A 56,497-nucleotide genomic window follows, 5' to 3' on the forward strand; every position below is an offset into this window, starting at 1 on the left:
GCGCCCTCGAAAATTTCCAGGTTAGCGGTGTGCCCACCAAATTTTACCCCGATTATGTAAAAGCCTACGCCATGGTAAAACTGGCTGCTGCCCGCGCCAATGCCGAAGATGGCCGGTTAAAAAAGGAAAAGCTGGATGCCATTGAAAAAGCCTGCCTGGCAGTAATAGATGGAAAATACCACGAACATTTCCTGGTAGACCTGTACCAGGGCGGCGCCGGAACTTCAGCCAACATGAATGCGAACGAAGTGCTTGCCAACATAGCCCTGGAACTCAGCGGTCATAAAAAAGGCGAATACCACATTATTGAACCGCATGACGACCTGAACATGGGCCAGTCTACCAACGATGTGTACCCGACTACCATTCACGTTGCATTACTCTTGCACAACGACAAAGTGGTAAACGAAGCCAAAGCGTTATCGGCGGCATTTCATAAAAAAGGCGAAGAATTCAAAAACCTGGTAAAACTGGGCCGCACAGAAGGACAGGATGCTGTTCCGATGACCTTGGGCCAGGAGTTTCACGCTTTCGGCAATCAGTTAGATGCGGCTATAGTTGCCCTCAGAGATGCCGAAAAATATTTGTACGAAGAAAATATGGGCGCTACCGCTATTGGTACCGGCATTACCGCTTCGCCGGGCTACGCCGAAAAATGCGCGAAGCACCTGGCCCAGATAACCGGCAAACCAATGCACTTAAGCAAAGACCTGGTAGCGGCTACATCCAGCATGCAGGGTTTTGTTTTATTCTCCGGAGCCATGAAAAACCTGGCCATTACGCTCTCCAAAATTTCCAGCGATCTGATCTTTCTGGCAACCGGTCCACGCACGGGAGTTTTTGAGATCAATCTGCCTGCCTTGCAACCGGGTTCTTCCATTATGCCTGGCAAAGTAAATCCCGTAATGCCCGAACTCATGAACGAGATCTGCTTTAAAGCCATCGGCAACGACATGACGGTTACAATGGCCTCGCAGGATGGTTTACTGCAGTTAAATGCTTACGAACCGGTGGTAGCGGTTTCTATTATGGAATCGCAGGGTTTGTTCTTTAAAGGCATGCCTTTGTTCCGGAAGCAGTGCATTGAAGGCATAACGGCCAACGAAAAAGTGCTGAAGCATTACATGGAACGCAGCGTGGGAATTGTAACGGCGCTTAACCCGGTATTGGGCTACGATAAAACCACCGAACTGGCCAAAGAAGCTTTACAAACCGACAAAGGAATTCTGGAACTGATAAAGGAGAAAAAATTGCTTACCGATGCCCAGATCAAAGAGCTGATGGATCCGGCAAAATTAACTGCCCCAACGCCAATTGCTGGTTCCAGCGGCGCGGCTGCCCCGGCTGATCAGAAAGCTTCCGGCAGCAAAAAGAACAAAAAATCGAAAAAGAAATGATCAACCTAAAAGCGATCTGCCATTATGAAAAATTTTAACAAATATACTGTTGCAATCCTGGCTTGCGCGTTGCTTTCGGTAAACAGCTTTGCCCAGTCAAAAACCGATCAGAATTTACTTGCTTCTGCAAACAAGCCAGTCTCAGAAAATGGGGTTTCAGCCAATAAACCGGCGCTGCCAAATGTAGTAATTCTGGCTACCGGCGGCACAATTGCGGGTTCCGCAGCCAGCGGTACACAAGCGGGCTACACTTCCGGCCAGGTTACTATCGATGCGATGGTGGATGCTGTGCCGGACGCAAAAAAATTAGCCAACATTAAAGGCGAACAAATTTCCAACGTAGGTTCCCAGGACATGAGTTTCGAAATTATGTTGAAGCTGGCCAACCGCATTAACGAACTGATGAAATCCGGCACCGATGGCGTGGTTATTACCCATGGCACCGATACCATGGAAGAAACCGCTTATTTCCTGAACCTGGTAGTTAAAACCGATAAACCGGTAGTGCTGGTAGGTTCTATGCGGCCAAGTACGGCCATGAGCGCCGACGGTCCACTGAACTTATATAATGCCATTTCGGTCGCGGCCGATCCGGAAGCTAAAAACCATGGCGTAATGCTGGTGATGAACGACTGGATCCATTCGGCGCAAAGCTTTGTGAAAGTGAGTACCACCGCCGTACAAACATTCATGTCGCCTATGCGGGGCATTATGGGAACTTCCAATTACGGGAAAAATGAGTTTTATCGCGTACCGCATAAAAAATTCGGCAATAAAAGTGAGTTCTCCGTGGAAGGCGTAAAAACCTTACCAAAAGTAGATATTGTTTACGGTTGCGTAGATATGGATGGCGAAATGATTGATGCCGCCGTAAAAAACAAAGCCAGAGGAATTGTAATTGCGGGCGTAGGAAACGGTAACATGACCAAAGCCGCCTTGGAATCTGTTAAAAAAGCTACCAAAAAAGGCGTGGTAGTGGTAAGAAGTACCCGCGTGGGCACCGGCGATGTGGGCCGCGATGTGGAAATTAAAGACGCTGAATACGGCACTATTGCTTCGCATGAACTGAACCCGCAAAAATCGCGGATATTACTTTCCGTGGCACTGCTGAAAGACCGCAAACCGGATGAACTGCAACGCATGTTCGAGGAATATTAATCTGGCCCCGTCACCTTATTACTTACAGAATTCAGCACAAAACAATAGTAGCTTTTGCGCTGAATTCTGTACCGTTTTTGTGGGTTTAAAAGTTTAACTTTATGGAAAAGGCCGAAAAAGACAACAAACAAAAAAAGGCCAGCCGGAAATCAGTAATCTATTTTATCGGATGCTTTGTTGTGGCTTTCGGTCTTACCTGGCTTTTGCGCGAACCCGGCTTTTCCGATTCGCAGGTATATGCCCTTTTCCTGCTTTTCTTTGCCGTAAGCCTTTGGATTACTGAAGCTATTCCGCCTTTTGCTGTAGGTATTTTCATCCTGGCTTATCTTACTTATACGTTTGGCAACCCGCTCCTTAATTCTGACCCGGAACCGGTAGATAAATACGTAAACACCTTTTCCAGCCGCGTAATCTGGCTATTGCTGGGCGGCTTTTTCCTGGGCTCGGCCTTGGCCAAAACCCGGCTCGATGAGAAACTTTTACGTTTTACGCTGCACCATTCCGGCACCAATCCCCGCAACATTGTAATTGCGTTAATGTTCACTACCATGGTAGCTTCTATGCTCATGTCGGGCACGGCAACTACGGCCATGATCGTGGCGGCCATAATGCCGCTGCTGAATAAACTTGGTAAATCTGGCTTAAGCAAGGCTTTGCTGCTGGGTATTGCGCTTGCAAGCTGCACGGGCGGTATGGGAACCATAATCGGGGCTTCTTCCAATGCCATGGCCGCTGGTATCCTGGAAAATGCCGATATCAAAGTTAGCTTCTTGAGCTGGATGATCTACGGCATTCCGGTGGCGCTTACGCTTACGACGGTAAGCTGCTGGGTTCTGCTGAAAGTTTTCGTAAAAAATACCGAACCCATTTCGCTTGATTTTCTGCATGAAATAGATGAAAAAGAAGAAAAGCTGGAATCGCCGTTTCAGCAGAAAATTGTGCTGGGCGTACTCATTCTTACCATTTTACTTTGGTTAACAAGTGCCTGGCATGGCATTACGGTGGCAGCGGTAGCCGCAATTCCGCTGGTAATTTTAACCTTAACTGGTATTCTGAACAGTTCCGATATTAAAGCCCTTCCCTGGGATACGCTTTTTTTAGTAGCCGGCGGTTTGTCTTTAGGTGCGGCTTTGCAATCTACCCATATCCTGGATCCTTATGTACAGCAGCTCAGAACCATGGAGCTCAACAGTTTTGTTTTACTTCTCATTCTGTCTTTTGCTGCTAATATTCTGGCTAATCTGATGAGTAACGCGGCCACCGTTATGATCCTGATACCATTGGGAATGACGCTGCTTACCGGACTCGAAAAAGAGGTTGCCATTGCAGTTGCGCTGGCTTCATCCACGGCTGTTTTCCTGCCCATTTCTACCACTGCGAATGCCATTGTTTACAGCACCGAATTGCTGGAGCAGAAAGATTTCCGGATTGGTGGATTCCTGATCGGGTTACTTGGTCCGGTGCTGGCTGTTTTGTGGGTTTTGCTGATCGGATGATAAATTGCCATTGTATTTTTAATACCCAGAAAACGCTATGGTTTTAAGTCCGAAAACCCGGGCTGGTTCCAGATCTTTAATTACAGTTTCGCAGCAACTTCAAATTTTTCTCCTTTTGGCAGAATATGCAGAATTATGTGGTGCAGGTTCAGCTGGTCGCCGTGAATTACTTCTGCAAAGTTGTTTTTGGTTAACTTTCTGCCGTCTAAAATTACCACAAGCCCGGAGCCGATCGTTTCAATAGTTTTATTTGCGCTTATCAGAATGGCTGAATCTTCGTCCAGGCCAACGCCAATATAATCCGGGAAAGCTGCTACAGCTTCTGCCAGCCGGAAAAAACGCCTGCGAACCATAAAATGCGTATCGATAATTACCTGGTTAAGCAAACCCAGACCGGTGCCGGTAAAAACGGTACCTTTGAGCAAAGGCGAAGTTTCATCGCGGTTGCCTGTAATCATAACCTGGCTCATGCACATGGCGCCGGCGCTGGTACCGGCAATCAGAAAATCTTCCTCATCGCGGTAGCGTTCCTGCATGATGCGCAGGGCTTTAGAACCGGAAAAAATACTGACCAGCCTGCTTTGGTCACCTCCGCTGAGCAATATGCCATGCGCACTCCTGAACCGTTGCAACATTTCCGGATCGTTGGCGCCGGCCTGGTCTTTAATGTGCATGATTCCTACACGTTCAACTCCCAGCTTTTTAAAGGCATCCTGGTACATTTCGCCAACTTCCTCCGGAATAAGTGAAGCGGTAGTTATTACTTCAATTTGAGGCTGTTCCTGGTTCAGGGTGGTAAGAAAACGCTTCAGCACACCTTCGGCGGCAAAGGCATTTTTGCGCAAAAGGTCTTCTTCTGATAAGGTTTCATAATCGCCCTTATCTTCATGACCACCAATAATTAACATTTTTCCTTTTACGTCTTTCATATTGAATATTTTCCTGTAAAATTGTTTTTGCTGAATAATTTACCAGTGTAAAAAAGGAAATGCAGCCCGACTTTTTATCCCCGAAACCCTACTGTTATTTTTAGTTTAAGTATGCTGACTTTTAGCTTTAGAATTCATCTGAATTTCAGCTGAAATTTATAATTGCAGCTGGATACGGGTCTGAAAGAATTGCGTACCTCCAACTAATCCCAACCGATCTAGCTCACCATAACCATAGGTAAATTCAAGCCTTAAATAATCGTTCAGGTGCCAGTTTAGCATAGGTGTGATCCGCCAGAATTTTCCGCCCGAGATCTCAGCATCAGTCAGGTCGGTATAGGACAATCGTAAAACAGCTTCAAATGCTCCCGGACCACCCTCAAACAAAGGCCGGTTCGGCGAAATTCCTTTGAAAAAACCACCGGCAGTATTATATGCGCGGGTTTCGCCGGTTATCAGCCAGGTAGCTACAATATCGCCACCATGAAACCGGGGATTGCCTTTTTCCGGCGAATCTACCTTCTGGAACCAGTATTCAGAACCAAACAGCCAAGACCCATGGCGGTAATAAATTTCACCGCCGTACATAAAAGTTTGCGTGGCTCTGAAAGGCTTTGTATCTAAAAAATAAGGGGCTGTCCAGGCTTCCGGGCGCGATCTGAGTTGCAGAGTATCTTTATCTGCGTTACCCTTGCGTAAATTCAAACCTAAATGAAAAACTTTACGTTCTTTCTCCGAAAGTATTGGCAGCCACATAAGTCTTAGAACTGCCTGGTTGTCGTAAGATGAAAAGGCCTGATCTTCGTTGTATTTATCTATAAAATAACCGGCATTCCAGCCAATTCTGGGGCCGGGCAGAAAGCCCAGCCATTTAATACCATCACCCAGAATAGGCACAGTCGCATCGCTCATGGTAGAACGCTCCTGTGTCCAGCCGGCGTAACCTACCATAACTTTATTCAGCGAAAAACCTTCCTTGGTTCGCCCAATAAAAAAACTTCCCCACAATTCCGGCACTCCAATCATAATTCCGGTTTCCCGGAATAACCACGATTCTGTAGGCTGATTGTACATAATTCCTACCGAATAGGTAACCGGATGTTTCATTTTTTCCGGCCCCAGCCTGCCTTTAAATACAAACCTGCCGTCGCGGAATTTTATATCCTTTTTAATATCGCCAACCTGTTCTTTGCTTTCTTCATCCTGGCTGAATGTTGCGCCATCGTACAAAAGGCCCCCACCTACCCTCACAGAAAAATAAGGCCCTTTGTATTCATTAAATTTTACCAGTTGTCGCCGCGGAGTTTCCGATTCTGATTCGTCGCCAGCAACCATTTTCCGAATAATAGTAGAAGAATCTGGCAAAACAGCGGTGGTGTCCTGCGCTTGAACCAAAGCTATTCCGGGCAAGAAATGGAAAAGTAGTAAAGCAAAGAAAATTCTGAAAATAGAAGCGTTGGAGATACCGGAGATAAAACTTGCGGTGTTGTAGAAATTGCTCATTGAATTTCAGAATTAATTGAACAGGAAAGGCCACGACACAGGCAAGTAATAGAAAAAAACAACCGGTCTGGCAACGTGCTGAAACCTAGGTTTTACTAATTCTGAATTACTGTCTCAATACAAATTGCTTCTCTACTTTTTCCTGAAATCGGGCTATTGAATTAACCACTGAATATTGAAATTGTTTAACCCGACAGGAGAAACACAAATGTATTATTAACAGCAAAAATAGCTTTTACCAGTTTAACACGTCATAAAAATCTCCTAAAAACAGTCTGAGCAAGGAATGTAAGACGAATATGTTCCTGTCCAGCTTAATTCTTTCTATAAGAATCTGTTGTTAAATTCATTATGGGAATAACCTTAAACAAATTTTAATCTTCGAGGTTATTCTTCTATCGCTAATCTTTATAGAATAAACTTAAATAAATACTACTATGAAAAGAGTTTTCAACCAACATTATCTGATATTGACTTTCTCGACGCTATTGGCGTTCCTGATAGGTTTCAGTACCGAAGCGCAGGCGCAGAAAAAAAAGAAAACCAAAACGAAAGACGGCGTTACCTCCACCATGGATAAAGGCAGCATAGAAGCCGCCATTACCGAAGCTTACAACAAATACAAAGACCTGAAAGAAGGGAAAAATGCCGATTATATTCCCGAATTAGCAAAAGTACCATCCGAACAATTCGCAATTGTAGTAGTTACGGCAGATGGCCAGGTTTACAGCAAAGGCGACATCGATGCACTATATTCCATCCAATCCATTTCCAAGGTAATTACGCTGGCTAAAAACATCGAAGATTCCGGTGCGAAAGCCATTCAGGATAAGATAGGTGTAGACCCTACCGGCCAGAAATTTAACTCGGCGGTGCTGGTTGAAGAGAGAAAAGGTATGGAGATCAACCCCCTTGTAAATGCCGGCGCCATTGCCTCTACCAGTATGATAAAAGGCAATAATTACGAAGAAAAGTGGAAGACCATTATGCAGATCCATAACGATTTTGCCGGCCGGCAGCTCGCGGTAAACGATCCTGTTTATAAAAGTGAAGCTGCAACCAACCAACACAACCAGGCACTGGCTTCCCTCATGAATTCCTTCGAACGCATGTATTTCGATCCGGCACAATCGGTAGATATTTATACCAAGCAGTGTGCTATTAATGTGAACACCAAAGACCTGGCCATGATGGCTGCAACGTTAGCCAACGGCGGCACGAACCCGGTAACCAAAAAGAAAGTGGTTTCCCCGCAAACAGTGGCACATACTCTGCCCGTAATGGCAACCTGCGGCCTGTATGATGACTCCGGTATCTGGTTCTACAACGTTGGCTTACCGGCTAAAAGTGGCGTGGGTGGCGGAATAATGGCAGTTGTACCGGGACAGTATGGCATTGCGGCATTCTCTCCAAGGTTAGATGAAGCCGGCAATAGCGTAAGAGCTCAGAAAGCCATTACCGACATTGTGAACAAACTGAACCTGAACCCTTATCTGGTGCAACCAAAACCTTAAAAAAATAAGCTCATGGTCTCAGGTAAAACGGTATTCTTTTCAGGTGAAAAAGTACGGGTAAAAAAGAGGATAACCAATATTAAATTGTTCCGGTGGAAAACAGTCCGAACTTTATTGGCGCTGGTAATAATGCTATGGTTTTTGCCCGAAAAAGTGCAGGCGCAGGACGATCTGAAGGTTGAAGCTTACGACACCCTGAGCATCGAAAAAGAGCCGATCCCGAATACTACGGCCGGAGAATTTAACCCCGGCCGCGGCTTCGATCTGTATAAAAGCAAATGGGGCAGCCTGAACCTGAGTATTTATGGTTTATTACGCTACACCAACCAACTACCGGCCAACCAAACCTTTACAGATCACCTGGGTCGCACCCGCGATATAGATACCCGCCACGACATTCAATGGCATCGTACTTTCGTTTGGGCTTCCGGTTTTTTTTATACTCCAAAACTTCGCTACACGGTAAGCATCTGGGGTTTAGCTTCAACCGGTCAGACCCTGATATTCGGCAATATGCATTACCAGATTCATAAAGCTTTAAGAATAGGCGCCGGTATTGGTCCAAACTTAGGTACCAGATCTTTGCAGGGCCCGTGGCCATATTTTAACGCCACCGACCGGCAAATGGCCGAAGAAGCCTTGCGACCGGGTTTCACAGGTGGGTTCTGGCTTACCGGCGAACCCTTACCAAGATTCAATTACTGGCTGTTTCTGGGAAATAACCTGAGCCAGTTAGGCATTAATAACACCCAAATGACGCGCGACCTGACCAAAAGCGCCAGCGTGTGGTGGATGCCAACTACCGGAGAGTTTGGCCCGCGTGGCGGTTTCGGTGATTTTGAACAGCACGAAAAACTGGCTACCCGTTTTGGTACTTCCTATACCTATGCCCGCGAAAACCGCTCCAACGATATTTCCAACCCAACCCCGGCCTCTACGCAGATTCGGCTTTCCGATGGCGTGTATATATTCGAAACGGGTGCCCTGGCAGATGGCGTAACCATTCGTAATGCAAACTACCAGATCGGCGCGATAGACCTGGGTTTTAAATACAGAGGTTTCCATTTACAGACTGAATTCTACCGCCGGAAACTTTCCCGTTTTAATGCGAACGGCCCCATTCCGGAAACCGAATCTGAAATTATAGACAAGGGTTATTATGTGCAGGCTTCCTATTCCATTATCAAGAAAAAGCTGGATATGTACGGCGTGTATTCTACGCTCCGGGACCAGTTCGATCGCAATCCCTGGGAAGTGGCGGGTGGCCTGAGTTTTTTCCCATCCGGTACGCGTAGCTGGCGGGTAAACCTGCACATCATCCGGATAGAAAAATCACCGGCCGGCTCTACTTTTGGCTATTACACCGCCGGACAAAGCGGAACCACCGTTTCTATTGCCACCGATCTTATGCTTTAAACAGAGAAGAATAACGGCTAAAAATAATCAGATGACCCGATGCCTTTTTTCCTTAGAGCTATAATTTGAAAAGATCTTCGAAAAGTCGCGGAAATTGTTCGGAAGCTAAATAAAGCGAAACTGAAAAATCTGTTCAAAAACGCTATTGTTTTCCGCTTAAAAAGTAATGTGCTTTCAATTAAACGTATTTGCAAATGAAATGCTACAAATACCACCGTTTAGGCAGTTTTCTGATCGTTTTAGCTACTGTTTTACTGACTTTTTCCGCGCAAGCGCAGAAGAAAAAAAAGAAAACCGCGCCACCGCCCAATTACGATTTTCACGACTCGCACTTCCACCTCACCAATTACATTCAGCGGGGAATAACGGTGCAGCAATACCTTGAAATTATGGGCAACCGGGTCGGGCGTTCTACCTTGTTCGGCATTCCGCTACAGCAAACTTGGGCGTATCAGAATTCCGGCAACTACAGCCCTACTTACTACCTGCAATCCGATGCGCCGCTTTATTATTACTCCTTCACTGATGCCTACATTGCCAGCGTTTACAATAAGCTTTCGCCGGAACAAAAACAGCGCTTCGACCCTATGATAACCGGTTTTAACCCGGCCGATATGTATGCCAAAGATCACATAAAGCGCGTACTGGAAACATTCCCCGGGGTATTTTCCGGCATTGGCGAATTTACGGTGCACAAAGAATTTGTTTCTTCTAAAGTCGCCGGCGAAGTAGCCAGTCTAACCAATCCTGCGCTGGACAGCGTGCTCGATTTTGCCGGAAAAGTGGGTCTTGCGGTAATTCTGCACAGCGATTTAGACATGCCTTTTGCCAAAACCGACGCCGAACCGGTTTACCTGAGCCAGATGAAAGCCTTACTAAAAAGACACCCGAAAACCACCATTATCTGGGCTCATATTGGTTTAGGTCGGGTGGTGCATCCGGTACAGCAATCGGGTTCCGCTTCATCCAACGAACGCAGCCCCATTTTCATGCAGATTGTGGAAGGAATGCTCAGCGACCCTGAATTGAAGCACGTGTATTTCGATATTTCCTGGGATGAAGTGGCTAAATACGTGATCAGTACGCCGGAGGCCTTGCAGAATTCCATTTCCGTGCTCAACCGCTTTCCGGACCGTTGTCTTTTTGGTACCGACGTAGTAGCGCCGAGCAGCCCGGAAATGTATTACGCCGTTTACAACATGTACGAACCGCTCTGGAAAGGTCTTAATCCGGAAGCCAGCGAGAAACTACGCAAAGGCAATTATGAAAAAATATTCAACGAAGCCCGCATAAAAGTACGTGCCTGGGAAAAAGCGAATGTGAAATAGCAATGAAAAACTGAAAAACGCTATCCTTTTCATCTTAAAAAGTGCCCAATGAAAAGCCTGCTTCAATTTACTTTTCTTTCAGTTTTTATTCTGTTCGTGCTATTGCCCGCAAGGCCGGTTTTGGCCCAGATACCTTCGAACCCTGCTGAATCCGACAGCACCGGCAATCCGGAAGAACACGTGCCGGGCATTGGTTTCCGGGTGGTAACGAAGAAAGATGGAACGCTCAATTTCGCCACTTACCTTTCCAGCCGCTATCTGAATCAACAGGGTATGGAAAGTTCTTTTACCGATTCCTTCGGCCGGAATTTCAGGCTTCAAAAACGCAACGATCTGCAGTTTCAGAAAGTCATGCTCTATTTTAAAGGCTGGCTTTTCAACCCAGATTTCCGCTACCTGCTATACACCTGGACCTCGAACGCGAATATGGGGCAGGTAGCGCAGGTAGTTGTTGCCGGAAATATACAGTATAAAGTTAAAAATTATCTCGACCTGGGAATTGGTGTCGGCGGCTTACCAACGAACCGCACTATGTTCGGCCAGTGGCCCCATTGGTACCGGCACGATGCCCGACCGATGGCCGATGAATTCTTCCGCGGATCATTTACCACCGGAATATGGGCGCAAGGCAGAATTCATAAAAATATTTTCTACAAAACCATGCTGGGCAACAACCTGAGTCAGCTGGGAATAGATGGCGGCCAGCTCGACGATGGTTTCGATACCTGGAGCTCTGCTTTGCTCTGGAAAGGCGTAAATTATGGTCCGGTAGCATCTTACGGCGATCTTGAGCACCATGAAAACCTGTCAGGGATGCTGAGCGTTGCTTACACCCGGAGCGACGAAACGCGCCAATCGCAGCCCGGAACCGAAGCCCCGGAAAATACCCAGATCAGACTTTCAGACGGTACCGGGATCTTCAGTTTTAATGCCTTCAACGATAGTTCGCAGGTGCTGGAAGCCCGCTACCAGATGGCATCCGTAAGCGCCGGCCTGAAATACAAAGGTTTTTCCCTGGATGGCGATTTTTTCTACCGCAGGATCTCCGATTTTAAAGCGTTGGGAGCGCTTTCGGTTTCTGAACTTACAGACCAGGGTTATTCCGTGCAGGCTGGCGCCATGCTCATACCTAAAACGCTCCAGCTCTATGGCATTGGTTCTTACATAAACGGCGAATACGGTAACCCTTGGGAAATAAACGGCGGCCTGAACTGGTACTTGCTAAAAAACCGGGTGCTGCGGGTCAATTCGGAAGTAATTATCTCGAAAAATTCCCCGGTTGGTTACCTGAGTTTCCCGACGGTAGTTGGCGCTAATGGCACTGTTTTCATGGTTAATCTGGAGCTGTTTTATTAAATATTCTGAAAACAGCAGGCTTTTATACATCCAATACGTATTTCAGAAGAAAGCAGAAACGGTAGGGAAAATTGCTAAAAAGTGCTTTGCTGGTCACGAAACAATTTAAGGAATTAATCACAGGAACATGGATGTAGCGAAACTGATAACCTCATTACCGTCCTGGGTTTTATTCGGGCTAATTGTAGCGTTTTGCATATTATGCGCCGAAGCCGGGGCCTGGCTGGGGCAATATAGAGTAAATAAGGGAATTAAAGAGCCAGAAGCGCCGGTAGGAACAGCGGTGGGTGCAATGTTGGGTTTACTGGCCTTCATGTTAGCCTTCACGTTTTCTTTTACCGCCGACCGTTTTGGTAGTCGCAAAGAACTAGCCATCCGGCACGCAAACGCCATCAGTACGTGCTACGTGCGCGCCAGCATGATACCCGAAAAACAGAAAATGGTTATCCGGGAAAACCTGAAAAAATATATAGCAATTTCATTCTCCATCACCAATGCTCCACCCGAAAAAGTTGCCGGTTTAGTAGCCCAATTAGAAAAATTACAACTGGTTATCTGGCGGCAAACGGCAAGCCTTAAAAATGAAGATATGGATTCGGAGCTCCGGACTTACTTTTGCGCTTCTGTAAATGACCTGATGGAAGTAGCCCGGGAACGCAAAACAGTATCGCTGGTCTTTAATATCCCGAGCATGCTATGGACTTCGCTTTTATTCCTTACCGCCGTAAGCATGTTCGCCATTGGCTATCAGACCGGTAATTATGGCAAGCGCCGCATCCTGGATTTGCCTTTGTTGGCCACTGGTTTTGCCCTGGTAGTTGTACTGATTGCCGACATGGATTCTTCCAGAACAAACGGGCTTAGAGTCAGTTTACAGCCGCTGAAAGATGTACAGAAAATGATGCAGGAAGATATTCCCTGAAACATATTATGTCACCTGCATTTCATTATTGGTAACTCAAAAAAACGCTATCATTTTCAGCCTGAAAAGTAAAAGCCTGAAAAATTTACAGGCTATTCCATTCGGCTGTTTTTAAACGAAATAATTCTCGAAAACTGCATTTATTTTTTCAGAAAAAGTAGATTTTAAGAGCGAAAGTTGATGTAACTTTTTACATTAAAAATGATAGCGTTTTAAGTGGTTTGAGGCTTACCGTGTTTAATGCACCAAAACCCTAAATGGCAGGAAGCAGAATCAATCATTTGCAGTACCACCCGGAATACAAACCATTCGTTCAGAAATTACTGCTGTAAAAGTTTTAGTGGCAGATGCTTTACTTTCAATTGCAGGATTCATTTTCATAATAACAGCCGAAAAATAAGTGCTTGAAACATCGCTTATCAACTACCAGCCAAGCCATAATTTTTTGTACAATCCATACACATACAACCCTTTAAGGCAACCTTATATCGGTAATTTTAACGATTTAAACCCAATCAACATATTGTATTTCAATTACTAGCAAATTATATAGCTAACCGTATGTAACTAGCGGTAAACAGTAATGATTACTTAGTCCGGCAAGCGTTCATAACCTTAGAAAAGCCGTTTTATAGATTTAAGCTAATGGCATAATTGGTTGATCATTTCACGCTTTTTAATTTTTAATTATGAACAATTCTAAACCAACCAAACCCGCTGCGATCCAGTGGCTGATATTTTCACTTGTGTTCATAGGAATTGTAGGTACGAGTTGGAAAATGCTTTCGGCCCCAAAACCCAAAGTCGAAACCACCAAGCTTTTTCCGCAGAAACCGAAAGTAGATAAGCAGGACGATAAAATTCTGAAACAAATGAGTGACTTTTAAGATGCTTGTCAGCTATTATTAAAAGCTTAGTAAAACCGTATCTTTTTAGCCCGAAAAGTATGAAAGAACTGCCATCAAAATGCTTTCAGGTTTTGAAATTTTACCAGGAAAATCACACTTCAGCTAACTCAATTCTATATAAAACAAAAACTTCCAAAATACCACGCGCTAACTAAAAACGCTATGCAAATCACCTGAAAAAGTAGGGCCGCAAACCTAACCCAGGCAAAATATGAACGCTGTAGAAATCATTACGCTCATCCTGAAAATAAGCATATTCCTGACTGCTTTGGGTTATGGCTTAAAAACAACCGCGGAAGATGCTTTTTACCTTTTCCGGAATCCGGGTCTTTTGCTGCGTTCCATCCTGGCCATGAACATTATTATGCCTGTGGTGGCAATTCTCATGGCTTTGCTGTTCAATTTACCTCCGCTGGTTAAAGTTGCTTTGCTTGCCATTTCCGTTTCACCGCTGGCTCCGCTATTTCCCAAGAAAACCTCAAAAGCCGGTGGAAGACAAGGTTATGCTTTAGGCTTGATGCTTGTTGCCTCCATGTTCTGTATTTTACTCATTCCAGTTACGCTGGAAATTTTGGCTCGCATCTTCAAAGTACCAGTCGAAGTTAACTCAAAAGCATTGATCATAACGGCACTGGTTTCGGTAATTATCCCGCTTATTTCTGGAATAGCTGCTCAACACTTCGCTCCTGCTTTCGCCGATAAAATTTCTAATCCTGTTTCCAGAATTGCGCTCATCCTGCTGATTGTTTCGGCCTTGCCCGTCCTGGTCAAAATGTTTCCTGCAATTGTGCATTTGGCTGGCAACGGAACAGCGTTGGCGATTGCCGGTTTTGTGATCCTTGGAGTTTGTGTCGGTCATTTTCTTGGCAACACTGCCGAAAAAGACGATCGTTCAGTTCTGGCCTTGGCTACTGCTTCGCGACATCCGGCAATTGCCATTTCGGTAGCCAGCGCCAATATGCCAGACCACCATTTAGTACCTGCCGCCATTTTATTGTACCTGCTTATCAACGCCATTGTTACCCTGCCTTACCTGAAGTGGCTGCAAAAAAACAAACCTGAATAGTTAAATATCAAATTCCTACAAAGTTTCAACTAAAAACTATGAACATGAAGAAATACCTCGCTGAATTTATAGGCACTTTTTGGTTAGTATTGGGTGGCTGCGGCAGTGCCGTATTGGCAGCAGGCTTTCCCGATGTTGGTATTGGATTGGTTGGGGTTTCCTTTGCTTTCGGTTTAACGGTAGTTACCATGGCTTACGCAATTGGTCACCTTACCGGCGCGCACCTGAACCCGGCAGTTACGCTCGGACTTTGGGCCGGCAACCGTATTAAAAGCAATATAATTTTCCCTTATATCATTTCTCAAATACTCGGTGCTATTGCAGCGGCTGGGGTACTCTATGTAATTGTAACCGGCAACGGCTCCGCCATCGGCGATTTTGCAGCAAACGGCTACGGCGAACATTCACCTGGAAAATACAGCTTGGTAGCCGCAATTGTTACCGAATTTGTAATGACGTTTATGTTCCTCCTCATTATTCTGGGCGCTACCGACAACAGGTCTCCGATTGGTTTTGCCGGACTTGCCATCGGCCTGGCCCTTACCTTAATACATCTCATCAGTATCCCGGTAACCAATACTTCAGTAAACCCTGCCAGAAGCATCAGTCAGGCAATTTTTGTAGGCGGCTGGGCTTTAGAACAACTCTGGGTATTTATAGTTGTTCCGATTATGGCCGCAGTAATAGCCGGAGCAGTTTACAAATTCCTGGCTACCGATGATACAGTTAAAGTCAGCTGATTTTGTAAAACGCTATTGATTTTGTTTCCAAAAGTTACATTCCACGAGCTGAACGCATTGCCGTTTTCTACAATAATGCTACGCTTTGGAAAGAAGCGTTGATACTTTTACACATCCAATTTTCTTTCTACCCCATTAAATGCTTGGCCTCCAACTATCCTGAATGGAAAACGCAGTATCCTTATAAAGCCGTTCTGGAAAATAACCTCTAAATGGCCGAAGAAAAGTATCTGCAAATGGGGGAACTAAAGGCAGGTTTAATTGAAGTCAAAACAAGAACTGGATCATCGTCAGCATGAAAAACGACTGGAATAAGATCTTCCCGGATTGATAAAAAACGGTAAAGTTTCAGGCTAAAAAACTCAAATTTAATATTTTAACTCAAGATCGGAGCAACGTCTTAAAGTGAGTACCAATGATCGACTGTTTCAGTAATACCAATTTATTTGTAGCCTTTCACAATCAGATTAAATCGTTCGCAAGCCTAAAGATTACGTATAAATTCTGAAGAAATGATAATTAAGCGTGCACTGGTTGATTAACTTAGTTACTCAAACGAAGTCGGTGCAACAGCTTTAATTTCAGGTTCAACGTTCAACTGTTCTCTTCATGTTTTTAAAATCAGAACACACGGAACACCCGAAAACGCTAGGTTTTTCGAGCTAAAAAGTCAAAGTTATGGATATAGCCAGCTTTTTTACATCCATGCCATCGTGGGCTTTATTTAGTCTCTTCGTTATTATTGGGGTGTTTATGACCGAAGTTGGTTCTTTTTTTGGCCGCCGAAAATTTAATACCGACAAACAAGTACCGGCAGTTTCTATTGGAACGGCCGTAACAGCCGTACTCGGACTTTTGGCTTTCATGCTCGGCTTTACTTTTTCCATTACCGCTTCCCGCTTTTCCGACCGGAAAGGGTTGGCAATATCGCAGGCTAATGCTATCGGAACCAGTTATCTGCGCGCCGGCCTCATTCCTGAAAAACAAAAAACGGAGGTCCGAAAACTTTTAAAAGAATATACCGACCTGTTACTCCAGGTGCAGAGCTCCAATCAGGTAGAAACCAAACTGAACCGGCTCGAAGAAATTCATTGGTTGCTCTGGGAACAAACCGTCTCGCTGGAAAATGAGAAGATGGTGCCTGCCATCCAATCGCTCTTTATTTCCTCTGTAAACGAAATAATTAACGTGTCCGACGAGCGCAAAACTGTATCGCTGGTATTCCGGATCCCGAACGTTCTTTGGTCTTCCCTGCTTTTGCTTACGGGCATGAGCATGTTTGCATTTGGTTACCAATCTGGCATTAATGGCTCCCGCAGAATTTCCGGCTTCCCGCTGCTGCCAGTGGCCTATGCATTGGTTATCGTGCTTATTGCCGATATGGACGCCACCAGTTTAAGCCGTTTCCAGGTGAGCCAGGAACCCCTGAAAAATTTACAGAAAATGATGCACAAAAATATTCCTTAGCACAAATTTGTAACGAAACTAAGAAGTTTGTTTCGATAAAGAAAAATGGTCAGTTTCTTTCAAATGTAAGCCAATGCATCGCTTCATCTTTACTTACAAAATCGTGTAACTGAAACGGCAAAAAAAGATTCTCCCGCATCGTATAAACAACTTCTTCTCTTAACGGGTCAGAAGTAATTATTCTGGCTACTTTCTGTAAATTCGTTTGTCCAATTACGGAAACAAAATGATTTATAACTTCTCTGTAATCGGCATCGGGCATCGTTGTACTTATCTTGCTTGCATCGAGCAATAAATACTTGTTTTTGTAATTCGATAATGTTTCAACCACTATCTGAATAGCTTCTTTTATTTCTAAAGCAGCATAAGGCTCAAAGCTCGCCAGATCTACCGATAAGATATCCGTATCGGCCATGTACGCTATCGTAATAAGACTATTCTGATAAACGATCATTTTAAAACTGGTTGAAACTTCAACAGGCAAGCCATACATTTTAGAACTAAATACTTCGCCCTTTTTTTATTACGAAGTACAGCTTAAAAGTATAATCAAAGCCGCTACAAAGCGCCAGGAAAATCTTATAAATTCTGGAAAAGCAAAAAACGGTATGCTTTTAAACGAAAAAACTGCTTCCGGGAAACCAAAAGCAGTTTTATATCAATTTACAAGTTCAGTTTATGGAGGCTAATTGCCTTCCACAAATCCTACTTTTCTGCCGGGCCAAGATCACTTAAAGCTGGTCCGCTCATCAACTTGCCTAACGCATCGAACCGTGACCCATGGCACGGACAATCCCAGGATTTTTCTACATTGTTCCAGTGTACAATACAACCAAGGTGCGAACAAACCGCAGATCTTTCGTGCTGCACGCCATCTTTATCGCAGTAAACCGCCACTTTGCTCATTCCCTTCCGGATCACACATCCGGTTTCCGGCAATAAACTTTCGGCTGTGGGAGCATCGCCGGGCGTAACCCAATCAGTATATTGCTGCGCTACGTTCAGGTTTTCCTTCATAAATTCGCCAGCAGTAGTAACGTTCAGCGAAATGCGCGCCGGATCATACAAGGTTTCCCACGGATTTTCACGTTTCATGATCAGGTCGGTTATCAGTATGCCGGCAATGGTAGCGTGCGTCATGCCATGGCCCGAATCGCCGGTTGCAATAAACACATTCTCCGAATCGCCGGGATTCCGGCCAATAAAAGCCAGATAATCTACCGGTTCCATTACCTGCCCGGACCACCGATACGCTTCAGACTTGATCATATTGAAATGCTGACGCGCCCACTCATCCAGGCAATTAAAACGTTCCTCCGGATTTTCGTCCTGCCCGGTCTTATGATCTTCGCCCCCTACTATTAAAAGATCCTGCTCAATTTTACCTTCTGTAGCTTTGCCCCGCATGGTCCGGATGTAATGGTACGGATCAGAATTATCCCAGAACAAACCTTCCGGAACCGAATCATGCGGAATATGGTAGGCCAGCACGTAGGTGCGGTAAGGAGCTTGTTTGGTGTGCATCGTTACCCAATCGTTTACCGGCGTGTTGGTACAAACCACTAAATTATTGGCCGTAACCGTATGTTTGTTAAGTGTTTGTACGCGCGTAATTAAGCCGCTTTCAAAAGAATGCACTTGCGAATCGGTGTTAATATGGCCGCCGTTATCCAGAATTATCTGCGCCAGCCCCGCCAAGTATTTCATCGGGTGGAATTGACCCTGATCAGGGAAACAAAGTACCGGCCCTTCAGATAGCGTTTGAATAGGATTGTGCTGCAGTTTTATAACTTCAGTATAGCCTATTTTATGCGTCGCTTCCAGCTCTTTATCCAGCTCATCTTCCCTATCTGAAGGCAGCAAAAATAAATAACCGTTCGTGCGCTGAAAATCACAGTCTATGTTTTCCTTCTTTACAATTTCTTCGATCTTATCGATTGCTGCAGCGTGACTTTCGGCGGCAAGCTTTGCTCCTTTTTCCCCGTGCACCTGTATAATTTTATCGTAGCGATCATCTAAAGCGTCGGAAAGATGCGCCGTGGTACGGCCGGTTTCACCACCTCCAATTGGCCCTTTGTCTAAAACTACCACGCTCTTTCCTTCTTTCTGAAGCAAATAAGCCGTAGTTAAGCCAGCCAGGCCGGCGCCTACAATGCACACATCACAGGCAATATCGTTTTCCAGAGATTTGGTAGCGGGCATTTTCACTTCGGGCATCCAGCACGAAACGGTATTGCCGGTATCGGATTTTAGCATAGTTTTACGTTTGTTTGAGATTGGCTTCCGGAAAATACTCCGGCAGAATTTTCAGACTTTTAACGACCACTGGCATCTTTGGTTACCTGCCGCAAAAACGCTAGGGTATCAGGCCTGAAAAGTCAATATTGCAAGCTAAAGAATTAGATCAATTACTATTCAATTAAGCAACCTGAAGAAAAGTCCCCCTTTGGAGGGGGTTGGGGGAGGATTTTTACGTTAGTTGATTTTGAAAGAAGAAAACCGAAAAGCGTAGTCCTCCCCCTACCCCTCCAAAGGGGGACAAAAGAGATTACTACATTTATTACTTTCGTTACTTAAACCTGAAGAACTATGAAAACAATATCCTGGGAAGAATTTGAGAACATTGATTTGAGAGTAGGCACCATTACTGAAGCCCGTTTATTTCCGGAAGCCCGCAAACCGGCTTACCAGCTTTGGATAGATCTCGGCGAGTTAGGAATCAAAAAATCGAGCGCGCAGATCACGCAGCTTTATTCCCTGAAAGAATTACCGGGTAAACAGGTTATCTGCGTCGTGAATTTCGCGCCGCGCCAGATCGGGAAGTTTATGTCGGAAGTGCTGGTAACCGGTTTTCCGGATGAAAATGGCGCCATTGTACTTGCCCAGCCTGCAAGTAAAGTACCGAACGGCAGCCGTTTATTTTAAAGTATCTATACTTCTAATGCTATCTCTTCGGGCCTTCGACTTTTGCATGAGTCTGCTTTTTAATGTATCCGGCATTTTTTTGGTCTTCGCCGAATCCGCACCTGCATCTCCGCTTTTAGAGCTCATTTGCACTTCGCGCATGGCAAGCGTATCGATCAGCCCTTCGTAAATTTTATCCAGGTCTTTCAGATTATTCAGGTAATAGGTATAGGTTTTGGTGAATTGTTTCTCCGATACACCATACTTTTTCAGCACATCTGCCTGCAACCGGTTAAACATAACTTTAGCAGTATCGGGGCTCAGGCGCATTTCTTCTACTTGGGCCTCAGCAATATGAATATCGGCTAAAATGCTGGTTAACTTAGCCGGCGGCAGCAACCCGGCCGGAAGTTTCTTCTTTTCTTCCGCGCAACTGAACAGGCCAACCAGGCTAAATATCAAAAAAAGCTTTCTCACGAATGTAAAATAGCAGAATTAATTCTAATTTTAAAAACGCTAAGCCGTACCCGAATTTTAGATGAAAGAAATCCTCCAGAAGCTGCAAAAGTTTGAACTCCGCATCCGCAAGGTGATCGATACCCAGATGCAGGGCGACTTTCATTCGGTTTTTAAAGGTACCGGCCTGGAGTTCGACGAAGTACGAGCTTACCAGTACGGCGACGACGTGCGCACCATAGACTGGAACGTTTCGGCTAAAGGGCATGGAACTTTTGTTAAAACTTATAAAGAAGAAAAAGAGCAATCTGTTTTTTTAATTCTGGACGTAAGCGGTTCGCAGAATATTGGCCCGGAAAAGCAGCAGAAAATAAACATTGGCAAGGAAATTTGTGGTATTCTGGCTTTAACGGCGGCGCGTCAAACGGCTTCTATTGGTTTGGTTTGTATTTCCGATCAGCGCGAAAAATTTGTGCGGCCCGGCAAAGGTATTGAACATGCGTATTCGCTTATCAAAACGCTTTTCGAACTTAAGCCGGCTTCCACCAAAACCAACCTGGCTTCGGGTATAAAAACGGCGCTCAGCGTTATAAAACGGCGTAGCATGATCCTGCTTATTTCTGATTTTATAGACCGCAACTACGAAAAAGAAGTAACGATGCTGGCCCGTAAACACGACCTTATTGTGGTGCAGCTCATGGATCAGAAAGAACAGGATTTTCCGAAACTCGGCATTATTCCTTTGCGCGATGCCGAATCGGGGCTGGTTTCCTGGGTAAATACCTCGTCAGAGGGCTTCCGGGAAAAATACCTGAACGACCTGACCCGGAACCGCGAAAATCTGCAGTTGCTTTGCCGCCGCCACAAAGCCGATTATTTAGCCATCGATACTTCCGGCGATTACGTGCTGCAGTTAGTTAATTTGTTCAAGATCAGGAAAAAGAGCCGGAAAAGTGCGTAGAGTTTTTGCCTTGATTTCCATAGCGTTTTTATCAGTAGCGGCGCAGGTTCCCGAAAAGCCAGCAGGCTATTTTCTGCAGGAAAAAATAAAGATCGGTGAGCCGGTAAAGTTTGCCCTCGTGTTTAAACACAAACCCGAAACCGAAGTAGTTTTTCCGGATTCTGCCTACCGTTTTGCGCCTTTCGAATTTATTTCCAAGGAAGTTTATCCAACCCAAACGGTTAATAATATAAGCACCGACAGCGCTGTTTATTTGCTGCGCACATTTAGTATTGAGTCGCTCCAAAAACTGAACGTACCGGTTTTTATTCTGCAGCAGAACGATACGCTCAAAGTTTTTGGTAATACTGCTTCCATAAAATTGCAGGAAGTAGTAAAGCAAATTCCGGAACCGCTCGCTTTCCAGGAAAATACCGAATTGCAAACTATTGAGCCGCGTTTTAATTACCCTAACCTGATCATGTTGCTGGTACTTTTAGCCTTGCTTTTAGGCGGTATCTGGTTCGTTTTCCGGAAGAAAATTCTGATGCGTTACCGCTTATACGTTCTGCAGAAAAACCATCGTAGCTTTATTTACCGCTACAATTCCTACATCGATCGTTTCCATAAATCAGCTTCGCTTACCGATATGGAAAAGGCCATTACACTCTGGAAAAATTACCTGACAGGCCTGGAAGACACCGCCATTAACAGCTTCACGACCAAAGAAATTGTGAGTTATTACGACAACGACGAAGATGTAACCACGGCGCTGAAATTGTTCGACCGCGCCATTTACGGGAACATTCTCTCCGATAAAATTTCGGATACACTTACGGCTTTTTATCTGCTGCACCATTTCGCCGACCGCCGCTACGACATTATAAAAGAAAGGACCCGCGATGCTGCAACTGCCCGATAATTTTTCTGACTGGTTTGCCTGGCACTGGTTCCAGCCGGCAACCTTGCTGGCTTACGACTGGGCGCGGCCGTTCTTTCTGTACGCCATCATTCCGGTAGCCATTTTTCTGCTGGTCTGGAGTTTGGTAAAACTGAAAGTGCGCCGCAAAACCGACGTAGCATTTTTCGAAAGTAAACCGATCCGGCAATGGACCAGTTATCTCCGTTTTCTGCCCGATATTCTTTTTGGCATCAGTCTGGTGTTGATCTTCCTGGCTCTGGCGCGTCCGCAAAAAACTACCGAACAAGTAGAACAATACGCCGAAGGCATCGACATTATGCTGATCCTGGATACTTCGGGCTCCATGGAGCTGAAAGATTTTAAACCCAACCGCTTGGAAGCCGCCAAAAAAGTAGCCGAAAATTTTATTAACGGACGTTTTCAGGACAGAATTGGCTTGGTGGTTTTTGCTGGCGACGCCTATTCACTGGTACCTTTAACCACCGATTACGACCTGTTGAGCGCCAATTTAAAAAGCGTAAAACTCGGCATGATCCCCAACGACGGCACCGCCATTGGCAGCGCTTTAGCCGTAGCTATAAACCGCATGCGCGACTCAAATGCCAAATCGAAAATTGCCATTTTAATTTCTGACGGCGAAAATACGGCCGGAAATTTAGACCCGAGCATTGCCGCTAAAATGGCTTCCGCGTTCGGCATGAAACTCTATACCATTGGTGTGGGCGCAGAAGGCACAGTACCCTACGGTACCGATGTGTTTGGCAATACCACGTACGTAGAAACCAGATTGGACGAAACGAACCTGCGCGAAATTGCCGAAATTGGCAACGGCTATTTTTACCGAGCCGAAAACCAGAACGCTCTACAGGAAATTTTCCGCACGATCAACAAACTCGAGAAAGTAGCTATTAAAGAAACCCGCTACCGCGATACCAGAGAATTTTACCAGGTTTACTTGCGGTTTGCGATCGTGTTTTTCTTAATGTGGCTGTTTACGAAGAACTCTTTTTTAACGAATGCGCTGGAAGATTAAGGTTGGTTTAAATTGGCTTATACATAAGAAATCTAAAAATGAAACATCTGTTTAGCCTGTTGCTTTTTTTCGCTTTATGCGCTTGTACCAAACCCTACACAAGCAGCTGGCAACCAGCCCATAAAGTAAAATTTCAGGATGGCGAACGCTTCATAAGCCTCAACAATATCAGGTATTGGGTACGGGTGGCGGGCAGCCAGCACCAGACCACGCCCATTGTAATTATACATGGGGGGCCAGGCGGCAATAATTATAGTTTTGAGAGAACCATCGGGCCACAGCTGGAAAAATTTGCTACCGTGGTGTATTACGAGCAACGCGGTTGTGGCCGCAGCGAAGCGCCTCAAAATCCGGAAGATTACCAACTAAAAACCCTGATCAGCGATCTGAATATTTTACGGGATTCATTGGGCGTGCAGAAAATGAATTTGCTAGGGTATTCTTTTGGCGGCGAACTGGGTTTGCGATATGCGGTGGCACATCAGGACCAAGTTGAAAAACTGATAGTTTCGGCGCCGGCCGAATTATCGGAAGCCAATATGCTGGTGCAGCTCCAGGGTTTTTATGCCAGCGGTGATAGTTCCCTGAAAGCCGGCATCCGGAAAATTCTGAAAGATACTACCACGCTGGAACAAAAATACAACCGTGTCTGGAGCATCAGCTCATCTGCAAATGTAGACAGATTCCTGTTTGCCCAACCCGAAAAAGCCGCCCTGAACCGAAAATTATGGCAGGAAAGCAAACTTAAAAATACCGGCCTAATGGCAAAGGTTTATCTGAAACATAATAAAAACGACCTGATTCCTACCGTTTCCGGATTAGCAACGCCAACTCTTATAATAAGCGGCGCTCATGATAAAAACGGCGGATTTCATACCGGGCTTGCCCTTAAAAAAGCTTTACCGAATAATACCTTCCGCATTTACGAAAACAGTGCTCATTTTCCTGATATGGAAGAGCCGGAGCGCTTTGCCGCTGATGTAAAAACGTTTCTGGGAAGTAAATAAGAATTCATAAATTAGACTTATTTTCAATCCAAGCATTCAAAATTCAGAACATGTCCATAGCAAAAGCGGTAGCTTTTTTCAACCAAAAACTCGAAGGAACGAATTGCCGTTTGGTAGCCGTTTCCAAAACCCATCCGGAAAGTTTAATTCAGGAAGCCTATGATGCCGGGCAGCGCATTTTCGGGGAAAACAAAGCTCAGGAAATGACTTCGAAGCATGAAAACCTGCCGCAGGATATCGAATGGCACATGATCGGGCATTTGCAGACGAACAAGGTAAAATACATCGCGCCATTTGTGCACACCATTCAGAGCGTAGATAGCTTAAAGCTGCTACAGGAAATAGAAAAACAGGCTGCCAAAAACAACCGCGTAATAAACTGCCTGCTGCAAATTTACATTGCCGAAGAAGAAAGCAAATTTGGTTTAAACGAAGCTGAAGCTATTGAAATTCTGGAAAGCGAAAGTTACAAGAATATGCAGCATGTAAAGATCACCGGCGTTATGGGCATTGCCACCAACACCGAAAACCAGAAGCAGTTGCGCAAAGAATTCACCGCGTTAAAAAACACTTTCGAAAAACTGAAACAGACTTTTTTCACCGGAAATGATACCGTTTTTAAAGAGGTTTCCATGGGTATGAGCTCCGATTATGAATTAGCCATTGATTGCGGCAGCACTTATATTCGGGTAGGCAGTGCAATTTTCGGCAACCGGAATTACGGAAATATTCAGTAATAAATGGAGATTCTAAAAATTAGCATAAAAGAGAATATTGTAATTCGTGACATTATTCTGTCCGTTTTTACAGGTTCTTATTTTTTATTGGTATGGCTCTTTCATGTACCGGTAATAAATTATTTCTTTAATAAAGTTGGCATCTGGTTTAATAACCCTTACATGGGTTTTACCTTTTTTATTCTTTATCTGGTCACGCCCATCTCCGCGGGTTTACTGACATTTAAATTAAAGAAATTCAAACAGTTTTCTTTCGACAAAACCCTGATAAACAATCTGGTATCTTCGCTCACATTTGCTTTACCAATGTTTGTTTTAATTTTTTTAAGCGAAAAGGACTTTAGTATCTTTGCCTTGATCGGGGTTTTGTTTTTTTCTACCCTTTTCAGCTTTATTAATGCAGCGCTTAGTGCTACATTCTTATCCAGGATCTTAACCAAACAACCACAATGAATCAGAAACTTGCCTTATTAGCCGGTAGTTTATTCGGCGCACTTTCCGTAATGATCGGGGCTTTTGGCGCGCACGCACTCCGCAATTTACTCACCCAAACCAACCGCCTCGAAACCTTCGAAACGGCCGTAAAATACCAGTTCTACCATGCTTTGGCCTTGATCTTAGTGGGTTTACTGGCTTTCCATTTGCAACACGCCGGTTTACGCTGGGCAGCTATTTGCTTTACGCTGGGCATTCTTATCTTTTCCGGTTCACTTTATATTTTGTGTCTCACCGGCGTTACTTGGCTGGGCGCCATTACGCCAATTGGCGGCACGTTCATGATCATTGGGTGGTTCAGCTTACTTTATGCTGTGGCCAAATCGCTTTAAAAGAGAAATTACTTAAAAAACGGTAGGGAAAATGCCTGAAAAAGTAAAAGCGTCCCGCAAATTTGTTTGCGGGACGCTTTTAGTATTATATCAAACCGAAATTATTTCTTCGTTTTGGATTTCGTTTTGCCGTTAGCAGTTTTCACTTTGGTTTCAGAAGCAACCGTTGTAGCCGTTACCGCCGGACCTTCAGCTGGTTTAACTAATGCAGCACCGCCGGTTGGTTTTTCCAAAACGTTGGTAACGATCGTAACCTGAGCTGGTCCTTCTACAGAGTTAGACTGCACTGTAATTACTTTATTCTGCTGGCCCATTTTACCGGTGCTGTTAAATACCGCTTTTATCTGGCCCGATTTACCTGGTGCAATCGGCTCTTTTGGCCACTCTGGCGTGGTGCAGCCGCAGGTTACATCTACGCGGGAAATTACCAATGGTGAAGTACCTGTATTTTTAAATTTGAAAACGTGTTCAACTACGTCGCCTTGATGAATGTTACCAAAATCATGGCTTTTCTCGGTAAAAGTAATTACCGGGCCGGCCGTGATAGATTTTGCAGCTTTGGCATCAGAAACAGTTTGAGCTGTTGCTGCACCAAATGAAAGCGACATTGCAACAGCCAGGATAAATAATTTTTTCATACCGATTTGATCAATTTAAAGTTAGTAAAAGCAAATATATACTTATTAAGGATATTTCAATAATCCTGCCACATAAATTATAAACGTAAAATGCGGTAAATCAGGACAAAAGTTCCGAATAAAAATTCACCAGGTACAATTCTTCCGATGAACGTGTTACGGCTGTATAAAGCCAGCGCGTAAATTCCGGCGTTATCATTTCTTCTTTCAAATATCCGTGATCCACAAAAACGGCCTGCCACTGCCCGCCCTGCGCTTTATGGCAGGTTAAAGCGTAGGCAAATTTCACCTGAAGCGCATTTAAGTACGGGTTCTTTTTCATTTGCTGGCTCCGCTCCCGCTTCGTACCCAAATCCGAATAATCTTTCAGTACTTCGGCGTAAAGTTCTTTATTCTTATCGGCAGGCAAAGCAGGCGCTTCCGAGTAAAGTGTATCCATCATGATTTTCACTTCCACTTCCTCCTCGTTCGGGTTATCAACAAAGCGCAATCGCACATCGGCAAACCGGAAACCGTACATTTCTTCATAACGGATGATCTTGGTAATTTCCACGAAATCGCCGTTGGCCATAAAACCGATCTCAGAATCCTTTGGTAGCCAGTGGTAATTATTCTTCACGATCATCAGGTAATCGCCCGCCGAAATCTCGTCTTCGTGAAAAAAGATCTGCCGCCGGATATGCTGGTTATACAAATTCGCATTCTTATTCGAGCGGCAAATAACCGTCGTATTTTCGATCCCGAATTTATCGTAGGCGTAGCGCAAACCATCTTCCAGGCGTTCGCCGGTCATGCGGTAAATGTCTTTGTAGCCGCCGGTTTTTATTTTCAGGTTCGATTTTTCTGCCGAAAGTTGCTCGCGCAGCTTGGTTGCATTCATTAGAATTCCCGAAGCTTCGGCCTGGCGCATTACCTGTTTCATTTCCACTTCAAAAACCTGGCACCGGAAATTAGTCGTTAAATAAGCACCATTCAGCGAAGGACTTAAGGCTTGACCAACCGGCGGAAGCTGAGCCGTATCGCCAACCAGCATCAGTTTGTTGTTCTTTTTCTCGAACACGTAATGCATCAGGTCCTGTAGCAAACCATTTTCGCCAAAACCACTTTCATCCGAAAGCATGGAAGCCTCATCGACAATGAAAATGGTATCGGTAATTTTATTGGGCTGCCGCGTAAAAGACAAACCCTCGGAATACGGATTGGCCGTTTGCCGGTAAATTTTCTTGTGAATAGTAGAAGCCGGCTTACCCGAATAATTCGACATTACTTTGGCCGCACGGCCGGTTGGCGCCAGCAACACATATTTATACCCGAAACGGTTCAGGATCTTAACGAGCGCACCTAAAACCGTGGTTTTACCCGTTCCTGCAAAACCTTTCAGCAAAAAAACATCCTTGCTATCGGTTTTGCTCATTAGAAAATCGTCGAGCTTTTTAAACAGCCGCACCTGGTCAGAAGTCGGTTCAAATGGAAAATTCTGGCGTATTAGATCTTCTGGGCGCATTATATGGTAAAAGGTAACAGGTAGTGAGTATCAGGAAAAACAAAAAAACGGTAGGCAAAACAGCTGAAAAAGTCGAAATTTCAGTAGTGTCAGTAGTTTTCGTAGCGTAGGGTTTAAACCCTACGCTACGAAAACTACTTTTAAACAATTAGCAATCAACAATTAAACAATTCATCTTTTAATATCTTCGGGCGTTAGCGTTGCCATGGTAGCCGAGGCTTTGGCAATTAAAACCGGTTCTTCGTTGCCGGAAATACAGTACACTTCGGCTTCGCAGAAATTCAGTTTGCGCCCCTGTTTCAACACCCAGCCTCTGGCAAAAAGTTTCTCGCCGAGACCCGGATTTAAGTAAGAAGTTTTTAATTCTACGGTTACTACATGATGATCTTTCGGCACTAAACTTACCGCCGCAAAACCAGCAACAATATCGGCCACTGTGGCAATTACCCCGCCGTGCACAAAGCCTTTGTGTTGTTTATGCGCGGCTTTCAATTCCAGTTCGCCCTCTATTTTTCCTTCGGAAATATCTGTAACTTTAAAACCGAGCAGCTGCATAAAAAACTGACGCTCCAGTTTTTCGTTAATGGTATTTTTAAAATCCGGGTTATACGTTTTTACGTTCATAGCCCGAAATTAACGACCTGAAACCCGGCAACCAAACGATGGAAGAAACTAATAAATTTTACGAAGGCAAACTGCGGGTTCGCGTATGTGGTATTTGCATAGAGAACAAGAAGTTGCTGCTGGCCTGCCACAAAGGTCTGCTTCCCGACCGTGATTTCTGGGCGCCACCGGGCGGCGGATTAAATTACGGCGAAAGCGTTCAAACCTGCTTAAAACGAGAATTTCTGGAAGAAACCGGCTTGGAAATAAAGCCTGGTCGTTTCCTTTTTATTAACGAATTTCTGCAACCGCCTTTACATGCCATCGAATTATTTTTTGAAGTGGAAGTAACCGGCGGTGAACTGAAACAAGGCACAGATCCGGAACTTGCGGCGCATGAACAAATGATCTCAGAAGTTAGCTACAAAAACTTAAACGAACTTAGCAAGATCCCGCTCGCCGAAAAACACACCGTTTTTCACCAACTCGTAGATCTCGACGACCTTTTTATTCCGGATAACAAATTTATCTGATCTGAAAACTTGACGCTAAGAAGATTTAACGATATTATGAAGATTTGAAAATCATAAGAGTACGCACATTCTCGCACTTTTTCAGGTAAAAAGCCTACCGTTTTTTGGGAATATTGCGATCAAAATGCTGGCATTTTTAAGCTAAAACCATTTTCAGATTCTCAAATCTGCCAATCGCCGAATTTCTAAAAATTCCGAATCTTCAAATTCTTTTAGTGTTTTTCAGTATTTTTACGGTTTTTTGAAGGAAGATTAATCCAGAACGTTGAGCACTGCAACCATCCAATACCGGCAGGTACTGAAAATTACCGACGAAGCCTTGTTAACCGGCCAAACCGGAGCATTAAATTTATATTGCAGTTTGAGCACGCGCCATATTCGCCTGGCCATTGCCGATGCGCAGCGCAACAAGATCCTGGCGCTGGAAGATTACGAACTTTCTGCCATTTTCAGTCAGCTGCAACTTACCGAGCAACTCAACCTGCTGGCCGAAGAAAACGAATTCCTGACGAAGACATCCTGGAACGAAATACGAGTAGCCATAAAAAACCAGAATTTCACCTATATCCCGGAAACGCTTTTCGACCCTGCTGCGGCCCAGCATTATTTAAACCTTCATGCCGATGCCGACGAATTTCACGAAGAGATCTTAACCTACCGACACCCGAAAATTGAAGCAGTAAGCATTTTTACCATAGATAGTTATCTGGTTAAATGGTTTGAAGAAACGTTTACGCGCAAAAAGATCCGGTTCATGCACCAGACCAGCCCGCTGATAGAAGGCGTTTTGAACGAACACCAGCGGAGCCTGCAAAAGAAAACGTATCTGTATATCGAGCAAAATAATCTGAGCATTTTACTCGCGCAGGATGGCCGGCTGGAGTTCTGTAACCAATTCCATTATTCCTCGCCCGAAGATTTTATCTATTATACTTTGCTGGTAATGCAGGAACAAAAACTCAATCCAGACCACGATCCAATCACCGTTTGGGGCGACCTCACTCACGATTCTGCTTTATTTACGATCCTCCGCAAATACGTGCGTAACGTAACGCTGGGCAAAAAACCACAAAGCATCGCCTTCAGCTACAAATTCGATGATGTTTTTGACCACCGCTTTTTCGATCTGTATAACCTGCATTTATGCGAATAAGGCAAGTTGTTGACTGCTGATTGAAAACGGTATGGTTTCAGGCTTAAAAAGTCAGAATCAGGATTTTCAGGATTAAAAGATTTACAAGACAATTGTTTGAATTAGGATTTTTAGACTCATAATTCCCCATGGAGATTCTTAATTTATGATTTCACAATTCTGCCAGCGCAGCGTTTCCTCAAAATTACGCTAGCTAGAAAGCTAAACTAAAAAGAAGCTGACTACGGAGGGAAATGACACCAGTTTCTGTGAGAGCGGCCTCCGCACTTTCCGACTTTTGCTTTAGCAAAATTGCGCAAGCAAAGGAAAGGGTGCAGCCGCGAACGCAGAAACGAAGCCCGCCCGGCTTGAGGGAATAAGTTACCAATGACAGTTAAAAGTCAGATGTCTAGAAGAAAAGGTATTTCAAAAACGCTAGCACTTTTAGTTAAAAAACTGCTTTGAGCCGACAAGGTCCTTCGCTAACACTCAGGATGACAGAATAAAATAAAACAAAATAAATGAAAAGAATAGCAATTTTCCCCGGCTCCTTCGATCCCTTCACCAACGGCCATTTAGACGTGGTGCAGCGCGGAACCGAACTTTTCGACGAAATAATTATTGCCATTGGCAACAACAGCAATAAAAAACGCGCCTGGGAAGTGGAGCAAATGGTGGAAATTATTGCGGATATTTTTAAAGATCAGCCCCATATTACGGTACAATCTTACAAAGGCCTTACGGCTGATTTTGCACGTCAAGTTGGAGCCAAATTTCTGCTGCGCGGTTTACGGAACACCACCGATTTTGAATACGAGAATACCATTGCGCAGGCAAACCGCCACGTAAACAAAGATCTGGAAACGGTATTTTTAATTACGTCGCCGCACCTTGCCGCCATAAGCTCTTCCATTATCCGGGAAATTCATGCTTACGGCGGCAACGTAGACGATTTTATTCCTTTCCGGCTTTCAGCGTTTTCAGGTAATAATTCATCACAAACTCAATAGAACCGTAAGCTTCCTTCAGAATATCTTTTACTTCTTCGGGCGTCATCCAGCGTACTTCTTCAATAAATTCTTCGGCTTGCGGCTTCATCAGGCTGTCGTCGGTACAAGCCATTAAGAACCAGCTGGTTTTCTTCAGAATTTTATTGCCTTTATAAGCGTAAGAATGCCAGGTGTTCGGTAATTCATCGATCACCTGCACTTTTATACCGCACTCCTCCTCTACTTCCCGGATCGCGCCTTCACGCACATCTTCCACCTTTTTCATCTTGCCTTTCGGAAGATCCCATTTACCTAAACGGTAGATCATCAGTATTTTACCATCTTTAATAACCAGGCCGCCGGCCGCTTTCACGATCTTGAACTGGTCTTTCAGGTGCTGAATAATGCGGCGTTTTTTGTCGGTAACCAGCGTGAGCGAATCGAGTTTTTTCAGCTTTTTCACTTCCAGCAACCGGATGATCCGGTCTATCAGATTTTCATTCACATCCCGGATCAGCACATCGCCCACCAGGGTTTTGGAATTGAAATATTCGTCCGCATCTAAAACCAGGTCGTAGTGGTGCTTGTAAACCTTTTCACCAGCTTTTTTGAGAATTAACGGAATGTCGTTTATAAAGACGTTCATTGGGTAATGATTTTGCGGAGTTTTTAATTTTTACAAATCAATAAAAAAAAATGGAAACAAAAACGCTCCAGGGTAAAAATACGGAAATAATATTTTCTAATTTTGGCCATGGAAAAAGACGAAACTGCCCGAAAAATTGCGGCTTACCTGCTGGAAACCGGCGCCGTGAAATTGCGCCCGGAACAACCTTTTAAATGGAGCTCCGGCTGGAACTCACCGATCTATTGCGACAATCGCGTTACGCTTTCGCACCCCGCTATACGTACATTTATAAAAAAGGCTTTAGCTGCGGCCATAAAAAATAATTTCCCGGAAGTGGAAGTGATCGCCGGCGTAGCTACTGCTGGTATTGCTCAAGGCGCTTTAGTGGCCGAAGAACTGGGTTTACCGTTCGTTTACGTGCGTCCGGAACCGAAAAGCCACGGCATGGGAAACCAGATAGAAGGCCATTTAGAAGCTGGAAAAAAAGTAGTGATGCTGGAAGACCTGATCTCGACCGGCGGCAGTTCTTTAAAATCTGCCAAAGCCGTGCAAGCTGCCAACGCCGAAGTAATTGGCATGGCCGCGATCTTTACCTACGGTTTTTCCAAAGCCGATCAGAATTTCGAAGCAGCCGGTATACCTTTAATTACCTTGAGCAATTACAATATTTTAGCCGAAGTTGCCCAGGAAAAAGGAATCATAAAACCAGAATCGTTCGAAAGCCTGAAAAGCTGGCGCGAAGCTCCGGAAGTTTGGGGCGCATAGTTTTTATACCGAAAACGCTAGCGTTTTTAAAGCAAAAAGTGCAGCCCGTATCTTCAGGCTGCACTTTTTTGGTATAAAACCCTACCATTTATTACAGGAACATGCCGCCGGAAGCTTCAATTCTTTGACCAGTGATCCAGCGGGCATCTTCGGAACATAAAAACGCCACAATGCCACCAATATCTTCCGCCTCGCCAACTCTTCCCAAAGCCGTTTGCGATGCCAGAAAGCCTTTCATCTGCGGGTTATTCCGGATTGCTGCATTATTGAAATCGGTTTCAATTGCACCGGGAGCCAGAACATTTACGGTAATTTTTCTTCCGCCTAATTCTTTCGCCAGGTATTTCGTCAGCGTTTCGATGGCGCCTTTCATGGAAGCATAAACCGAATAACCAGGCACACCAAAACGAACCGTTCCGGATGACAAATTCACGATCCGGCCACCGTCGTTCATAATTGGCAAGGCTTTCTGGGTCAGGAAGAAAACGCCTTTAAAATGAATGTTATTGAATTCGTCGAAATCTTTTTCGGTAACCTGCTCAAAAGGAATGGTTGCGCCAATACCGGCATTATTCACCAGGAAATCGAATTTTTGAGCATTCCATTTTTCCTGCAAAACCTGCGTAACCTGCTGCATAAAATTCTCAAAAGAAGCTATTTCAGCCACGTTCAGTTGCAGGGCAACCGCTTTCCGGCCCATGGCTTCAATTTCGGCAACTACGGCTTCCGCTTCTTCCTTTTTCGTATTATAGGTCAGGATCACATCCGTATCTTTTTCGGCCAGGCGAAGCGCCATATTTTTACCAAGTCCGCGGCTGCCGCCGGTTACCAAAGCTATTTTCTGTTCATTGTTCATGTTCGTTTGCTTAAAATTTACAATACAAAGTTTGCTCTTATTTTAAGGAAAAATATGGTGAGAACTTCAGTTTTTCAGGCTTAAACCCTACCGTTTTCCGCCCAAAAACTTTCACGAAATTGCTTAGGCGTTTGCCCTTGAAAATGCTTGAAAAACTTCGAAAAGTTAGACGGATCATACGTGAGTTGTCGGGCAATTTCGGCTACTGGCTTGTTTGTTTTCAGCAGCAGTTTACGAGCTATATCCATCAGCTTATTTTCATAAATATCGCAGGGCGAAAGTCCGGTTACGGTTTTTAACGTGTTGCTTAAATGCGTAGGATGCACGTGCAGAATTTCGGCCAGATCGTTTATTTTGAACGTGCTTTCGGCTTTCCCAGCTTCTAATTCAGTCAGGTGTTTATCAAGTTCGGCATAAAAAGCGGCCGTAATTTCTTCCGGACGGGTTTCTTGTTTCATTGCTGAATAATTATTTGTAACGCAAATTGTCAAGCTAACTTACAGTTTTGGAAGCTTTTTACCTACCGTTTTTATTTTCGCATTTTACGAAGTTGCAAAAAAGCTAAAACCCACGAAAAATATTCCGCAGGTTTTAGCAAAATGCATTGACTTTACTTTTACTGAACGATCTTGAACGCAAAATAACCGTTACCGGTCGCCATCCAGGTGCGCAGCCAGATCGGAAGCAGCATTTCGGTGCCGCGCGCAGTAGTAATGTCGCCAAGGTCAATAATATCGTTCCAATTGAATTGATTTAGAATTGCTTTCACTTCAGCTTTCGCTTCGGCGCTGTTGCCGCTCATAAACATGGTCGGGTCGCCGCCGCTTTTTTTGGCATCTACCATCACTTCGCAGTTTACAATATTCAGCGTTTTTACCACGTTGGCTTTCGGCAGTAATTTCTGAATTTCTTCGCCCAGCGAGTTGGTGTTGCTGTACTGCGGAATTAAAGAAGGCGGCATTCCCTGCGAAAAATCGAGCGGGTTGGCAATATCGATGATCGTCTTTCCGTCGAAATTTTCAGGGCCGGCCATTTTAAAAACATCCAGCGCAACTTCGCCTTTGGTGCAGTTAAAAATGATCTCGCCGAATTTTGCCGCGTCTTCAAACGTACCGGCCGAAGCCTTTTCGCCGTTGGCTTCTTTCCAGGCAATAGCCTTTTCGTTCGTGGCCGTGCGGCTGCCCATTATTACTTCGTAACCCAGTTGCACCAGTTTTGTACCGATGGTATTGCCTACCATGCCGGTTCCTAAAACGCCTATCTTTTTCATATCTGATTGATTTTAAGTTATACTATACAATTTACAGTTGCAAACCTAAGTATAGCTTATTAACTTTGCAATAACTGTCAAACCTGACAGTATGCAAATTGTTTCATTTTTTTTTCAGCATGATCATCAACCATAAGGAATACGTTTTTAAACTACACAACCAGACTTACCATTGCGCCATGGACGTAACGATGAGTTACATTGGCGGAAAATGGAAAACGGTACTGCTTTGGTATCTGCGCAACCAGACGCGGCGTTTCGGCGAACTCAAAAAACAGATTCCGGATATAACCGAAAAAATGCTGAGCCTGCAACTGAAAGCGTTGGAAGAAGACGGTTTGGTGAAGCGTGAAGTGTATGCCGAAGTACCTCTACGGGTAGAATATTCGCTTACCGATTTCGGCAAAACGCTTGTACCCGTTATTGAAGCCATTGCAGCCTGGGGCCGGAATTTAGGCGAAACGGAAGGAAAACTGGTGGAAAAATAAAGCTTAAGAAAACGGTATGGTTTCAGGCCTGAAAAGTCAGTTCAAACTGAAATGCTGCTGCGGCTTTTTCGGTTTGGTAGATTTGGCCGCAAAGATCAAACCCTGGATCAAAAGCCCGATGCCGATGAGAATTACCAATTCAAATTGCGTTAAAATAGAAGAACCGGCTACCATTTTTTTCGATCTTTCGCTCAGCATTTTGCCTTCCGCCAACTGAATGCGGGAAAGTTGGTGCAGGTTTCCGGAGGCAGAACCATACGATTTGTCCATAGCCGTTTTCGTTTCTGAAGAAGCACTTCCGATCCCGGCCAGAAATTTACTTTCAAGGTTTTCGATATGCGCAATATTCGTTTTCAGATCCTGGAAGCAGGCAGTTTCTTTTTCGGTGAGCCTGGTCTTTTCGTAATTTAGGATCAGGGAATGGATCGCGGCATTATGTTCGCCGATCTTAGCCTGCAGATTGTTCAGATTTTCCTGGTTGCTGCAATTATCGAGCATGATCTTTTTCTGGTACAAATGGTCGGATAACTGGTAAATATAACCTTCCACCACCAGCCGGTCTTCGTAAACCGAAGCAAATGAATTACCGAGCTCCGAAACGTTGCGTTCGTCGTACCAGTTCTTTGCAAAAACCAGCAGGAAAACGAAGCCCAGAATGAAGGCTGCCTTGTTTTTTTGCCGGATCGTAAATGCCCATTTCATGATCGTATAAATTAATGGAATTCAACTAAATATAAGCAATTTATACCAGGAATACAACATTCCCGGGCCGAAGCCGCAATTTAAAAAGTAAACATTCCTCCTTTTCTGGGTAAGGACTGGCTTCCATTAAATTTATTTCAGCCTTTTAAGCCGGCGCAAGGCAATTATTTCGTGCAGTTTTTTTGTTTTTTCGCGACCATAAAGCAAATGCTTAGGGCTCCCGATCACCTGCGAACCGTAAATGCCTGAATGTCCGGAAAACAGGTAGGCAACCACGCAGGCAATGGCAATAAAAACCCCGCTTTCCGCCCCGAATAATTCTATGCCCATTAAAGTACAGGCAATGGGCGTATTAGATGCTCCGGCAAATACCGCTACAAATCCCATTCCGGCAAGCAGCGCAACCGGCAACGGTATAAAACCCGCCAGCGCATTGCCTAGGGTGGCCCCGATGTAAAACAAAGGCGTAACTTCTCCGCCTTTAAAACCGGCGCCGAGCGTAAAAGCTGTAAATAACGTTTTCGCCAGAAAATCATAAAATGGCAAGTCCTGGCTGAATGCACTTACAATTACCGGCACGCCCAAACCAATGTATTTAGTAGTTCCGATCAGCCAGACGGCCCCAGCAATAAAAACTCCGCCTACTACCGGCCGCAGTGGCGGATAGGCAATTACGTTTTTAAACACGGAAGTAAAATAATGCGTGGCGTTGGAAAAAAGCATGGCCGCCAACCCGAAAATAATACCCGCCAGAATTGCCCAGAGAAAACCGTCGGGCGAAATTTCCGGTACCACCGGAATACTGTAAACTGTGTGGCCAACATTCCAGGCATGGCAGGTATAATCGGCAATTACGGCGGTCAGAAAACTAGGTAAAATTGCATCGTAACGCATACGGCCCACAATTAAAACTTCCAGCGCAAAAACTGCTCCCGCTAGCGGCGTACCAAAAACCGAAGCAAAACCCGCGCTTATCCCGATCATGATCAGAATTTTCCGGTCGCGGGCTTTAAACTTAAACACATGCGTTAACTGATCGGCAATGGCGCCGCCCATTTGCACCGCCGTACCTTCCCGCCCGGCCGAGCCGCCAAAAAGATGCGTAGCAATAGTCCCGAAAAGCACCAATGGCGCCATTTTGAACGGAATAACCTTTTTCGGGCTATGAAATTCTTCCAGCAACTGGTTATTCCCTTTCACCACATCGCTGCCGAAATAATGGTAAAGTAACCCAATTGCTAAGCCGCCTAAAGGTAAAAAAGCAATGATCCAGGTATTATTCTCCCGAAAATTGGTGACCCATTCTAAAGAAACCAGGAAAAAAGCAGAAGCCGAACCAGCCATAATTCCGACTATTGCAGCCAGAAAAAGCCATTTAAGCAGATAAAAAAGCTGGGGAATTTGTTCGATGGCGGCGAGGCGCCTTTTAAAAAATGTCGGGTTCATATTACCTTGAAATGCATAGTTTCTACGTTGGCTTCAGATTAAGCCATTTCAGTAGACGCCATCAGCCCCAAAATTTCGCAGGCGGTTCAAGGCAGACATCATTGCCGGATTTTGTGAGGTAAATTTAGGAAAATAATTTTCTAATCCTGCAAAAAGCGAAATCCAAATTGCTAAGTTTGAATACCTGAATTAAAATTTCTGAACCATGAAGATCGGTCTTCTCTCCGACACCCACTCCTACCTCGACGAACGCATTTTGCACCACCTCAGCACCTGCGACGAGATCTGGCACGCCGGCGATTTCGGGAATCTGGAAGTTTCGGATGTGCTGGCTGCTCTAAAACCGCTGCGCGGCGTTTACGGCAATATCGACGATCAAAGCATTCGCTTGATTCATCCGAAAGTAAACCGTTTCAATGTAAATGGTTTGGAAGTTCTTATGACCCATATTGGCGGTTATCCCGGAAAATATCATCCGGATATTCGGGCTGAAATTCAGCAGAATCCGCCGAGTTTGTTTATTACCGGCCACTCGCACATTCTGAAAGTAATGCCCGATAAAAAGCTGGGCTTGCTACATTTAAACCCCGGAGCCGCGGGCAAACACGGCTTTCACCAGATCCGGACCATGATGAAATTTGAAATAAATGCCGGCAAAATTGAGAACCTGCAGGTTATTGAATTAGGGAAAAGAGCTGGGTAAAACGGTAGGGTTTCGGGAGGCAAAAGTAGCGTAGGTTTAAACCCTACCCTACTTTTTTATATGTAAGGAGTAAACAAAAAAAAAGTGTGCCTGCTAACAGACACACTTCAATATTATGAAAACAGTATGGTAATTACACTAAAAACTGCTAAAGCTTTATAATCAGATTAAAACGACCAGAGCTTTAACAGTAGAAATTACTCAGCAGATTTTTCTTCTGTTGGGTGAATAACTTCTTCTACTTTCTCTTTTACAGCTTCAACTGCATTTTCAACTTTATGAGCTACTTCAGAGATGGCTTTCTTAACGGTGCCAACTACGCCTGGCTTGCCGAACTGAGCTTTCAGTTCTTCCGGATCAACATTTTTAATAACCGGCACACGCAGTAATTGCTTAATTACAGTCTGCTTGTTATTCGCTCTTGCTTTATTTTTGCGGTCTTTTCTTTTTAATCTTGTAATAGCCATCTTTCAATAGTTAAAATTGGAACGCAAAAGTAACAGAATATTTTTAATTTTAAAACAAATTATCAGCTAAATATCGAATGAATACTATAGATCTCCGCTCCGACACCGTAACCAAACCATCTAAAGCCATGCTGGAAGCCATGTTTCAGGCCGAAACCGGCGACGATGTGTATGGAGAAGACCCGACCGTAACCACGCTGGAGAAGTCTTGCGCGCAGTTTTTTGGCAAAGAAGCCGGCCTCTTCTGCCCTTCCGGCACCATGACCAACCAGATTGCCATTAAACTCCACACCGAGCCGCTTTCCGAAGTGATCTGCGATCTTACGGCTCACATTTATAATTACGAAGGTGGCGGAATCGCTTTCAATTCGGCTGCATCGGTTTGCTTAATCCCCGGTGAGCGCGGAAAAATAACGCCTGAACAAATCGCGCAATGTATCCGCCCCGATAATATTCACTACCCGATCTCGAAACTGGTTTCGCTGGAAAACACGAGCAACAAAGGCGGCGGTTCTTATTATACAGCCGCCGAAATTGCCCCGATAGCCGAACTTTGCCGCGCTAATAATTTAGCCCTGCATCTCGATGGCGCACGAATTTTCAATGCCTTAATTGCCAGCAAAGAAACACCAGCACAGCACGGACAATATTTCGATACCATCTCGGTTTGCTTATCGAAAGGTTTAGGCGCCCCCGTAGGTTCGGTTTTATTAGGAACGGAAGCGCACATTAAAAAAGCCCTCAGAATCAGAAAGGTTTTAGGCGGAGGCATGCGCCAGGCCGGTTATTTAGCAGCTGCCGGCATTTATGCCCTGCAAAATAATTTAGACCGTTTAGCCGAAGACCATGCCCGCGCCAAACAACTGGAAGAAACTCTGAAAACCTGCAGCTACGTGGAAGAAACCCTTTCAGCAGAAACCAACATCGTGATCTTTAAACTCCAGAAGGAAATAAATCCTGACGCTTTCCTAGCCAAACTGGCCGAACAAAATATCCTGGCTTCCGGTTTTGGCCCGCAGCAAATCCGCTTCGTAACGCATTTAGATTTTACCGACGATATGCTGGAAAAAACTATTCAAGTCTTGAAAAGCATTTAAGAAATCTATTTCTATTTAACATATTTATTAAACTGAAAACGCTATCCTTTTGCGGCCAAAAACTATGCCTTACCAAAAAGCGATTGAACATCTAAATTCCGACCCGATAATTGCCGCACTCATTGCCACGCTTCCCCCGATCGAGATAAAACCGGAAGAACCTGATTTTTATTTAACGCTGCTTCGGTCGGTAGTTGGTCAACAACTTTCGGTAAAGGCGGCGGCTACCATTTATGGCCGCTTCATTAATTTATTCCCGAGTAAATATCCGAATCCCGAAGAAGTGCTTTTGCTTTTAGACGAACAACTGCGTGGCGTGGGATTATCGGGGCAGAAAAGCGGTTATGTGCGTGCGGTAGCGGAGTTCAAAAAAAGCGGAAAACTGGAACCCGAAGTGATCAGCCATTTAGAAGATGAAGCCCTCATAAAACACCTTACCAGCATAAAAGGCGTTGGCCGCTGGACCGCTGAAATGCTTTTAATGTTTGCTCTGGGCCGCCACGATGTTTTTCCTGCTGACGACTTGGGCATTCAAAACGCCATGAAAAAACGCTATGGTTTGACCTCTGAAAAGAAAGAACTCCGCAAGCAAATGTTTGAAATTGCCGAAAACTGGAAACCCTACCGCACATTAGCGAGCAAGTATCTATGGAAGAGTTTGAATAATACGCCGGGGTAAAATTGGCTTTTAACCGTCAGCTAAAGCAAACGGCAATGAATTTTGTCTGAATTGGAATTTGTCAGATTTGAGGATAGTCTGAACACGATTTACAGGATTTGGGGATGGGCAGGATTTTTAAATCAGAAGAGAATTTTTAATCGGATAATAAGGAACCACCCTGCCCCTCCTTGAAAAGGAGGGGACCTTTTCTTTACTATGATTTCACGCATTCCGCCAGCGCAGCGTCCATTGAAACGCTACAAAAGATAAAAAGCCCGCTACAGAGGAAAGCCATACCAGTTTCTGTGAGAGCGGCCTCCGCACTTTCCGACTTTTGCTTTAGCAAAATTGCGCAAGCAAAGGAAAGGGTGCAGCCGCGAACGCAGAAACGAAGCCGCCCGGCTTGAGGGAATAAATTACCGATGGAAGTTAAAAGTAAGATGTTTAGCAGAAAAGTTAGCTATAAAAATGCTAGCACTTTTAGGTAAAAAACTGCTTACCACCGGCGAGGTCCTTCACTATCATTCAGGATGACAGAACTTGAAAAGGAAAACGATAAGCTTCAGATCTAAAAACCAAACTACCAACCCGAAGAAATCTCTCCTACCGTGGAGATAATGAGGAAAACGCTACACTTTAGCACTAAAAAAACTCAAACCCGCATTTTCCCCCGCTTCACCAAATAACCATAAAGCACTTTATCAAAAGGCTCATTAATATCCACCGGAATAAAATCGATCTTGTATTGGTGGCATTTTAATTCCAGGCCATGTTTAAAAGTCTCCATCGCGGCTTTATAATTTTCCCGTACCTGGCTGGGCTGCAATTTCAACTCCTCCCCCGTTTCTACATCTACAAATAAATAAGGACGTTCTGAAAATTCGAAGGCTTCTTCCGTTTTCTGATCCATTACATGAAAAAGCAGCACTTCGTGGTTCTGGTGCTTCAAATGCTGCAAAGCCGCAAAAATGGCATCCGAATCTTCCAACCGGCTGAACATATCCGAAAAAATGATCACCAACGAACGTTTCGGAATTTGCTGGGCAATCTGGTGCAGCACTTTGGCAACACTGGTCTGCCCGGTAGGGCGCGGCTGGTTGAGCAGGTTCTGCAACGTCATCATTAACGTATGCACATGCGAACCCGTAGATTTTACCGGCGACTGTTCCAGAATTTTATCGGCGAACGTTATTAATCCCACCGCATCGCGTTGTTTCTGCAACATTGTTGTTAAAGCCGCTGCTGCCAAAGCGCTGAACGTTAACTTTCCGTTTGTAGCTTCCGGGTAATACATACTCGGCGAAACGTCGAGCAGAATGTGGCAGCGTAGGTTCGTTTCTTCTTCGTAGCGCTTTACAAAAAGTTTATCGGTGCGGGCAAAAACTTTCCAGTCTATGTGGCGGGTGCTTTCGCCGCTGTTGTATAAACGGTGCTCCGAAAATTCTACCGAAAACCCGTGATAAGGCGATTTATGCAGGCCGGTTATAAAGCCTTCTACCAGCTGACGGGCCAGAAATTCCATGTTACCGAACTGCCGGACGGTTGCTAAATCTACCTGTTGAGCCATATTATATAATTGAAAACGAAAGAATTACTGAAAAACGCTATGCTTTTAACGCAAAAAACCCGCATTATTGCTGTTGGAAATATGGTGAAATTTCCGTTAAAAATTTTTATTGTTCAAACTAAACTTTTATTTTTAGCAGATAAAATAAATGTATCTAACTAAAGCCCTGTGGAAGAGAACAACGAAAAAGCAGAAATTTATTCGCAACGAATAAGAGCCGGCAAACGCACCTATTTCTTTGATGTAAAATCAACGCGTTCCAACGACTTCTATCTGACTATTACGGAGAGTAAGCGCAAGTTCAACAACGATACATACTCTTACGAGAAGCACAAAATTTTCTTATACAAAGAAGATTTCGCCAAATTTATGGAAGCCCTGCAAGGCACCATCGATCACGTAAAAACCAACCTCCTTTCCGAAGAAGACCTCGCCGAACTCGAGCGTCTGGAAAATGAGCCCGTAGCTGTTCTGGACGAAGAACTGAAATGGGAATAGGTTGAAATAAAACTATGAAGCAAATTTTTGAAAGCCCCCGGAAATTCCGGAGGCTTTTTTATTTTTCACAAAAGGCTATTCCTTTGGATGGAAAAACTCAAAAAACGAACCAAATCCGGCAAACAATTAACCTTCCTGAATTAACCAAATAAACCGTATCTTTGCGGCCGGTTTCTAAAACCAGATAAATCAATTCAGAAACAATAAATAAAAATATATTATGGGACTTCGCTGCGGAATTGTCGGGCTGCCGAACGTAGGAAAATCAACCTTATTCAACGCCATTTCCAGCGCCAAAGCTGAATCTGCCAACTATCCTTTCTGTACTATTGAGCCAAACGTAGGCGTGGTAACCGTACCGGATGAACGTCTGCAGATTCTGGAAGAACTGGTTCACCCGGAGCGCGTACTGCCAACTATTGTAGAGTTTGTAGATATTGCCGGTTTGGTTAAAGGTGCTTCTAAAGGCGAAGGTCTGGGCAATAAATTCCTGGCCAACATCCGCGAAGTAGATGCCATTATTCACGTAATCCGTTGCTTCGATGATCCGAATATTGTGCACGTGGCCGGCGGCGTAGATCCGGTTTTCGACAAAGACGTGATCGATACAGAATTGCAGATCAAAGACCTGGAATCTATCGATAAAAAGATCCAGAAGGTGGAGCGCACTGCCAAAGCCGGCGATGCGAAAGCAAAAAAAGAACTGGCCAGCTTACTGAAATTCAAAGAGCATTTAACGGCCGGTAAAAATGCGCGTTCGCTGGAAGTTTCGGAAGAAGACCTGGAAGCCGTGGAAGACCTGAAACTGCTTACTATTAAGCCGGTAATTTACGCAGCCAACGTAGATGAATCTTCCATTAATTCCGGAAACAAATTTGTAGAAGCGTTGAAGGAACACGTAAAAGATGAAAACGCCGAAGTGGTAGTAATTTCTGCCGCCATTGAAGCGCAGATCGCCGAAATTGAAGATCCGGAAGACAAACAAATGTTCCTGGAAGAATACGGATTAACCGAATCTGGCCTGAACAAACTGATCCGCGCCTCTTATTCTATCCTGAACCTGATCACGTACTTCACGGCCGGCGTAAAAGAAGTTCGCGCCTGGACTATCGAAAAAGGCTGGAAAGCACCTGCTGCGGCCGGCGTAATTCACACCGACTTCGAAAAAGGCTTTATCCGTGCCGAAGTTATTAAGCTGAAAGATTACCAGGAATATAAATCGGAAACGAAAATTAAAGAAGCCGGTAAAATGGCGGTAGAAGGTAAAGAATACGTGGTGCAAGACGGCGACATCATGCACTTCCGTTTCAACGTATAAACTGAAAAACGATAGGATTTCCCGCTAAGAAACTAAAAGCCAGCTTCAGAAATGAGGCTGGCTTTTTTTAATTATTGATTGAGAGAATGATTGAATGAGTGAATAAATTATTTAAGCCAACTTAATTTCAATTTGAGACTATTTAATAACTCATTACGTCTTTTAGCTTTTAATCTCAAATACATTTAACTATTCAATAATTCTCACATTCACTCATTCAATAATTAAATTTATCGGTCCCCGTTCACCTGCTGCGCCACATACGAGATCAGCAGATCGGCGCGGCTTCCCGGCGGACGATAATAAACCAGCAGATCATAGAAATTTTCGGTATCGGCAAAACTATTTTCGAAGTAACGTTCGTCAATCATACCGTCTGGCATTTTCACACCGAGCATAAAATTGTAATAACCCTGTTTGAGCAAAGCCCGGCCAGTATAAGCTTTTTCGGTGGGGTGATATGTCAGTTTGAAATTTTCCTGCGCTTTCCATTCGCTCAGCTGGCCTAAAACATAAACCGGTCCGGGCGCTTCTGTTTCGGCCTTCACCTGTAAATTCACCCACGCATAATCGCCTTCGGTATTGCCGTTGCCGTATTCGCGGTTGTCAATAATAAATTTACCATTCACATCTGGATAACGGGCATAAACATCTTTCGCCCGACTTTGTTGTACACTTAACAGCACTTCGGTAGGGTTTACTTCGCGGTTTATCGATGCCAGGTTAAAACCTGTATAACGCAAACTTCTGGTATCGAAAACGCGAAATTCATTCAGACCGAAAAAATTGTAGCGCGCATCGTAAAACGTATATTCCAGGCGTTTCTGTGCGTCGTGTACATAGGTTGGCCGGATGTTGAATTTGGCATTGTCCCAACGCTGGTTCTGGCGCAAAACGATCTTCACTTCCTGCTGCGGATTGATCAGTTCGTATTTGCCATACATAATATTGATATTGAGCTGCTGCATGGAATAACGCTCGCCTACACCAGCTGAAAACGTGGGTATCAGGCTGGCTCCCACCAGGTTTTCGTAAACCATAAAACGGCGCGTCATTACGTAATTGCTTTGTTCATCCGAAACCACCAGCAGATAATTGCCGGAGATTTTAACGCGCGGTACCCGGAAACTGTAATGAAAGAACGGCACTTTGGTGTTCCCGTTCGGGCGAATATCGGTTATGTAATATTCGTTGTAATCGTTCGCATACTGAATTTCCGAAAGCGTGGATGGCGCCCAATTATAATCGCAATGGATCACTTTCACCCGGAAACGTTTCTGCACCTCACTCAACTCATCGAATTCCAGAATAATCGGTACACTTTGCGCGAAAGAAATTACCGGAGCCGTTAAAATATCTTCCGCAGTGCCGGTTGCGGCATAAAACTGCACCGTTTTAATCGCATCGGAATAAATGTGATCGGTGTATTGCAACGTGCGTTGCGCGTAGTATTCCGGGGTTTTGGCAACAGTGGTATTTTCACCGGTAATAGGTTCGCCGAGCGGTACGCAACCCAGCAAACTCAAACTCAGAAAGGCTAAAACGGTATGGTTTCGGAAGGAAAAAGTCATGCAGTAGGTTTAAGTTGCAGCAATTTTAACGCAGGGAAATTAATCATTATTTTTAAAAAGTACCGGCGTAAAAAAATCTTAAAGTAAAAGAAAGCCCCTGACTTATGCCAGGGGCGATCCAAAAAGCAATAATATTAAAAGTTAAAACTGAATTCCTGCCCGCGTTTCTAAACAACCATTTAACAATTAAGCGATTTAGCCCTTCAACTGGCTTTCCAGATTTTCAACCTGTTCTGCTACTTTTTCCCATTCTGTGTTTTTGGCGTCCAGTTCCTTTTTTGTTTTCTCGAATTTCAGAGTATAATCGGTTAGAGAACTGACATTGCCGTAGACTTCAGGTTCGGCCAGTTTTGCTTCGTATGCAGCCAGTTCTTCTTCCAGTTCCTGCACTTTTTTCTCCACTTCCTGCAATTGCTTATTGGCTTTTTTCAGGTCATTTTGCAGCTGCTGATAATTGTTCGGCTTTACTTCAGGTTTGGGTTTTACCTCCGTTTTTGCTACCGTTTTTACCGGATTTAAAGCAGCATTTTTCTTCGCTTCTTTCTCCCGGCTTTCTTGGAATTGCTCGAATTCGTGATATGTTCCCGGGTATTCTTTCAGCTGATAATCTTCTATGTACCAGATCTTGTTCGCCACATTTTCTACGAAATAACGGTCATGGGAAATAACCACAAACGTACCTTCATATTGATCCAGCGCCTGAATCAAGATGTTTACCGATTGCATATCCAGGTGGTTGGTAGGTTCATCGAGCAGCAGGAAGTTCGCTTCGGAAATCAGAGTTTTAGCAAGCGCTACGCGGCTTTTTTCACCACCTGAAAGCACTTTGATTTTCTTGAAGACCTGGTCACCGGTAAATAAAAACGAACCTAAAATGGTGCGCAATTCCATTTCGTTGCGTTTGCTGCCTGCTTCGGTAAGTTCCTGTAGAATTTCATTCTCAACCGTTAAACTTTCGAGCTGGTGCTGCGCATAAAATGCCATAATTACGTTGTGGCCCAATTGCCGCTTACCGTCTACCGGTTCGGTGCCGGCCACAATGCGCATAAGCGTAGATTTACCTTTTCCGTTCGCCCCGATCAATGCAATTTTATCGCCGCGCTCAATGTTCACGTTCGTATCGCGGAAAATGATTTTATCGCCGTATTTTTTGCTCATGTGCTCCAGGCGCAGAATATGGCGGCCTGGTTCTACGCTGAACTGGAACTTGAAATTTACTTTCGGCGCATCGCTTGCTACATCTTCAATGCGGTCCATGCGTTCCAGCGCTTTCATGCGGCTTTGGGCTTGTTTGGCTTTGGTAGCTTTGGCTTTGAAACGCTCGATAAAACGTTCCGTTTGCCGGATAGCAGCCTGCTGGTTTTCGAAAGCGCCTTTCTGAATTTCGTTACGGAGTTCCTTTTCCTCTAAATAAAAACTGTAATTACCGGCGTAGATATTCAGTTTCTGCTGTGCCACTTCCACCGTCATGTTCGTGGTCTTATCCAGGAATTCCCGGTCGTGCGATACAATAATCACCGCGCCTTCGTAACCTTCCAGATAGTTTTCCAGCCATTTAATAGAAGGTAAGTCTAAGTGGTTGGTTGGCTCATCGAGCAAGAGCAAAGATGGTTTCTGCAAGAGTATTTTTGCGAGCATCACGCGCATGCGCCAGCCTCCGGAAAACGTTTTTAAAGGCCGCTGCAATTCTTCGGTGGTAAAGCCCAGACCTTCCAGAATTTCTTCCGCTTTTGTTTGCATGTTGTAACCATCCAGCGCATCAAATTCATCCTGCAGTTTGGCCAGTTTTTCTACCAGAGAATCTTCGTAATTCGTATCCATCTGGTGCAGCACTTCATCAATTTCCTTCTGTACTTCCAGCGCCCGTTCAAATGCCTGCATGGCCACGCTCAGAATACTTTCGTGCGTATCGTAACTCAGCAGATCCTGATTCAGGAAACCGATGGTAGTATCTTTGCTCATCTGAATGCTGCCGGAATCGGGTTTGTATTCGCCTACCAACACGCGCAGCAAAGTAGATTTACCGGTACCATTCAGCCCGATCAGGCCGATCTTATCTTTGGGTTTTATATGTAAACTGGCGTCTTCGTAAAGGGTACGGCTGCCAAAATGAAAACTAAGGTTATTAATGGAGATCATAATTGCCCTGAAATGAAAGCGCAAAGGTACGTATTTTAGTCCGGTTTGCTCCGTCTCCGCCTGGCTTGTTGCCTTACTGTTGCAATTGCAATCATAATTGTTTGCCCCTGAAAGTTCTAATCAACTTTAAATTTGCACCGGAATTACCGCAGACTTAAAGCATTGACTGTACCTAAATCTTAAAATTAGCCCGATTTAATAGTTTTTATGCGCCGAATGCTACCGTTTTTTAAATTAAAAACAGTATCTTTTCCGAAGAAAAAAAGTACAAGCGTTGGCAAGGCGCTTATAATTTGCCGAATCAGCATTAGAAAGGACCGTGAATTTATGTTAGCTGTTGCTTCCCTCCTTGACCAGGAACATACCGATAAAGTAAACCAGATCGTTACACAGCTCGACAGCATTTTCGGGCTCAAAGGTGTACAACTCACTCCTTATCCGCACCTTACCTGGCTTACCACAGACGTAGCAAAAATGTCGGATCTGAAAGATTATTTGCGGAAGATTTCCCTGCAATCGCAGCCATTAAGTGCGCGGACCATGGGCATCGGCATTTTTCCCGGCGATAAACCAGTAATTTACATCCCCATTTTACGTACCCGCGAGATCAACCGTTTTCATGCCCGCTTATTTCAGGAGATCAGCGAATTCAGCGACCAGACCGGTCATTTCTACGATCCTAACCTCTGGATGCCTCATTTAACGCTGGCCCTAGGCGATACCAGTTCCTGGAGTTTAGCCCCGGTGCTGCATTACCTTAACCAGTTCCGTTTCGATTGGAACATGACCTTGGATAACCTTTGCATTATCAAAAAATCGGGCGATAAATTCCTGAAAGAAGAAGTGTATAATTTTGCGGAGTTTGTGGGAAGTTGAGTAAAAGAATTATTGCAGCGATACTTCATTTTATTTCTTTGCAAAAGGCCGTTATTATTTAATCAAAATTTCATTTAATACTCTTTACCAATTCTATGGAAAACCCATTCCAATTTGTTCCTGCTGACATTATGCCGCAACTGGCAAACATGAAACCTTACACTGTAATCATTCTGAAAAAAGGCCCGAATTTCGATTCAGCCGAAACGCTGAAAATTATTCAGGCAGAACATTTACCGTATATTTTTAATCTCCGCGCCGAAGGCAAAATGCTGCTTACCCTGCCAGTACAGGACAATACCGATGTAGCCGCCGTTGGCGTTTATAATTCTTTAGACAAAGAAGAAATTCAGAAATTAACCGAAGCCGATCCGGCCATTCAGAAAGGCGTTTTCACATATGAATTAATGAATTCAATCGGTATGAAAGGCGATACGCTGGTCTAGTTTTTTCGCTTAAAACCATACCGTTTTTAAATAAGAAAGCACTGCAAAAACTGCAGCGCTTTTTTTGTTGCATTGCCGTCTGCTAAAGTTTAATGTGCTTAGTTTGCAGAAAATATTTAAGATTAATTTTATCTGTAGAGACGCAATACTTTGCGTCTACATTCAAGGCAGCAGCGTTGGGTATTCCTGCAAAACCAACCACAGGGCAAAATAAATTATTGGCAGTCAACCACGTAAATCGCACGCCTGAAAAGACGCAAAGTATTGCGTCTCTGTAATCATAACAATCTTATACAAAAAAAAGCCCGGAAAATCTCCCGGGCTTTTTTCATAAAATTGTCAATCCAAAATCGACAATCGTAAATCAAATTACATATCCAATACCATCGCAAAGATCAGTGGAGCTACGATTGTTGCGTCTGATTCGATCACGTATTTCGGCGTATCGATTCCTAATTTACCCCAGGTAATTTTCTCGTTTGGTACCGCGCCGGAATAAGAACCGTAGCTGGTTGTAGAATCGGAGATCTGGCAGAAATAACCCCATAATGGTACGCCGGTTCTTTGAAGATCCTGGTGCAACATAGGTACCACGCAGATCGGGAAATCGCCGGCAATACCGCCACCTATCTGGAAGAAACCAATAGTAGATTCTTCTTTTGCAGTTTTAGTATACCAATCCGCCAGCTCGATCATGTACTGAATACCGGTTTTCATGGTATGCACATTCTTGATGTCGCCGGAAATTACGTGGCCTGCATAAATGTTACCCAAGGTAGAATCTTCCCAACCCGGAACGATGATCGGTAGATTTTTCTTAGCAGCTTCCAGCATCCAGCTGTTTTTAGGATCGATCTGGTAATACTGCTCCAGATCTCCTGAAAGTAAAATCTGGTAGAAGAACTCATGCGGGAAATAAGATTTACCTTCCTGATCAGCTTTTTCCCAGAATTTCAATACCGTATTTTCCAGGCGGCGCATCGCTTCGTGTTCCGGAATACAGGTATCAGTTACGCGGTTCATGTGGCGCTCAAGCAGAGCTTGTTCGTCAGCCGGCGTAAGGTCGCGATAATGCGGAATACGCTCGTAGAAATCATGGGCTACCAGGTTAAAAATATCTTCTTCCAAATTAGCGCCGGTACAGGTAATGGCCTGCACTTTATCCTGACGGATCATTTCGGCTAAAATAATGCCCAGCTCAGCGGTACTCATCGCACCCGCCAGCGTGATCATCATTTTATTGCCATCGGCTAAATGTTTTTTATATCCTTCAGCAGCATCTATTAAAGAGGCCGCGTTGAAATGCTTGAAATGTTTCTTTAAGAAATTACTTACTTCCATGCTTATTTTTTCGATTTAGGGTTTTTATTTTACCCGAGATTCAAACTTTAAAATCTATGTAATAATTCAAAAAAACGGTATGCTTTTAAAGGCAAAAACCCGGATATCATTTAAATGAAATTATTCCTGTGTTCATTACTTTTTTACCGTAAAACGATAGCGTTTTAAACTGGTTTTTCAACCATCAGGTTATGGTTCGTGAAAACGCAGATATCAGCCGCAATGTTTAAGCTTTCGCGCACCATTTCTTCGGCGGTTAAATGCGGTGCATGTTTTTTTAAGGCGGTGGCTGCAGATAAGGCATAATTACTACCCGAACCAATGGCTGCGATCTGATTATCTGGTTCCAGCACGTCGCCGGTACCGGAAATGATCAGCAATTCAGTTTTATCGGCTACCACCATCATAGCTTCCAGTTTGCTCAAATAACGGTCGGTGCGCCAGTCTTTGGCAAGTTCTATGGCAGCCCGTTTCATATTCTGGCCGTAGGCATTCAGCTTGGCTTCAAAACGCTCCAGCAAGGTAAAAGCATCGGCAGTAGAACCAGCAAAACCCGTTACAATTTTGCCATCCAGCAGTTTACGGATCTTTTTTACGTTGCTTTTGGCAATGGTATTTCCCATGCTGGCCTGCCCATCGGCGCCCACGGCCATTTCGCCGTTATGGTAAATGCCTACTACCGTGGTAGATCTTATTTTTACTTTAGTCATGTTCTAAATTTTTGAGAAACCAGTTCTCTCCTCTTAAATATGGTCAAATTTAGCAAATACACCGATTACTTCTGCATTTTATATTTTTAATAGCCACGGGCTGCACCAAACGCTATTTTCTTCCCTTCAAACCATTTTAAAACACTGCCTGGTTAATTACTAATTGGCAGTTTTTATTGCCTGATCGGAACATCCGTAAAAGTACCTTGCGTAATTTCTTTGTTTTCAGTAGCGGAATTTCCCTGAGCAGGAGTTGCTAGGAAAGAAAAACTGCCGGAAATTTTCTTTTCCAGGGTATCGAATTTGGTAACTGTTAAATTAGCCGAAACGGCCAGCCAAGTTTGGAATGTAATACCCTGCGGATTTTCGTGAATGATCACATACCGACCCGAAGTAACAGAATCGTAGGTTCCAGCCTGGTTAATAATGGGCAGAACCAGACTCAGCATTTCACTCTTTTCTGTAGTGCCGCTTATTTCCATCCGAATAATAGAAGTGGTTTGCGCATCAGTGGCATCGGCCACGGTACTGGTTTCCTGGCCATTAACTTTGGCTTTCATGGTTCCTGTTGCAGCAGGAAGAAAAACGTCAACTTTTTCTTCATCTTTGTTGCAGCTTGTCAGCAGTAAAATTACAGCCAAAGCCATTAGAAATGATCTGATACGCATCTGCATGATCTGAGAAATGAACGGAAATTTTTCAGCAGGAATTTCTTAATATGAAAATGCTTTTAAAAGTAAGCTGCATGTTTCCGATAAAAAGCGGTATGCTTTTAACCTGAAAAAGTCGGAAGCGAATATTGCCAGATTTTCAAAGTTACGTTTAAAATTCTGAACGAAATGAAGTTTATTTTGAAGCAGTTTTTGCATTCGTTGCAGCACTTTTTCATCCTTAAACCCTACCTTTTTTTATAAACCGGAAACAAAAAAAAACCTTCCATTGCTGAAAGGCTTTTTGTTTTAAATTATTCCTGAAAATTATTTCCAGTCCGGCATTTCACCTTCGTTAAAAAGTTTTCTGCGGTTGTTGCCGTCCACATCCATGATCCAGATCTCTTTTGTACTGCCCAAGGCATTGCTCGATTGTTCAAAAATTATCTGTGCGCCGTTCGGAGAAAATCTTGGATTGGTATCGTTGTAACCGGCTGGTTTGTTTAGGGAAAGATCGACCGTATCTGATTTATTGAGCCGCATCAGGAAAATGTGCGAATTCAGTTGTCTGCCATTGGCAGCGTTAAAACCATCTATGTCGCGGGTAAAAAGTACATCCTGACCATTAATTGAAAAAGTAGGACTCTCGATCCGGCCCGGCATATTTCCTAAAAACTGCGTCATGCCGGTTCCGTTATCGTTCATCAGGTAAAGCTCAGAACTGAAAATATCGGTACCCATGGTTTGCGCAATGATCTTGTTTCCCTGGTCGGTCCAGTCGAGCTGGCGAAAATGGCGGTTAGCCGGAGCCGTTGCCAGCAATTGGTTGCCAGTGCCGTTGCGGTTTATTTTGTAGAGCTTATCGTAATGCGCATAAATGAGCTGCGAGCCATCCGGCGACCAGGCATAACCAATTCCATCGTTGTGGTAACCCGCTATTGGGAAAGAAACCGTAACGCGTTTTTTGTTCGAGCCGTCGCGGTTCATGGTAAAAATATGCCACGAACCGTATTCGTTGGTAGTAAACGCAATTTTATCGCGTAACGGGCTTAGCAAAGGCTGGTTTTCCTGGTAAGAAGTATTTGTCAGGCGCACTTCCGGAATGGTATCGGCGGTAAAAATTTCGCGGGAACCGCCCATTTCTTTAACGAAAAGATATTTGAAATTTGGCATATCCAGGGTCCGGAAACTCCAGATATCACTTTTGGTTTCCAGGCTGAAAGGATCCTGAGCGGTAACCTGCCAGTAATAAACCGTATTGTATTTCAAGCCATCGGCCACAACACTGGTATCACTAATATTCTGCGCGATCAGGCGTTTAGCCGACATTCCCGATTCAAATAATTCGACCGTATAATTTAAACTATCTTCTTCATCCGGGTCCTTTCCAGACCAGACTAATCGCACCGACACCGGCTGCTTTTCGCTCTGATTCGCAGGCAAAGCCAGCACAGGTTTGTCAGGCGCTTTATTGGTACCATCACTTTTTTCGAGAATAATGCGTATGTCGGAGATCTTATCTCGGGCTACCAGAATATTTACGGAAGTAGTGCGGTAGCCAACTTTTTTTGCCGTAACGCTGTAATTGCCCACAATTACATCATTTATCTGAAAACGGCCGGTATTATCGGTGGCAATAGCGCTGGTAGCCGGGTTGGTGGTTATACTTACATTTTCCAGGACGGCATTAGTTTCAGCTTCTACCACTACTCCGGTTATGGTGCCGGAAACAGTTGGTTCTACGGTATCTTCTTTACACGAATACCAGATAAGCGGCAGCGCAGCAAACAGCAGCACTCTTAGGAATGCAAAATTTTTAGACATGGTTCGGAAGTGTTGGATAGCGTTTAGAGCGATGGCAAATTGCCAGGTAAGCGTAAGCGGTACTCAGGAATTATAAAAAGTCTGATCAAATAGGGAAAAAGCAATGAAAATCAGGGTTCGGTAGCTTCAGTCTTTTTCCCGTTAAATTCCACCGAATCCTGCGAAACAAGTTCGCCATCCCGGTAGACCATTAATTTTATAGCGTAATTATCGTCAGGATTTACGTTGATGCGGGTTTGCGCCAGCAGTTCTTTTTCACCTGCTTCTACTTCAAAACTTCCTCCCTGCGTATTGCGGCTACTGCCCGATCTGCCTTGTTTGGTGGTGTAGAGTTTATAACTCAGTTTCTCGGTGGTATTGCCGGCGTTCTGGTAATAGCTTTTTATTTGCAGCATATTTTCCTGCTGGTCCAGCACAATTTTTGCTTCCCCGCCAGAGCTTTTTTCAGGATTTTCATTAACAAAAGCAAACAAACCGAAAGTTGATAATAAGAGCAGTTTTTTTGAAAAGATCATAAGCTTTATTTCTATTTATTGCAGACAGAAAAACGCTATTATTTGGGCATTAAAAAGTAAAAAGGTAAAACAATTATTGCGTATTTCACCCGAATTTAATACCCGTTGGTAATGGTAATATTCATACCGGTACCCTGCTGAAGTACTTCATAACCCTTGTTTTGAGTACCGTTTTCGTACTGATTGATCTGGTTATTATTTCCCTGCTGGGTAAGGCGGTAATTCATGCCATCGCCGTTTATGTTCTGATTGATCTGGTTATTATTGCCGAATTGGTTGATGGTGCTTTCGTTATTGCTGCCGTTCATCCGGCCTTCATAATCGTTGCCCTCGCCTAACTGGTTAACTCTTCCCTTATTATTCTCTCCGGTTTGTTCCAGGCTGGCATTATTCAGATTCCCAGATTGCATGATCACGATCATATTAGGATTACGGGTGCTTCCGCTGTTTACCTGTTTTCCATCGAAGGTATTACTATTACCTTCCTGTATTACAAGCGCGGCATTTTGAACATTGGCGGGAAGATTATCCTGCACCGATTTATTCAGAATATAACGTTCGCTGGCCAATTCCTGGCTCGTTAGAAGTTCATCCTCGTACTTCCCGGATTGCGCCATACACAAAACCGGTACAATTGCCAGAAAAACAATTACATGGGTCAGAAGTTTTCTCATGGTAGTTTTAGCCGCTTAATGTTAAAATGATACGAATAAAATTCAATTTAATCTTACCTAAAATCAATTATTAACCGATAATTCCGGTAAACAACAAAGTATTCTCCGCCAATTCACATAAATCGGCAGTAAAGGAAATCACAATCTTGCATTTAAAGCCAGGCATCATTTTTTACCTATAAAATGCTACCATTTCCAGGTAAAACCGAATGCCTGTCTTTCATAATGCTTTTGATGTTTCTTGCGAAATTAGATTTGCTTCAGCGTTTTTTCTAGTATAAACCTACCGATTTAATTAGTTTAGTTGGTGATAACCGTACCGTTTGACTGGTGTACGATGCTGCTGTTATTGTTGCCGTTCTGGAAAATATCGCTCGAATGAAAACTTCCTGATTGATCGGTTTCAGCAAAATTGCCCATACCCATCTGAATTACATCCGACTTATGATCCTCTCCGCCCTGAATGGTAATGGCAAAATTACCCATCCCACTTTGCTCAATATCCGATTCATGATCTTCGCCCTGCTGAATTAAGGCCGCCGTATTGCCAATGCCGGATTGCCACACTTTTGAGTCGTTATCGAAACCAACCTGGAACGTTGCCGATGTATTTTCTTCCCCGAACTGGGTAACTTTGGCTTTATTATCCTCGCCGGTCTGGCTAACTTCCGAATCATTCATAATTCCAACCTGCTTAACTTTGGTATAATTGTCAGAACCAAACTGGCTTAATTCTGAAGTATTCAAATCCCCGATTTGCTTTACATAAGCGCTGTTATCCTCGCCATCCTGATCCACACCCGAAGCATTATCGGAACCGATCTGTTTAACCTTGCTGTAGTTGTCCTGCCCGAAAGCAATCTGCACCAGCAAAAACGCAAAAATGGTGAATAAAAAATTTTTCATAGAACTAATGTTTAAGAGGTAAGAAAATCATTCAATTAATTGAATATTAGACCAATGCATGCTAATGGCTTATACGCTTTTCAGAATTTTAAGCAGCATAAATTGCCTTTTTTTTATTACTGAAAACGGTATGCTTTTAAGCCCAAAAAGTCTGCAATATTCTCTTTTCAATAACATCTAACTTTAACCGATGTTTTTTTCTTAACCTTTTTAAAAGATATAACCCGGCAAACAAAATAGCCTGCCAGGTTATATCACGCTCAATTTAGAAATTCTGCTTATTCAATTTGTTTGTTGCACATTGCTTACATTAAAGGTTCCGATCTGCGTTGTAGTATTTGTGTGAGCGTTTCCAAGCTGCTCCGTAAAAGAAAAGTTTGCATCTCCTATCTGATCAACCTGCGATATGTTATGGTCACCATCTTGTTCCACATAATTATAGTTTCCATTACCCAATTGATCCACTGTAGACCAATTGTCATTACCTACCTGAATTACGCCGGAATAATTCCAGTCACCTTCCTGCAGCACATGAGAAAAATGCTCATCGCCATATTGGCCTACTCCTGAATTATTTGCATTACCGGTTTGCTCTGCATGCGAAACATGTACGTAGCCAACCTGGGTAACGAAAGATTTGTTATCATCTCCCGTCTGAAATATATCCGATTCGTGACTATAGCCGGTTTGCGCAGCAATGGCAAAGTTCAGCCAACCAGTTTGCGTTACATCGGAACTGTGAAAATCGCCCGACTGGCCAACAATTGCCCTGTTATCAGATCCCGTTTGCTCTACTTCAGAATGACTTTGGTCCCCGATCTGTGTAACCTCCGCTTCATTGCTATTCCCGATCTGATCCACATAAGAATCATTCCAGACACCTTCCTGCTCAACGTCAGATTCATTTTCATTTCCTGTCTGTAAAACAACCGAAATATTTTGAAGTCCTTCCTG

59 protein-coding genes and 1 riboswitch (2 of these 60 cut by a window edge) are annotated in these 56,497 nt (G+C 44.1%); of the genes, 33 read left to right on the forward strand and 26 right to left on the reverse strand.

All coding sequences use genetic code 11. From position 1 onward, the window contains the following. From ACFPIB_RS06990 to ACFPIB_RS07000, 3 genes are all read left to right on the forward strand, one after another. A protein-coding gene (locus ACFPIB_RS06990) for an aspartate ammonia-lyase (protein ID WP_378016717.1) crosses the window boundary here: on the forward strand, positions 1-1,397 show its 3' portion. It extends 151 nt beyond the left edge of the window; only the last 1,397 of its 1,548 coding nucleotides appear in the window; the start codon falls outside the window, past its left edge; its stop codon occupies positions 1,395-1,397. A gap of 24 nt (positions 1,398-1,421) precedes the next feature. After that, positions 1,422-2,555 carry a type II asparaginase gene (locus ACFPIB_RS06995; RefSeq protein WP_378016718.1) on the forward strand — a complete coding sequence of 378 codons (1,134 nt, stop codon included), beginning with the start codon at positions 1,422-1,424 and terminating at the stop codon, positions 2,553-2,555. 101 nt (positions 2,556-2,656) lie between these two features. Continuing rightward, positions 2,657-4,051 (forward strand): SLC13 family permease, encoded by a 1,395-nt coding sequence (locus ACFPIB_RS07000; protein ID WP_378016719.1) that lies wholly within the window; start codon positions 2,657-2,659, stop codon positions 4,049-4,051. A gap of 80 nt (positions 4,052-4,131) precedes the next feature. On the opposite strand, the gene ACFPIB_RS07005 is transcribed toward ACFPIB_RS07000, so the two are convergent. After that, the gene (locus ACFPIB_RS07005) at positions 4,132-4,980 is read right to left on the reverse strand and encodes a cyanophycinase (protein ID WP_378016720.1); all 849 of its coding nucleotides are present in this window, start codon (positions 4,978-4,980) and stop codon (positions 4,132-4,134) included. 156 nt (positions 4,981-5,136) lie between these two features. Then, the gene (locus tag ACFPIB_RS07010; protein WP_378016721.1) at positions 5,137-6,483 is read right to left on the reverse strand and encodes an OprO/OprP family phosphate-selective porin; all 1,347 of its coding nucleotides are present in this window, start codon (positions 6,481-6,483) and stop codon (positions 5,137-5,139) included. 437 nt (positions 6,484-6,920) lie between these two features. Between ACFPIB_RS07010 and glsA the strand changes: the two genes are divergently transcribed. The 9 genes from glsA (at position 6,921) to ACFPIB_RS07055 (ending at position 17,200) form a co-directional block, all read left to right on the forward strand. Continuing rightward, positions 6,921-7,997 (forward strand): glutaminase A, encoded by a 1,077-nt coding sequence (gene glsA, locus ACFPIB_RS07015; protein ID WP_378016722.1) that lies wholly within the window; start codon positions 6,921-6,923, stop codon positions 7,995-7,997. Positions 7,998-8,111: 114 nt separating this feature from the next. After that, on the forward strand, positions 8,112-9,413 hold the full coding sequence (locus ACFPIB_RS07020; RefSeq protein WP_378016723.1) for a hypothetical protein: 1,302 nt from the start codon (positions 8,112-8,114) through the stop codon (positions 9,411-9,413). Between the two features lie 194 nt (positions 9,414-9,607). Next, positions 9,608-10,741, forward strand: a complete 1,134-nt coding sequence (locus ACFPIB_RS07025; protein WP_378016724.1) for an amidohydrolase family protein — start codon at positions 9,608-9,610, stop codon at positions 10,739-10,741. A 48-nt stretch (positions 10,742-10,789) separates the two neighbouring features. Continuing rightward, positions 10,790-12,097, forward strand: coding sequence for a hypothetical protein (locus ACFPIB_RS07030; RefSeq protein WP_378016725.1), 1,308 nt, complete (start codon positions 10,790-10,792; stop codon positions 12,095-12,097). Positions 12,098-12,224: 127 nt separating this feature from the next. Further along, complete coding sequence (locus ACFPIB_RS07035; protein ID WP_378016726.1) at positions 12,225-13,019, forward strand: bestrophin-like domain; 795 nt, start codon at positions 12,225-12,227, stop codon at positions 13,017-13,019. A gap of 689 nt (positions 13,020-13,708) precedes the next feature. After that, positions 13,709-13,906, forward strand: coding sequence for a hypothetical protein (locus tag ACFPIB_RS07040; RefSeq protein WP_378016727.1), 198 nt, complete (start codon positions 13,709-13,711; stop codon positions 13,904-13,906). Positions 13,907-14,138: 232 nt separating this feature from the next. Beyond that, the gene (locus ACFPIB_RS07045; protein WP_378016728.1) at positions 14,139-14,993 is read left to right on the forward strand and encodes a bile acid:sodium symporter family protein; all 855 of its coding nucleotides are present in this window, start codon (positions 14,139-14,141) and stop codon (positions 14,991-14,993) included. Positions 14,994-15,037: 44 nt separating this feature from the next. After that, positions 15,038-15,733: an aquaporin Z gene (gene aqpZ / locus ACFPIB_RS07050; protein WP_378016729.1), complete on the forward strand. Its 696-nt coding sequence runs from the start codon at positions 15,038-15,040 to the stop codon at positions 15,731-15,733. 678 nt (positions 15,734-16,411) lie between these two features. Next, positions 16,412-17,200 carry a bestrophin-like domain gene (locus ACFPIB_RS07055; RefSeq protein ID WP_378016730.1) on the forward strand — a complete coding sequence of 263 codons (789 nt, stop codon included), beginning with the start codon at positions 16,412-16,414 and terminating at the stop codon, positions 17,198-17,200. 49 nt (positions 17,201-17,249) lie between these two features. Here the strand turns inward: ACFPIB_RS07055 and ACFPIB_RS07060 are convergent, their stop codons facing one another. Both ACFPIB_RS07060 and ACFPIB_RS07065 read right to left on the reverse strand, forming a co-directional pair. Further along, positions 17,250-17,684: a hypothetical protein gene (locus ACFPIB_RS07060; protein WP_378016731.1), complete on the reverse strand. Its 435-nt coding sequence runs from the start codon at positions 17,682-17,684 to the stop codon at positions 17,250-17,252. Between the two features lie 221 nt (positions 17,685-17,905). Continuing rightward, positions 17,906-19,456, reverse strand: a complete 1,551-nt coding sequence (locus ACFPIB_RS07065) for an FAD-dependent oxidoreductase (protein ID WP_378016732.1) — start codon at positions 19,454-19,456, stop codon at positions 17,906-17,908. Between the two features lie 333 nt (positions 19,457-19,789). Here ACFPIB_RS07065 and ACFPIB_RS07070 point away from each other — a divergent pair, with 333 nt between their 5' ends. Beyond that, complete coding sequence (locus tag ACFPIB_RS07070; protein WP_378016733.1) at positions 19,790-20,125, forward strand: tRNA-binding protein; 336 nt, start codon at positions 19,790-19,792, stop codon at positions 20,123-20,125. Here the strand turns inward: ACFPIB_RS07070 and ACFPIB_RS07075 are convergent. Next, positions 20,117-20,581: a DUF4296 domain-containing protein gene (locus ACFPIB_RS07075; RefSeq protein ID WP_378016734.1), complete on the reverse strand. Its 465-nt coding sequence runs from the start codon at positions 20,579-20,581 to the stop codon at positions 20,117-20,119. The two genes, ACFPIB_RS07070 and ACFPIB_RS07075, sit on opposite strands and share 9 nt — an antisense overlap. A 61-nt stretch (positions 20,582-20,642) precedes the next feature. Here ACFPIB_RS07075 and ACFPIB_RS07080 point away from each other — a divergent pair, with 61 nt between their 5' ends. The 7 genes from ACFPIB_RS07080 to ACFPIB_RS07110 are packed head-to-tail and all read left to right on the forward strand — an operon-like array spanning position 20,643 to position 26,026. Then, positions 20,643-21,521, forward strand: a complete 879-nt coding sequence (locus ACFPIB_RS07080) for a DUF58 domain-containing protein (protein WP_378016735.1) — start codon at positions 20,643-20,645, stop codon at positions 21,519-21,521. Further along, positions 21,514-22,422, forward strand: a complete 909-nt coding sequence (locus ACFPIB_RS07085; RefSeq protein ID WP_378016736.1) for a hypothetical protein — start codon at positions 21,514-21,516, stop codon at positions 22,420-22,422. The genes ACFPIB_RS07080 and ACFPIB_RS07085 overlap by 8 nt, the downstream gene beginning before the upstream one ends. Further along, complete coding sequence (locus ACFPIB_RS07090; RefSeq protein WP_378016737.1) at positions 22,403-23,455, forward strand: VWA domain-containing protein; 1,053 nt, start codon at positions 22,403-22,405, stop codon at positions 23,453-23,455. The genes ACFPIB_RS07085 and ACFPIB_RS07090 overlap by 20 nt, the downstream gene beginning before the upstream one ends. Before the next feature lie 38 nt (positions 23,456-23,493). Next, complete coding sequence (locus tag ACFPIB_RS07095; RefSeq protein ID WP_378016738.1) at positions 23,494-24,462, forward strand: alpha/beta fold hydrolase; 969 nt, start codon at positions 23,494-23,496, stop codon at positions 24,460-24,462. Between the two features lie 50 nt (positions 24,463-24,512). Continuing rightward, positions 24,513-25,199: a YggS family pyridoxal phosphate-dependent enzyme gene (locus ACFPIB_RS07100; RefSeq protein WP_378016739.1), complete on the forward strand. Its 687-nt coding sequence runs from the start codon at positions 24,513-24,515 to the stop codon at positions 25,197-25,199. Between the two features lie 3 nt (positions 25,200-25,202). Further along, positions 25,203-25,652: a hypothetical protein gene (locus ACFPIB_RS07105; protein ID WP_378016740.1), complete on the forward strand. Its 450-nt coding sequence runs from the start codon at positions 25,203-25,205 to the stop codon at positions 25,650-25,652. Next, positions 25,649-26,026 (forward strand): DUF423 domain-containing protein, encoded by a 378-nt coding sequence (locus ACFPIB_RS07110; protein ID WP_378016741.1) that lies wholly within the window; start codon positions 25,649-25,651, stop codon positions 26,024-26,026. Before ACFPIB_RS07105 ends, ACFPIB_RS07110 begins: the two co-directional genes overlap by 4 nt. A gap of 101 nt (positions 26,027-26,127) precedes the next feature. On the opposite strand, the gene ACFPIB_RS07115 is transcribed toward ACFPIB_RS07110, so the two are convergent. From ACFPIB_RS07115 to ACFPIB_RS07125, 3 genes are all read right to left on the reverse strand, one after another. Then, positions 26,128-26,664 carry a DUF1573 domain-containing protein gene (locus ACFPIB_RS07115; protein ID WP_378016742.1) on the reverse strand — a complete coding sequence of 179 codons (537 nt, stop codon included), beginning with the start codon at positions 26,662-26,664 and terminating at the stop codon, positions 26,128-26,130. 100 nt (positions 26,665-26,764) lie between these two features. Further along, entirely contained in the window at positions 26,765-28,168 is a 1,404-nt protein-coding gene (locus ACFPIB_RS07120; protein ID WP_378016743.1) for an ATP-dependent DNA helicase, read from the reverse strand. A gap of 171 nt (positions 28,169-28,339) precedes the next feature. After that, complete coding sequence (locus tag ACFPIB_RS07125; protein WP_378016744.1) at positions 28,340-28,792, reverse strand: PaaI family thioesterase; 453 nt, start codon at positions 28,790-28,792, stop codon at positions 28,340-28,342. Positions 28,793-28,830: 38 nt separating this feature from the next. On the opposite strand from ACFPIB_RS07125, the gene ACFPIB_RS07130 reads away from it, so the two are divergent. The 3 genes from ACFPIB_RS07130 (at position 28,831) to coaD (ending at position 31,446) form a co-directional block, all read left to right on the forward strand. Then, positions 28,831-29,304 carry an NUDIX domain-containing protein gene (locus ACFPIB_RS07130; RefSeq protein WP_378016745.1) on the forward strand — a complete coding sequence of 158 codons (474 nt, stop codon included), beginning with the start codon at positions 28,831-28,833 and terminating at the stop codon, positions 29,302-29,304. A gap of 265 nt (positions 29,305-29,569) precedes the next feature. Further along, complete coding sequence (locus ACFPIB_RS07135) at positions 29,570-30,457, forward strand: DUF3822 family protein (RefSeq protein ID WP_378016746.1); 888 nt, start codon at positions 29,570-29,572, stop codon at positions 30,455-30,457. Positions 30,458-30,957: 500 nt separating this feature from the next. After that, on the forward strand, positions 30,958-31,446 hold the full coding sequence (coaD, locus tag ACFPIB_RS07140; RefSeq protein WP_378016747.1) for a pantetheine-phosphate adenylyltransferase: 489 nt from the start codon (positions 30,958-30,960) through the stop codon (positions 31,444-31,446). On the opposite strand, the gene ACFPIB_RS07145 is transcribed toward coaD, so the two are convergent. Beyond that, positions 31,391-32,071: an NUDIX hydrolase gene (locus ACFPIB_RS07145; RefSeq protein ID WP_378016748.1), complete on the reverse strand. Its 681-nt coding sequence runs from the start codon at positions 32,069-32,071 to the stop codon at positions 31,391-31,393. The genes coaD and ACFPIB_RS07145 overlap by 56 nt on opposite strands. A 108-nt stretch (positions 32,072-32,179) precedes the next feature. Between ACFPIB_RS07145 and pyrE the strand changes: the two genes are divergently transcribed. Beyond that, complete coding sequence (pyrE, locus tag ACFPIB_RS07150; RefSeq protein WP_378016749.1) at positions 32,180-32,818, forward strand: orotate phosphoribosyltransferase; 639 nt, start codon at positions 32,180-32,182, stop codon at positions 32,816-32,818. 91 nt (positions 32,819-32,909) lie between these two features. Here the strand turns inward: pyrE and ACFPIB_RS07155 are convergent, their stop codons facing one another. The 3 genes from ACFPIB_RS07155 to ACFPIB_RS07165 form a co-directional block, all read right to left on the reverse strand. Beyond that, positions 32,910-33,674, reverse strand: a complete 765-nt coding sequence (locus ACFPIB_RS07155; RefSeq protein WP_378016750.1) for an SDR family NAD(P)-dependent oxidoreductase — start codon at positions 33,672-33,674, stop codon at positions 32,910-32,912. A gap of 80 nt (positions 33,675-33,754) precedes the next feature. Continuing rightward, complete coding sequence (locus tag ACFPIB_RS07160) at positions 33,755-34,132, reverse strand: helix-turn-helix domain-containing protein (protein WP_378016751.1); 378 nt, start codon at positions 34,130-34,132, stop codon at positions 33,755-33,757. A gap of 158 nt (positions 34,133-34,290) precedes the next feature. Next, positions 34,291-34,944, reverse strand: a complete 654-nt coding sequence (locus ACFPIB_RS07165) for an NADPH-dependent F420 reductase (protein ID WP_378016752.1) — start codon at positions 34,942-34,944, stop codon at positions 34,291-34,293. 119 nt (positions 34,945-35,063) lie between these two features. On the opposite strand from ACFPIB_RS07165, the gene ACFPIB_RS07170 reads away from it, so the two are divergent. After that, positions 35,064-35,432 carry a winged helix-turn-helix transcriptional regulator gene (locus ACFPIB_RS07170; RefSeq protein WP_378016753.1) on the forward strand — a complete coding sequence of 123 codons (369 nt, stop codon included), beginning with the start codon at positions 35,064-35,066 and terminating at the stop codon, positions 35,430-35,432. A 36-nt stretch (positions 35,433-35,468) separates the two neighbouring features. Here the strand turns inward: ACFPIB_RS07170 and ACFPIB_RS07175 are convergent, their stop codons facing one another. Beyond that, positions 35,469-36,134, reverse strand: a complete 666-nt coding sequence (locus tag ACFPIB_RS07175; RefSeq protein ID WP_378016754.1) for an MCP four helix bundle domain-containing protein — start codon at positions 36,132-36,134, stop codon at positions 35,469-35,471. Between the two features lie 132 nt (positions 36,135-36,266). Further along, the gene (locus tag ACFPIB_RS07180) at positions 36,267-37,580 is read right to left on the reverse strand and encodes a voltage-gated chloride channel family protein (protein ID WP_378016755.1); all 1,314 of its coding nucleotides are present in this window, start codon (positions 37,578-37,580) and stop codon (positions 36,267-36,269) included. 45 nt (positions 37,581-37,625) lie between these two features. Further along, positions 37,626-37,695, reverse strand: a riboswitch (Fluoride riboswitch). A 90-nt stretch (positions 37,696-37,785) separates the two neighbouring features. Here ACFPIB_RS07180 and ACFPIB_RS07185 point away from each other — a divergent pair. Continuing rightward, on the forward strand, positions 37,786-38,283 hold the full coding sequence (locus tag ACFPIB_RS07185; protein ID WP_378016756.1) for a metallophosphoesterase family protein: 498 nt from the start codon (positions 37,786-37,788) through the stop codon (positions 38,281-38,283). Positions 38,284-38,480: 197 nt separating this feature from the next. Here ACFPIB_RS07185 and ACFPIB_RS07190 read toward each other — a convergent pair whose 3' ends face one another. Continuing rightward, positions 38,481-38,750 (reverse strand): hypothetical protein, encoded by a 270-nt coding sequence (locus ACFPIB_RS07190; protein WP_378016757.1) that lies wholly within the window; start codon positions 38,748-38,750, stop codon positions 38,481-38,483. A gap of 77 nt (positions 38,751-38,827) precedes the next feature. On the opposite strand from ACFPIB_RS07190, the gene ACFPIB_RS07195 reads away from it, so the two are divergent. Then, positions 38,828-39,847 (forward strand): threonine aldolase family protein, encoded by a 1,020-nt coding sequence (locus ACFPIB_RS07195; RefSeq protein WP_378016758.1) that lies wholly within the window; start codon positions 38,828-38,830, stop codon positions 39,845-39,847. 64 nt (positions 39,848-39,911) lie between these two features. Further along, on the forward strand, positions 39,912-40,526 hold the full coding sequence (locus ACFPIB_RS07200) for a DNA-3-methyladenine glycosylase family protein (RefSeq protein ID WP_378016759.1): 615 nt from the start codon (positions 39,912-39,914) through the stop codon (positions 40,524-40,526). A 634-nt stretch (positions 40,527-41,160) separates the two neighbouring features. Here the strand turns inward: ACFPIB_RS07200 and ACFPIB_RS07205 are convergent. Beyond that, positions 41,161-42,075, reverse strand: a complete 915-nt coding sequence (locus ACFPIB_RS07205; RefSeq protein WP_378016760.1) for a DUF58 domain-containing protein — start codon at positions 42,073-42,075, stop codon at positions 41,161-41,163. A 9-nt stretch (positions 42,076-42,084) separates the two neighbouring features. Between ACFPIB_RS07205 and ACFPIB_RS07210 the strand changes: the two genes are divergently transcribed. The 3 genes from ACFPIB_RS07210 to ychF all read left to right on the forward strand — a co-directional run bounded on the left by ACFPIB_RS07210 (position 42,085) and on the right by ychF (position 43,891). Beyond that, entirely contained in the window at positions 42,085-42,237 is a 153-nt protein-coding gene (locus tag ACFPIB_RS07210) for a hypothetical protein (protein WP_378016761.1), read from the forward strand. 6 nt (positions 42,238-42,243) lie between these two features. Beyond that, positions 42,244-42,573, forward strand: coding sequence for a DUF3276 family protein (locus tag ACFPIB_RS07215; protein WP_200507611.1), 330 nt, complete (start codon positions 42,244-42,246; stop codon positions 42,571-42,573). 220 nt (positions 42,574-42,793) lie between these two features. Further along, positions 42,794-43,891: a redox-regulated ATPase YchF gene (gene ychF, locus ACFPIB_RS07220; protein WP_378016762.1), complete on the forward strand. Its 1,098-nt coding sequence runs from the start codon at positions 42,794-42,796 to the stop codon at positions 43,889-43,891. Between the two features lie 230 nt (positions 43,892-44,121). Here the strand turns inward: ychF and ACFPIB_RS07225 are convergent, their stop codons facing one another. Further along, positions 44,122-45,462 (reverse strand): type IX secretion system plug protein, encoded by a 1,341-nt coding sequence (locus ACFPIB_RS07225; RefSeq protein ID WP_378016763.1) that lies wholly within the window; start codon positions 45,460-45,462, stop codon positions 44,122-44,124. Between the two features lie 195 nt (positions 45,463-45,657). Further along, positions 45,658-47,601, reverse strand: coding sequence for a ribosomal protection-like ABC-F family protein (gene abc-f / locus ACFPIB_RS07230; protein ID WP_378016764.1), 1,944 nt, complete (start codon positions 47,599-47,601; stop codon positions 45,658-45,660). Positions 47,602-47,928: 327 nt separating this feature from the next. On the opposite strand from abc-f, the gene ACFPIB_RS07235 reads away from it, so the two are divergent. Together ACFPIB_RS07235 and ACFPIB_RS07240 are read left to right on the forward strand one after the other, a co-directional pair. After that, positions 47,929-48,477: a 2'-5' RNA ligase family protein gene (locus ACFPIB_RS07235; RefSeq protein WP_378016765.1), complete on the forward strand. Its 549-nt coding sequence runs from the start codon at positions 47,929-47,931 to the stop codon at positions 48,475-48,477. A gap of 95 nt (positions 48,478-48,572) precedes the next feature. Then, a complete protein-coding gene (locus ACFPIB_RS07240) occupies positions 48,573-48,923 on the forward strand; it encodes a YciI family protein (RefSeq protein WP_378016766.1) in 351 nt (116 codons plus the stop codon). Positions 48,924-49,292: 369 nt separating this feature from the next. On the opposite strand, the gene ACFPIB_RS07245 is transcribed toward ACFPIB_RS07240, so the two are convergent. The 8 genes from ACFPIB_RS07245 to ACFPIB_RS07280 form a co-directional block, all read right to left on the reverse strand. Beyond that, positions 49,293-50,264, reverse strand: coding sequence for a deoxyhypusine synthase family protein (locus ACFPIB_RS07245; RefSeq protein ID WP_378016767.1), 972 nt, complete (start codon positions 50,262-50,264; stop codon positions 49,293-49,295). Between the two features lie 164 nt (positions 50,265-50,428). Next, positions 50,429-50,974, reverse strand: a complete 546-nt coding sequence (gene hslV / locus ACFPIB_RS07250; RefSeq protein WP_378016768.1) for an ATP-dependent protease subunit HslV — start codon at positions 50,972-50,974, stop codon at positions 50,429-50,431. A 173-nt stretch (positions 50,975-51,147) separates the two neighbouring features. Further along, the gene (locus ACFPIB_RS07255; protein ID WP_378016769.1) at positions 51,148-51,621 is read right to left on the reverse strand and encodes a DUF6252 domain-containing protein; all 474 of its coding nucleotides are present in this window, start codon (positions 51,619-51,621) and stop codon (positions 51,148-51,150) included. Between the two features lie 330 nt (positions 51,622-51,951). Next, the gene (locus tag ACFPIB_RS07260) at positions 51,952-53,448 is read right to left on the reverse strand and encodes a carboxypeptidase regulatory-like domain-containing protein (protein ID WP_378016770.1); all 1,497 of its coding nucleotides are present in this window, start codon (positions 53,446-53,448) and stop codon (positions 51,952-51,954) included. Positions 53,449-53,558: 110 nt separating this feature from the next. Continuing rightward, positions 53,559-53,963, reverse strand: coding sequence for a curli-like amyloid fiber formation chaperone CsgH (csgH, locus tag ACFPIB_RS07265; RefSeq protein ID WP_378016771.1), 405 nt, complete (start codon positions 53,961-53,963; stop codon positions 53,559-53,561). Between the two features lie 95 nt (positions 53,964-54,058). After that, the gene (locus ACFPIB_RS07270) at positions 54,059-54,637 is read right to left on the reverse strand and encodes a hypothetical protein (RefSeq protein ID WP_378016772.1); all 579 of its coding nucleotides are present in this window, start codon (positions 54,635-54,637) and stop codon (positions 54,059-54,061) included. Between the two features lie 300 nt (positions 54,638-54,937). Continuing rightward, positions 54,938-55,543 (reverse strand): hypothetical protein, encoded by a 606-nt coding sequence (locus ACFPIB_RS07275; protein ID WP_378016773.1) that lies wholly within the window; start codon positions 55,541-55,543, stop codon positions 54,938-54,940. A 282-nt stretch (positions 55,544-55,825) separates the two neighbouring features. Beyond that, positions 55,826-56,497, reverse strand: partial view of a hypothetical protein gene (locus tag ACFPIB_RS07280; RefSeq protein ID WP_378016774.1) — the 3' portion only. 117 nt of this gene lie beyond the right edge of the window; 672 of the gene's 789 nt are visible here — the last part of the coding sequence; the start codon falls outside the window, past its right edge — the gene reads right to left on this strand; the stop codon is at positions 55,826-55,828.

The organism is Adhaeribacter terreus (assembly GCF_042657365.1).
Lineage (GTDB): Bacteria > Bacteroidota > Bacteroidia > Cytophagales > Hymenobacteraceae > Adhaeribacter_A > Adhaeribacter_A terreus.

What these genes read in the sequence shown, in the direction of transcription:
- ACFPIB_RS06995 (WP_378016718.1), top strand. Translation starts at nt 1,422, where the DNA reads ATGAAAAATTTTAACAAATATACTGTTGCAATCCTGGCTTGCGCGTTG.
- ACFPIB_RS07000 (WP_378016719.1), top strand. Translation starts at nt 2,657, where the DNA reads ATGGAAAAGGCCGAAAAAGACAACAAACAAAAAAAGGCCAGCCGGAAA.
- ACFPIB_RS07005 (WP_378016720.1), bottom strand. Translation starts at nt 4,980, where the DNA reads ATGAAAGACGTAAAAGGAAAAATGTTAATTATTGGTGGTCATGAAGAT.
- ACFPIB_RS07010 (WP_378016721.1), bottom strand. Translation starts at nt 6,483, where the DNA reads ATGAGCAATTTCTACAACACCGCAAGTTTTATCTCCGGTATCTCCAAC.
- glsA (WP_378016722.1), top strand. Translation starts at nt 6,921, where the DNA reads ATGAAAAGAGTTTTCAACCAACATTATCTGATATTGACTTTCTCGACG.
- ACFPIB_RS07025 (WP_378016724.1), top strand. Translation starts at nt 9,608, where the DNA reads ATGAAATGCTACAAATACCACCGTTTAGGCAGTTTTCTGATCGTTTTA.
- ACFPIB_RS07030 (WP_378016725.1), top strand. Translation starts at nt 10,790, where the DNA reads ATGAAAAGCCTGCTTCAATTTACTTTTCTTTCAGTTTTTATTCTGTTC.
- ACFPIB_RS07035 (WP_378016726.1), top strand. Translation starts at nt 12,225, where the DNA reads ATGGATGTAGCGAAACTGATAACCTCATTACCGTCCTGGGTTTTATTC.
- ACFPIB_RS07040 (WP_378016727.1), top strand. Translation starts at nt 13,709, where the DNA reads ATGAACAATTCTAAACCAACCAAACCCGCTGCGATCCAGTGGCTGATA.
- ACFPIB_RS07045 (WP_378016728.1), top strand. Translation starts at nt 14,139, where the DNA reads ATGAACGCTGTAGAAATCATTACGCTCATCCTGAAAATAAGCATATTC.
- aqpZ (WP_378016729.1), top strand. Translation starts at nt 15,038, where the DNA reads ATGAAGAAATACCTCGCTGAATTTATAGGCACTTTTTGGTTAGTATTG.
- ACFPIB_RS07055 (WP_378016730.1), top strand. Translation starts at nt 16,412, where the DNA reads ATGGATATAGCCAGCTTTTTTACATCCATGCCATCGTGGGCTTTATTT.
- ACFPIB_RS07065 (WP_378016732.1), bottom strand. Translation starts at nt 19,456, where the DNA reads ATGCTAAAATCCGATACCGGCAATACCGTTTCGTGCTGGATGCCCGAA.
- ACFPIB_RS07070 (WP_378016733.1), top strand. Translation starts at nt 19,790, where the DNA reads ATGAAAACAATATCCTGGGAAGAATTTGAGAACATTGATTTGAGAGTA.
- ACFPIB_RS07080 (WP_378016735.1), top strand. Translation starts at nt 20,643, where the DNA reads ATGAAAGAAATCCTCCAGAAGCTGCAAAAGTTTGAACTCCGCATCCGC.
- ACFPIB_RS07090 (WP_378016737.1), top strand. Translation starts at nt 22,403, where the DNA reads ATGCTGCAACTGCCCGATAATTTTTCTGACTGGTTTGCCTGGCACTGG.
- ACFPIB_RS07095 (WP_378016738.1), top strand. Translation starts at nt 23,494, where the DNA reads ATGAAACATCTGTTTAGCCTGTTGCTTTTTTTCGCTTTATGCGCTTGT.
- ACFPIB_RS07100 (WP_378016739.1), top strand. Translation starts at nt 24,513, where the DNA reads ATGTCCATAGCAAAAGCGGTAGCTTTTTTCAACCAAAAACTCGAAGGA.
- ACFPIB_RS07105 (WP_378016740.1), top strand. Translation starts at nt 25,203, where the DNA reads ATGGAGATTCTAAAAATTAGCATAAAAGAGAATATTGTAATTCGTGAC.
- ACFPIB_RS07110 (WP_378016741.1), top strand. Translation starts at nt 25,649, where the DNA reads ATGAATCAGAAACTTGCCTTATTAGCCGGTAGTTTATTCGGCGCACTT.
- ACFPIB_RS07115 (WP_378016742.1), bottom strand. Translation starts at nt 26,664, where the DNA reads ATGAAAAAATTATTTATCCTGGCTGTTGCAATGTCGCTTTCATTTGGT.
- ACFPIB_RS07120 (WP_378016743.1), bottom strand. Translation starts at nt 28,168, where the DNA reads ATGCGCCCAGAAGATCTAATACGCCAGAATTTTCCATTTGAACCGACT.
- ACFPIB_RS07125 (WP_378016744.1), bottom strand. Translation starts at nt 28,792, where the DNA reads ATGAACGTAAAAACGTATAACCCGGATTTTAAAAATACCATTAACGAA.
- ACFPIB_RS07130 (WP_378016745.1), top strand. Translation starts at nt 28,831, where the DNA reads ATGGAAGAAACTAATAAATTTTACGAAGGCAAACTGCGGGTTCGCGTA.
- coaD (WP_378016747.1), top strand. Translation starts at nt 30,958, where the DNA reads ATGAAAAGAATAGCAATTTTCCCCGGCTCCTTCGATCCCTTCACCAAC.
- ACFPIB_RS07145 (WP_378016748.1), bottom strand. Translation starts at nt 32,071, where the DNA reads ATGAACGTCTTTATAAACGACATTCCGTTAATTCTCAAAAAAGCTGGT.
- pyrE (WP_378016749.1), top strand. Translation starts at nt 32,180, where the DNA reads ATGGAAAAAGACGAAACTGCCCGAAAAATTGCGGCTTACCTGCTGGAA.
- ACFPIB_RS07155 (WP_378016750.1), bottom strand. Translation starts at nt 33,674, where the DNA reads ATGAACAATGAACAGAAAATAGCTTTGGTAACCGGCGGCAGCCGCGGA.
- ACFPIB_RS07160 (WP_378016751.1), bottom strand. Translation starts at nt 34,132, where the DNA reads ATGAAACAAGAAACCCGTCCGGAAGAAATTACGGCCGCTTTTTATGCC.
- ACFPIB_RS07165 (WP_378016752.1), bottom strand. Translation starts at nt 34,944, where the DNA reads ATGAAAAAGATAGGCGTTTTAGGAACCGGCATGGTAGGCAATACCATC.
- ACFPIB_RS07170 (WP_378016753.1), top strand. Translation starts at nt 35,064, where the DNA reads ATGATCATCAACCATAAGGAATACGTTTTTAAACTACACAACCAGACT.
- ACFPIB_RS07175 (WP_378016754.1), bottom strand. Translation starts at nt 36,134, where the DNA reads ATGAAATGGGCATTTACGATCCGGCAAAAAAACAAGGCAGCCTTCATT.
- ACFPIB_RS07180 (WP_378016755.1), bottom strand. Translation starts at nt 37,580, where the DNA reads ATGAACCCGACATTTTTTAAAAGGCGCCTCGCCGCCATCGAACAAATT.
- ACFPIB_RS07185 (WP_378016756.1), top strand. Translation starts at nt 37,786, where the DNA reads ATGAAGATCGGTCTTCTCTCCGACACCCACTCCTACCTCGACGAACGC.
- ACFPIB_RS07190 (WP_378016757.1), bottom strand. Translation starts at nt 38,750, where the DNA reads ATGGCTATTACAAGATTAAAAAGAAAAGACCGCAAAAATAAAGCAAGA.
- ACFPIB_RS07195 (WP_378016758.1), top strand. Translation starts at nt 38,828, where the DNA reads ATGAATACTATAGATCTCCGCTCCGACACCGTAACCAAACCATCTAAA.
- ACFPIB_RS07200 (WP_378016759.1), top strand. Translation starts at nt 39,912, where the DNA reads ATGCCTTACCAAAAAGCGATTGAACATCTAAATTCCGACCCGATAATT.
- ACFPIB_RS07205 (WP_378016760.1), bottom strand. Translation starts at nt 42,075, where the DNA reads ATGGCTCAACAGGTAGATTTAGCAACCGTCCGGCAGTTCGGTAACATG.
- ychF (WP_378016762.1), top strand. Translation starts at nt 42,794, where the DNA reads ATGGGACTTCGCTGCGGAATTGTCGGGCTGCCGAACGTAGGAAAATCA.
- ACFPIB_RS07225 (WP_378016763.1), bottom strand. Translation starts at nt 45,462, where the DNA reads ATGACTTTTTCCTTCCGAAACCATACCGTTTTAGCCTTTCTGAGTTTG.
- abc-f (WP_378016764.1), bottom strand. Translation starts at nt 47,601, where the DNA reads ATGATCTCCATTAATAACCTTAGTTTTCATTTTGGCAGCCGTACCCTT.
- ACFPIB_RS07235 (WP_378016765.1), top strand. Translation starts at nt 47,929, where the DNA reads ATGTTAGCTGTTGCTTCCCTCCTTGACCAGGAACATACCGATAAAGTA.
- ACFPIB_RS07240 (WP_378016766.1), top strand. Translation starts at nt 48,573, where the DNA reads ATGGAAAACCCATTCCAATTTGTTCCTGCTGACATTATGCCGCAACTG.
- ACFPIB_RS07245 (WP_378016767.1), bottom strand. Translation starts at nt 50,264, where the DNA reads ATGGAAGTAAGTAATTTCTTAAAGAAACATTTCAAGCATTTCAACGCG.
- hslV (WP_378016768.1), bottom strand. Translation starts at nt 50,974, where the DNA reads ATGACTAAAGTAAAAATAAGATCTACCACGGTAGTAGGCATTTACCAT.
- ACFPIB_RS07255 (WP_378016769.1), bottom strand. Translation starts at nt 51,621, where the DNA reads ATGGCTTTGGCTGTAATTTTACTGCTGACAAGCTGCAACAAAGATGAA.
- ACFPIB_RS07260 (WP_378016770.1), bottom strand. Translation starts at nt 53,448, where the DNA reads ATGTCTAAAAATTTTGCATTCCTAAGAGTGCTGCTGTTTGCTGCGCTG.
- csgH (WP_378016771.1), bottom strand. Translation starts at nt 53,963, where the DNA reads ATGATCTTTTCAAAAAAACTGCTCTTATTATCAACTTTCGGTTTGTTT.
- ACFPIB_RS07270 (WP_378016772.1), bottom strand. Translation starts at nt 54,637, where the DNA reads ATGAGAAAACTTCTGACCCATGTAATTGTTTTTCTGGCAATTGTACCG.
- ACFPIB_RS07275 (WP_378016773.1), bottom strand. Translation starts at nt 55,543, where the DNA reads ATGAAAAATTTTTTATTCACCATTTTTGCGTTTTTGCTGGTGCAGATT.